Genomic DNA, 56,989 nt, shown 5'->3' with positions numbered 1-56,989 from the left:
CCTGGCGCATTTTGTTTCCGATGATCAAGTCTGGCTCAAGAGCTGCGATGGCTTCCACATTCACTTCGCTTTCAAGTCCGACAACCTGAACATCTTTCATTTGGTCTGAAATGTGGTCATACCAGGGATCGCCTGTCCAGGACTGAACAGCTCCAACAGGAGTGACGCCCATGGCAAGAAGTGCCTCAGTGCCTTCGTTTGTCAAAATGACAATTTTCTCAGGTGTCTTCTCTATTGTTTCAGTTCCCATTGCATGTTCTACCGTGTAGCTTGTATCTTCGCTGCTTCCGGATGAATCCTTGCTGTCTGTCCCTTCATCCTCGCCAGCGCCGCCGCAGGCAGCCAGCATCAGGATGGCTATAAGTGAAAACAGGCCAAGATAAATTTTGCTCAGCTTCATGTATGTATCCTCCTAAAAATGTTGTTAATTGATAATCATTTTCAATGGCTTTTTTATCATAAAATGAAAGCGTTCAAGCTGTCAACCAGTAAATGAAAATGATTCTCAAAATCATTGACAGAGTATGCCGATTACCCTAGACTTATCAATAGAGAAAAAGCTGTCATTTGTTTATAAAAGAGTGCAGAAAGGTTTACGCCGAATGCTATTAAAAAAAACAGGACATAAATGGCTCGGGCTGTTTATTTTACTTCTAATACTTCTATTACTAATGTGCGCGAGCATAGTGTATGGCTATACAAATACTACCTGGAAAATGGCTTTCGAGGCTTTTTCCGCTTTTGATGGATCGAATGAACACATTATCCTCCAATCAGTCCGCCTTCCGCGGGCGCTGATAGGTGCTGCTACAGGAGCAAGCCTGGCGATTGCCGGTGCGCTCATGCAGACGCTGACAAAGAATCCGCTCGCATCACCGAGCGTTTTTGGAGTGAATGCAGGCGCCGGCTTTGCAGTCGTGCTGGCCGTATCTGTGTTCTCCGTCTCAAGCCTCCAGGCGTACACCTGGATCTCTTTTGCAGGAGCAGCTGCAGCCGCTGCAGCAGTGTATGGAATTGGCTCTGTCGGGCGTGAGGGTCTTACTCCTATGAAGCTGACGCTGGCAGGCGCCGCAATGAGCGCCATGTTTTCAGCCTTCACCCAAGGGATGCTTGTGGTCAATGAAGCGGCGCTGGAACAGGTGCTCTTTTGGCTTGCAGGATCAGTTTCAGGAAGGAAGCTGGAGTCACTCACAGCTGTACTGCCCTATTTTGCGGCAGGCTGGATTGGATCCCTGCTCCTTGCGAAAAAACTGAATGTCATATCAATGGGCGAAGATGTTGCCAAAGGGCTGGGCCTTCGCACAGGCTGGACAAAGCTATTCGCTGGTGCCGTGATCATCCTTTTGGCTGGCGGCGCTGTTGCTGTAGCGGGCCCGATTGTTTTTGTCGGCATCGTCATCCCTCACCTGGCAAGGGCAGTGGTGGGACTCGACCATCAATGGGTGATTCCATTTTCAGCCATTATGGGGGGAATCCTTCTTGTAGCTGCAGATATATCTGCCAGGTACATCATCATGCCGCAGGAAGTCCCTGTCGGTGTCATGACCGCCATCATCGGCACCCCGTTCTTTGTTTATATCGCTAGAAGGGGGTTTGGCAGCTGATGTCCAAGTATATGAATTTCAGGATCTTCAAGGGCAGGATATCCATCCTGGCCGACCGGAAATCACTTTTTACCATAGTCATTCTCGCTGCCGCTGCTTTCCTTGTCTTTCTTTTCAGCACAGGCACGGGGGAGATGAAAATAAATCCGCTCAAAGTGCTGCAGGTCCTTTTTGGCGGAGGGACGAACATGGAGCAGCTGGTCATCAAGAACTTCCGACTGCCAAGGATCATTGTTGCCCTTATGGTGGGAATAGGGCTTGCCATTGCCGGTGGCATTCTTCAGGGGATGATCAGGAACCCGCTTGCTTCGCCTGACATCATCGGGATCACCGGAGGCGCATCTGTCGCCGTTGTGGCCTTCCTGGCGATATTCAGTGATGAAAACAATGCCTTGACCGTAAGTATAGAATGGATGCCTGTTGCCGCTTTCGCAGGTGCCGCATCCATTGCTTTCCTTGTCTATCTTCTGGCTTGGAAAAACGGATCATCACCGATCAGGCTGGTGCTGATCGGAATAGGGATATCAACCCTCACCCAGGCGCTTACTAATCTGATGATGATCCTTGGCCCCATCCATCAGGCTTCACAGGCCAATATCTGGATAACGGGAACTGTCCACGGATCGAATTGGGATAATGTTAAGATAATTGTTCCATGGATCATCCTATTATCAGCGCTCGCCTTGATTTTTGCCCGAAACCTGAACATCCAGGAGCTTGGGGATGATGTGGCCACCGGGATCGGCGGAGCAGTGCAGCGCCACAGATTCATCCTGCTGATGCTCAGCACAGGCCTGATCGGAGGATCTGTTGCTTTCGCGGGGGGAATTGGGTTTGTCGGGCTCATGGCTCCCCATATCGCTAGGAGGCTCGTCGGATCATCCTTCGGTGCCCTCCTGCCAACTGCCGGCCTGATTGGCGGCATACTTGTAATGGCGGCCGATCTGATCGGCAGGACACTGTTCTCGCCACTCGAAATCCCGGCAGGTGTGTTTACTGCCAGCATAGGGGCGCCGTATTTTATTTACTTATTATTTAAAACCCGAAATGGATAGCATATAAAAACATAGGATGACAAGATAAAAAAGGAGAGAGCGCTATGACCGCCGGGCAGGCTATTTCAACGAAAGAGCTGACACTTTCATACGGAGATACCATGATCATAAATGAACTGGAGCTGGAAATCCCAAAGGGGGAAATTACAGTATTCATCGGGGGAAACGGCTGCGGGAAATCAACGCTGCTGCGCTCGATCGCAAGGCTTCTGAAGCCGAAATCGGGTTCAATCCTGCTTGAAGGAAAAGCCATCTCCAAGCTGTCCACAAAGGATGTAGCCAGAAGGATGGCCATACTTCCGCAATCGCCATCTGCACCAGAAGGACTGACAGTCCTGCAGCTTGTGAAACAGGGCAGATATCCTCACCAGACATGGCTGAAGCAATGGACCGAAGAAGATGAGACAAAGGTGAACGAAGCGCTTTCTGCAACAGGGATCGAGCACCTGAAGGACCGTACAGTTGACTCCTTGTCCGGCGGCCAGAGGCAGAGGGCATGGATCGCCATGACCCTTGCCCAGGATACCGACATCATCCTCCTGGATGAGCCCACGACATACCTGGATATGACCCATCAGATTGAAATTCTTGATCTGCTGTTTGAACTCAACGAGAGGGAGAACAGGACAATTCTTATGGTGCTGCATGACTTAAATCTTGCATGCCGCTATGCTCATAATATAGTAGCAATCAAGGACAAAGAGATTTTTGCCCAGGGCAAGCCTGAGCTCGTCATCAATTGCAGCCTTGTCCGCAATGTGTTCGGAATGGAATGCGAGGTCACAATGGATCCGCTTTTCGGCACGCCATTGTGCATCCCGTACGGAAAAGGCAGATGCATCCTGAAAAAGCCTGAGGCAGCCAGTGTCTGAAACAGCTCAGGCTTTACGCAGGCTTGAAGATTTCCGCCTTGTCCGGGAGGAAAACGAAGACCCGCTTTCGGTAAAAGCAGGGCAGCTTCTTCTGCCAGGGGAAATGGAAATATATCTGAACAGGCTTGCAAAAGAGCTTGATGCACCCATTCCTGCCGCAGGTTCACTTTTTATTAAAAGATATAGCTTCCTGGCAGTAATCTATTTATACAGCTTTACGGCCGGAAATTGCAGGCTTGATGGTTCATTTGCCAATATTACTGTGGTATCTGCCTATAAAAATGGCATGTGGCTACCATGCTTTTATCTGAAAAATACAGGATCAAAGTCCAAACGGAGTCTGAACCGCGCGAAAAAGGGCGGGAAGACTGTTTTAGAGCTTTATTCTCAGAACATCTGCAAATTCAGCTGGAAAGAGTGTCTGAAGCTGCCGGGGTCTCCAGATATATTTTGTGGGAAAACATAGCTGTTTACATCTATTGGCTCTACGAATCAGTCCTCGCTGATGAACATGATGAAGTGAAAGCAAGAGGTGCGGATGATTTTGCCTGTTTGCTTGGGCTGCCCGGAAAATTTTTCGGCATGAAGGACAATCCTTTAAAAAAGTACCAATCGCCTGAGAAGGGGGCAAGGATGAGGAAGACATGCTGCCTTTCAAATCTCATAGATGATTCAATGCGTTGCACCACCTGCCCAAAGTCATGCAGGCTGAGTGAAAGGGGAGTTTAATATGGATCCAAAATTCAAAGAAGAAATAGAAGGCCTTTATAGTAAATACACAGAACTTCTTATCGGCGAAGCTAATGAGGAAATGACCGAGAAGGTTAAGGTATGGATTCTGTATAATCACATCGCAAAATCCATGCCGGCTCTTGCCCGCCACTGGAATGGAGCCTGCCCGGAATCGAAGGAATCGGTCAAGAAGCTGATTATGGAAATCAAGGAGCTTAATGAGGCAAAGCGGAAAGAAGAGAATAACAGAAACGGCTAATGAAGGATCTTCCCAGGGCGGAAGGTCCTTTTATTTTATGCTGCTTTGCTATACAAGAAAAAGCAGGGAGAGCAGAAGATATGGCAGGCAGCTGCGTTTAACAGAGGCCGGAATAAAGCGGGATTACAGCTAATAGCAGAGTTTGGCCGGCTGCCGACAAATCTCGCTAAATTTCTCGGAAAATTATATTCAAATAAAGAGAAAGATGATAGAATTATGGTTATCAAAGGCACATTTCAGAAAATTGACCATATACAAAATTGAATGTGATCCATGAATAATGATCCTTTGCCACTGCCCTTATTTTCGCTGAAAGACAGGGCTTAATTATCCAAAATGTATGCGTTTTCAAGGGGGAGCCATTATGGAACAAGTAATGAGGGACTTTTTTCTCTTTTTATCCAAAAATAAATCGCTGACAAAGCTTGCGAAGAAGTACGGCCTTCGTTTTGGGGCCAGCCGCTTCGTTGCGGGGGAAATGATCAGCCAGGCAGTCAACGTAATTAAAGATCTTAACAGCAAGGGTCTAGTGGTGACCATTGATTATTTGGGCGAATTCGTGGACAACGAGGCAGAAGCAAGGGAAATGGCGGATAACTCAATTTTGGCAATCGAAGCAATCGGCCGTGAAGGGATCAATTCACAGCTTTCGCTCAAAATGACGAGCATGGGCCTTGATATTTCCGATGATGTGGTAATGGGGAATATGAGGCGCATCCTGGAAGCAGCCAAGAAAAACGGCGTGTTTGTCACGATCGATATGGAAGACTACTCCCGCTGCCAGAAGACACTTGATATCTTCAAGCAGCTTAAATCGGAGTACGACAATATCGGGACAGTCATCCAGGCCTACCTGTACAGGACAGAAAGAGATATGGACGATCTTAACAGCTACTCGCCCAATCTGAGGCTAGTAAAGGGAGCTTATAAAGAATCCCCGGAAGTTGCATTCCCGGAAAAGAAAGATGTGGATGAAAACTTCAAGAAAATCATTAAAATGCATCTCCTGAACGGCAACTACACAGCCGTTGCCACCCATGATGATGCCATTATCGACTATACAAAACAGCTTGTCAGGGAACATAACATCCCGAACAGCCAATTTGAATTTCAAATGCTCTACGGCATCCGCAATGAACGGCAGCTGGAGCTGGCCAATGAAGGCTATAAAATGAGGGTATACGTCCCTTATGGAACAGACTGGTACGGCTATTTCATGCGCAGGCTCGCAGAACGCCCGGCCAATGTGGCATTCGTGCTGAAGGGTATGGTCAAGAAATAGAATTGTAGGGCCCAGCGGGAGAACTGCTGGGCTCTTTTTTTGTTTTTAGGTCGAGTTGGCTGGTGATGAAAGGGGGAGTTGCAAATAAAATGGAAAACTCGCAAATAAAAAGTAGGAGCCGCAAAAATAATCGGAAACCCGCAAATAAAAGCTGAAACCTGCAAATAAATCGGAAATGCCGCAAATAAAGGAGGCCGGATCCTTCGGTTGGCCACCCTTTTGCAAGGAGAGAGTCCCCAAATACCAGCAGGCCGCTTAGTAATAGGGGCGGAAAGCGGCCAGTTGCTAATAAAAGCTGAAAGTTGCTAATAAGATCCAGAACTTGCTAATAAAATTGAAAAGTTGCTAATATATGAGCAAACTTGCTAATAAATCTTAAAAGTTGCTAATATCCAAAAAAACCTGCCTCCGAAACATCGTTCCATCCCCCTGATCATCCAAACCTACCCCAATTTCCGCTCCAGCCACCCGCAAATCCTCCATAAAATCATAAAAAAGGGAGCGGACTCCCGCTCCCTTGCAGTCATTATTATTTCTTATACTGATTATTTTGGCTGTTTCTCTTGCCTCCGCCGTCCCGTTCGACTGTCGGGCCTGCGTCACCTTTTACACTTGCAGCACTCACGCCTGCTTTGGAAGGGTTTTTCTTATGCTTCATCCTGCTCACCTCCTGCCTGCCAATTAAAATTAATCGGGATTGCCCGCCCAAAGAACTGCATTTGTCTATAAGGCGCCGTTAATCTTTTGGGGAACTTCCATACTAGGGTGTCCATTCTAAGATAATTCACTATAAGCCAGAGATTGTAAATTTTAATAAATTTCACTGCTAAATATTGCGAAAATTTCAGAAATATCTTATAGTAATAACTAACAGAACTCATTCTCTGCCATTTTTTTTACCAAGAAAATGAATGAGTGTTCATTCAAAAGTGTCAAAGGGGGAAACAAAATTGATCCAACAAATTAAGAAGGCAGCAGTATTAGGCTCCGGTGTGATGGGCTCAGGAATTGCTGCACACTTGGCTAACATTGGCATCCCGACATTGCTGCTGGATATTGTGCCTCGCGAATTAAACGAGGCTGAACAGAAGAAGGGCCTTACATTGGAGGATAAGGCGGTCCGCAACAGGATCAGCCAGGGAGCACTGCAAAAGCTTCTCAAGCAGAAGCCGGCTCCGCTCACATCCAAAAAAAGCCTTGCTCTGCTTGAAGCCGGCAATTTTGAAGATGATATGGAACGTTTAAAAGATGTAGACTGGATTATCGAAGTAGTCGTCGAAAATCTGGACATAAAAAAGAAGGTATTTGCGAAGGTTGACCAGTTCCGGAAGCCCGGCAGCATTGTCAGCTCCAACACTTCCGGAATCTCCGTGAACAGCATGGCTGAAGGAAGATCAGATGATTTCCAGAAGCACTTTATCGGCACCCACTTTTTCAATCCGCCGCGCTATTTAAAGCTGCTGGAAGTGATTCCTGCAAAAACGACAGCACCTGAAGTCCTTTCTTTCATGAAGAATTTTGGTGAAGATATACTGGGCAAAGGCGTTGTTGAAGCAAAGGATACACCGAATTTCATCGGAAACCGCATCGGGACATACGGCCTTCTGATCACAGTACAGGAAATGCTGAAGGGCGGCTATAGTGTAGGAGAAGTAGACTCTGTGACAGGTCCCCTGATCGGCAGGCCGAAAAGCGCGACATTCCGGACTCTGGATGTGGTTGGGCTTGATACGTTCATCCACGTGGCGAACAACGTATATGAACAGGTGGACGGCAAGGAAAAAGAGGCCTTTGAAGTGCCGGCATTCATGAAGCAGATGCTTGAGAATGGATGGCTTGGCAGCAAATCCGGGCAAGGGTTCTTTAAGAAGGAAGGAAAAGAAATCCTTGAACTCAATCCGGACACACTTGAGTACGGGCCGCGCCAAAAGCTGAAAGCTGCTTCGGTTGAAATGAGCAAGCAGGAAAAAGGATTGGCTAATAAATTGAAAGCGCTTGTATACGCAGATGACAAAGCTGGCCAGCTTCTCTGGAATATCCTCAGCCCGGCGCTTCTGTACTCTGCTGAGCTGCTTGGCGAAATTGCAGATGATGTCATAAGTATTGATAAAGCGATGAAATGGGGCTTTGGCTGGCAAATGGGCCCGTTCGAAACTTGGGATAGCATCGGCCTCGAGAAATCAGTCGGCAAAATGGAGGCAGAGGGCAAGGAAGTCCCTGCATGGATTAAGGAAATGCTCTCCAATGGGCATACATCCTTCTATAAGGAAGAAAACGGAGATATCTCCTTCTATAAAAACGGCGAGTATGTGCCGGAAGAAGAAAATCCAAAAAATATCAATTTAAAGAAGCTTAAAAAGCAAAAGGGAGTCATCAAGAAGAATACTGGCGCAAGCCTGTTAGACCTTGGGGATGGGGTTGCCCTTCTTGAATTCCATTCACAAAGCAATGCCATCGGACTTGATATCATCCAGATGATCAATTTTGCTGTTGATGAGGTTGAAAAGAACTATAAAGGCCTCGTAATCGGCAACCAGGGCAAGAATTTCTCCGTGGGCGCCAACCTGGCGATGATCCTGATGGAGGCGCAGGATGATAATGTCTTTGAACTGGATATGGTTGTCCGCCACTTCCAGCAGGCTATGATGAAAATCAAGTACAGCACCAAGCCGGTTGTAGCTGCGCCATTTGCCATGACGCTTGGCGGCGGCGCAGAGATATGCCTGCCGGCAGCACATATCCAGGCTTCAATGGAAACATACATGGGACTTGTGGAAGCCGGGGTCGGTCTCATCCCTGGCGGAGGCGGCAACAAGGAGCTGTATATCAAGCATCTTGAAGGCATGCCAAACGGAGTGGAGTTTGACCTGCAAAAAGTGGCCAACAAAGTATTTGAAAGCATCGCTATGGCTAAGGTATCGACTTCAGGGGAGGAAGCAAGGGAAAATAACTTCCTGGGAGCTGCAGACGGAATCAGCGTGAACGGAGACCATCAGCTGTATGATGCGAAGCAAGCGGTCCTTGCTCTACATGAACAGGGCTATACGCCTCCTGTCAGGAAGAAGGTTCCGGTAGTCGGCGAAACGGGATATGCAACGCTTCTCCTTGGAGCACAGGCGATGCTGTACTCAGGCTTTATTTCTGAACATGATTTAAAAATTGCCCGAAAACTGGCGTATGTCATTGCCGGCGGCAAGGTGCCATACGGGACAGAAGTTGATGAACAGTACCTTCTGGATCTGGAAAGAGAAGCTTTCCTGAGCCTGGTAGCGCAGCCGAAATCCCAGCAGCGCATGCAGCATATGCTTGTTAAAGGAAAGCCATTGCGCAACTGACATATTGGCAGATTGATAGATTAAATCTCGAACATCCATAGAAAGAGAGGGAATGAACGATGAGAGAAGCAGTTATTGTTGCTGGTGCCAGGACGCCCGTCGGCAAGGCGAAAAAAGGGACGCTTGCCCATGTCCGTCCAGATGATTTGGGGGCACTGGCTGTAAAAGAAACTTTAAGGCGGGCCGGAGGCTATGAAGGGAATATTGATGACTTGATTATCGGCTGTGCCATGCCGGAGGCCGAGCAGGGGCTTAATATGGCCCGCAATATCGGGGCGCTTGCAGGGCTGCCTCATACAGTGCCGGCAGTAACAGTCAACCGTTATTGTTCTTCCGGCCTGCAGACCATTGCTTACGCTGCTGAAAAAATCATGGTAGGCAGTGCGGATACTGTCATCGCAGGCGGAGCGGAATCAATGAGCCTTGTGCCGATGATGGGCCATGTGGTCCGCCCGAATGCAAAGCTCGCGGAAAGTGCGCCTGAATATTATATGGGAATGGGGCATACGGCAGAAGAAGTGGCTAAAAAATACGGCATCAGCCGTGAAGATCAGGATGCATTCGCGGTCCGGAGCCATCAAAGAGCGGCAAAAGCGATCCAGGAAGGCAAGTTCCAGGATGAAATTGTGCCTGTGGATGTGACCTTCCGTTCAGTCGGGAAAGACAATAAGATTGTTGAGAAAAACGTTCAATTCACTACAGATGAGGGAGTGCGCCCTGATTCAACGATCGATACACTCGGCAGGCTCCGTCCGGCTTTCTCTGTCACAGGTTCAGTTACGGCAGGAAACTCATCGCAGACAAGTGACGGCGCTGCAGCGGTCATGGTGATGGACCGGGAGAAAGCAGACTCGCTCAGCCTGAAACCGATGGCCAAGTTCAGAAGCTTTGCTGTTGGCGGTGTGCCTCCTGAAGTGATGGGGATCGGCCCGATTGTAGCTATTCCTAAAGCATTGAAGCTTGCCGGCCTGGAGCTGTCTGATATCGGCCTGTTCGAACTGAATGAAGCATTTGCTTCACAATCAATCCAGATCATCAGGGAGCTTGGCCTTGATGAGGATAAAGTGAATGTAAACGGCGGAGCGATTGCCCTGGGGCATCCGCTTGGCTGTACAGGTGCAAAATTGACTTTGACGCTCCTGCATGAAATGAAGCGCCGCAATCAGCAGTTCGGGGTTGTCACAATGTGCATCGGCGGCGGCATGGGTGCAGCCGGGGTATTTGAGCTTCTCTAAGTGCCATCTATTATATTAAAAACTTAACTTTCAATAAAAAAACCGGAGCCAGCGCTCCTTCAATTGAATGGAGGAAAAAAGATGTCTAACCAAACAGAAAACGTGATCAAAGGCGGAAGCTTCCTGATTGAAGATGTATCTTATGACCGTGTATTTACACCGGAGGATTATACTGATGAGCAGAAAATGATTGCCAAGACAACTGAGGATTATGTGGTAAATGAAGTAGTCCCGCAGGTTGAACACCTGGAGAACCATGAATTTGACCGCTCTGTCAAACTGCTGAAGCAGGCAGGGGACCTTGGGCTCCTTGGCGCAGATGTGCCGGAAGAGTACGGCGGGCTTGGCCTTGATAAGGTGAGCTCAGCTCTGATTGCTGAAAAAATGTCCCGTGCAGGCGGGTTCTCAATCACGCATGGCGCCCATGTCGGAATCGGATCGCTTCCAATCGTGCTGTTCGGAGATGAAGAACAAAAGCAAAAATATCTGCCTCTTTTGGCAACAGGCGAAAAGATCGCTGCCTATGCACTCACTGAGCCGGGTTCAGGTTCCGATGCACTCGGGGCAAAAACAACTGCAAAATTAAATGCTGAAGGCACGCACTATGTCCTGAACGGTGAGAAGCAATGGATCACCAATGCCGGCTTTGCCGATGTGTTTGTGGTTTATGCGAAAGTGGATGGCGAACATTTCTCCGCCTTCATTGTTGAAAGGGAGTACCCTGGTGTTTCCACGGGCCCTGAGGAAAAGAAAATGGGCATCAAGAGCTCTTCCACAAGGACGCTGATCCTGGAAGATGCACAAGTGCCGAAGGAAAATCTGCTGGGTGAACTTGGCAAGGGGCATATCATCGCTTTCAATATCCTGAATATCGGCCGCTACAAGCTTGGAGTAGGAGCTGTCGGAGCTTCCAAGCGTGCGTACGAAGTTACTGTACAATATACAAATCAGCGCCAGCAGTTCAAAACGCCGATTTCCCAATTCAACCTTACGAAAGAGAAGCTTGCCAATATGGCGGCAAAGCTGTATGCGGCTGAGAGCTCTGTCTACCGTACAGTCGGTTTGTTCGAGGACCGGATGAGCAGGCTTACAGAAGAAGAAGTAAAGAACGGCAAGGAAGTTGCCAACTCTATTGCAGAGTACGCAATCGAGTGCTCCCTGAACAAGTTCTTTGCCACAGAAGTCCTTGACTATATTGCCGATGAAGGCGTACAGCTGCATGGCGGCTACGGTTTCATGGCTGAATATGAAATTGAAAGAATCTACCGCGATTCCCGCATCAACAGGATTTTTGAAGGAACAAACGAAATCAACCGCCTTCTTGTGCCAGGCACATACCTGCGCAAAGCTTTCAAAGGAGAGCTGCCATTATTCCAGAAAGCACAGGCACTCCAGGAAGAGCTGATGATGCTGATGCCTGAGGAGCCTGGAGATGAGCCTTTGGCACAGGAAAAATATTTAGTGAAGAATGCCAAGAAAATCGGCTTGCTTGCAGCAGGGCTTGCCGCTCAGAAGTTTGGCAAAGCGATTGAAAAAGAACAGGAAATCCTGGTGAATATTGCAGACATCGTTTCCAATGCCTATGCAATGGAGTCGGCGGTTCTCCGGACAGAAAAGGCTATCAGCAAGGACGGCGCTGAAAAGAGCAAGCAAAAGCTTCTCTACACGCAGATTTTCTGCCAGGAGGCTTTCAATAAAATCGAACAGGATGCAAAAGAGACTTTGGTTGCTGCAGAGAACGGGGATGCACTGCGCATGATGCTTTCTGCCCTCCGCAAATTCACACGCCACACACCGATCAATCTTATCGCCAAAAAGCGCGAGGCTTCCGAGAAGCTGATTGACGCTGAGCGTTATGTACTGTAATCGGGAGTAAACGCCGATTATCTTTGGAACTAAAATGGCAAAGATGCATTGCTCCTCTATCCGGAGGAGCAATTGCTGTTTTTGGACACCCTCAATCTGACGAAATTTTAAAACTCAAGGTTATGAATTTTGGCGAAAATATGATAGTATGCAATTAAATGGGTGATTAACCTGTGAGTTTGGATAAAACGATTGGGTGGTGCAGAATTTGGCGCTGAATTTTTACTGGTATCCTAAATGCGGGACATGCCGCAAAGCCAAAAAATGGCTTGAAGAAAACGGCGTTCCTTACCATGAAGTACATATTGTCGAAAATCCTCCTTCACGCACTGAGCTTGAAGATGCTTATAGAAAAAGCGGCCTTGATATTATTAAATTCTTTAATACGAGCGGCCAGAAGTACAGGGAGCTTGGTTTGAAGGACAAGGTGAAAGCTATGTCCGACACGGAGCTGCTGGACTTGCTCGCATCAGACGGAATGCTGATAAAGCGGCCTTTGGCATTTGACGGCCAAAAAGCGACAGTCGGTTTCAAAGAAGAGGATTTTGCTAAAACATGGCTTTAAGGCATCATCTGCTATTTCCTTTATAGCAAGGCTTAAGCCCGGTAAAGAACTAGAATCTTGGAGGGATTATTGTGAGCAGCATACCTAAGGAATTGCGTTACTCAGAAGAACATGAATGGGTTAAAGTTGAAGGAGAAAAAGTACGGGTCGGCATTACCGATTTTGCCCAATCAGAACTCGGGGACATCGTTTTCGTTGAGCTTCCTGAAGTCGGGGACAGCATCACGGTGAATGAGCCTTTTGGAAGCGTTGAGTCTGTAAAGACTGTATCTGAATTATATGCTCCAATCAGCGGCAAGGTGGTTGAAATCAACGAAGAGCTGAATGACAGTCCTGAATTTGTAAATGAGTCTCCTTATGAAAAGGCCTGGATGGTCGTTGTTGAACCTGCAGACAGCAGCGAAGTGGACAAGCTGATGACTGCTGAACAATATGAAGAGATGACCAACGAAGATTAAAGGATAAGCGCCTGCTGCAGGCGCTTTTATGCTTTCTCTTTCCGGTTTTTTCCGTCCCTCACACAATGTAATTAATTTCCCATAGTTACTTTCCGCTAGAAGGGCATTCTATTGTTAAGAAAGCAAAAAGGGTGGGATTTGAATGACACTGAAACAGCAAAAGATCGATATTACCGATCGGGTTACAGGAAGGCTGAAGGACGGGAAGCTGGAGCTTTATCTTGGGAATGAGATGATCGGGGAAGCACCGATGCCTGAAGGTGCTTCATTTACCCTTGGCCATCATTTTGAGCAGAATGAACAGAAGATTTACCAGCATATTACTTCAACAGAGCAGCCGGAAGCCCGTTATACGGACTGCGATGAAGGCGGCTGGTGCTAAAGGAAGCAGCGGGCTTGCCGCTGTTTTTTTTGCAGAAAAAAGGGTAAATAAGGGTTTGCAGGCTCTTTTATGGGCGGATCTTAATAAGGCTCAACGCAGGGAGGCCAGCTTTCTGCAAGTGAGGGCCTGCCCATTTTCCTAAAAAGCAAGGCAGGAGTTCAACACCATTTTGCCGAACATAGAATAAGGTAAAGTAAAAATATCAACTCCCGTCAGGTGATGAATATGCATGCAGAAAACATAGAAAAGGTAATTATTGTCGAAGGCACTTCTGATAAGCGCAAGGTGAAGAGCATTATTAAGGAGCCTGTTGAAATCATTTGTACGAACGGGACAATCAGCATAACCCGCCTGGATGAATTGATCGACGAATTATTTGATCGCGATGTCTATATTCTGGTGGATGCAGATGAATCAGGCGAAAAGCTGAGAAAGCAGTTCAAACGGGAATTCCCGGAAGCAGCACATCTTTATATTGATAAAATGTACCGGGAAGTGGCGACTGCACCGGAGCAGCATCTGGCAACGGTTCTGCTCGGCGCAAATATAGACGTATATGCTGAGTTTTTAGATAGAGGATGATAGGGTTGCAAGAACTGATTATTGAGGATTTGGAGCGGTATGAAATAGACAGGGAGACATGGATGCTCTATCTTTACACACCGATGTGCGGAACTTGCCAGATGGCTGGACGGATGCTGTCAATAACCCTTGAGGTACTGCCGGGGATGGAATGCAGGAAGGCGAACTTGAACTATTTTCCTGACCTGGCCGGCAAGTGGTCAGTAGAAAGTGTTCCCTGCCTGCTATTTTTCCGGGAGGGAAAGCTGGCAGAAAAGATATACGCATTCCACTCTGTTCCATACCTGCTGGAAAAAACAAAAGAATATCTGCTGTGAATAAGGAAGCCTGTACTGGAGGGGAGGACACCCGGCTGGTACAGGCTTTTTACTGTTTGTGCATCTGTCATTGCGGAACCTGTCATGCAGTCTGTGAACCGCTCAATTATCGTGTCTGACGGCATCCGCAGGACTTCACAGAAATAACAGAAGATTCAAAGGAAAAGGATGGCTTTTTTCTATGAAGGATATTATGATTATTTAGGGAAGCGAAATAAGTGCGGAGGAGCAAATACAATGGCTTTTTATCAGGAGTGGGCTGAACAGATCCGCGGATATAACAGTAATATACGCCGGGCTTTTGCGGCCAATATTTTTACGCAGGCTGGAATGGGCATTTTCATGGTCATTTATAATTTCTATATACGGGAGCTTGGCTATTCAGAGCAGGTGAATGGCCAGATTATAGCAATGACTGCACTAGCGACAGCCCTTGTGCTGATCCCCGCCGGCATCATGAGCGACAGGATCGGCCGGAAGAAGGCTATGCAGTTCGGGGCTGTTGCAACCGGTGTAATCCTGCTTGCCAGGAGCATGGTTGACATGCAGAGCCTGCTCATCCTGTTTGCCTTTGGCACAGGGCTGGGGACAGCCTTCATTCAGGTATCTTCCATTCCCTGGCTGACTGAGAATTCAAAGCCTGAGCAGAGAGTACACTTGTTCAGCACCCATTTTGCTGTTATGACAGGGGCTAATGTCATTGGCAATTTAAGCGGCGGACTGCTGACTGACTTGTTTGCTTTTTATTTCTCTGAGCTGGCGAGTATACGGTTTACTTTGCTGCTGGGAGGAGCCATCTATTTAGCAGGGATATTTCCGATACTCCGCTTTCAGGAAAAGCGGATCGATAAAATCCCCCAAAACGGCGGAGCTAAAGGGAGCACACGGTTTTCTCTGAAGGATGATGGTTTCAAGATCATCATCCTGTTTGCTGTCGCCCAGCTGTTTATCGGATTTGGGGCAGGCCTTGTCATACCTTATCTGAACCTGTATTTTGCAGACCGTTTCCATGCGTCTAATTCCGCGATTGGTCTTATTATTTCACTCGGGCAGGCAGCTACGGCGGCAGCCATGATCATTGGCCCCCAGGTGGTAAGGAGGATCGGGGAGGTAAAGGCAGTCGTTTTCCTGCAGCTGTCCTCCCTGCCTTTTCTGCTCCTGACTGCTTATACAGAGAATCTATGGCTGGCTGCCATGGGCTTTCTCTTCAGGCAGGCTTTAATGAATGCGGGAAATCCGATCCAGATGTCTTTGATGATGTCGAAGGTGGATGATTCCAAAAGAGGCCTGGCCAGCTCGGTGAATCAGATGGTGTTCAATCTGGGCTGGGCAGTGATGGGCCCTGTCTCTACAGGCCTTGTCATCAAATACGGAGACTATTGGGGATATTCTATTGTCTTCACCATAACTGCAATCTTATATTTAATAGGCTCTACATACTTTTTTGTCGTATTCAGAAGGCTTTCAGAGCCTTCTGGAAGAACAAATACAGCAAAGATTGTATGATAAGCGGATATTTCTCGGGAAATTGTCATAAGCCTTTCTATTTGTCGAACATACATAGAGATATAAAACTGAACTTTCTAAAAAATCAGTTGACTCTTTTTTGCTGGTTATGATACTATCATTTTAACTTCAAGCACGCTAAAAATTTCATATTTCTTATCAAGAGAGGTGGAGGGACTGGCCCGATGAAACCCGGCAACCGGCATGAACCGGTGCTAATTCCAGCAGAGTATGACTCTGGCAGATAAGTTGAGCGAAAAAGCCCCTCTTCTGCAGAGGGGCTTTTATTTTTACATCAGCGATCCGGCACAATGAATATATTCTGAAACCCGAAGGAGAGATGACAATGGCAGAGAAGCAAAAGAACTATCGTTTTGAAACACTTGGTGTACACGGAGGGCTGCAGCCTGATCCGGCAACAGGGGCAAGGGCAGTGCCGATCTATCAGAATAATGCTTATCAGTTCCAGAATACAGAACACGCTGCCAATCTGTTTGGCTTAAAGGAGCCGGGCTATATCTATACAAGAATCCATAATCCGACAGTTACTGTATTTGAGGAAAGGGTCTCACTGCTTGAAGGCGGCGTAGGGGCACTTGCTGTTGCAAGCGGCCAGGCTGCCATCACTCTTGCCATTCTGAACATCGCCCAGGCCGGAGATGAAATTGTAGCAGCTTCAAACCTTTATGGAGGGACGTATAATTTATTTGCTGTGACCCTTCCTAAATACGGAATCAATGTGAAGCTGGTCAACCCCGAGGACCCGGAAAATTTCAGGGAGGCCATCACTGATAAAACAAAAGCAGTGTTTGCTGAAACAATCGGCAATCCGAGCTTAAAGGTCCTTGATATAGAAAAAGTGGCCGAAGTTGCCCATGATGCCGGCATACCGCTGATTGTTGACAATACCTTTGCCACTCCATACCTTTGCAGGCCGATTGATTTTGGTGCAGACATTGTGATCCATTCAGCAACAAAATGGCTGCTGGGAAATGGTACAACAATGGGGGGAATCATTGTAGACGCAGGCCGTTTTGATTGGAATTCAGTGAAATTCCCGGGCTTCACCAATCCGGACCCCAGCTACAATAACCTGGTGTACAGTGAGGCAATCGGTGCGGCAGCTTTTATCGTCAAAGCCAGAGTCCAGCTGCTGAGGGACCTGGGGCCGGCACTCAGCCCGCAGAACGCATTCCAGTTCACTCTCGGTCTTGAAACACTGCATGTGAGGATGAAGGAGCATATCAGCAATACAAAAAAGGTGACAGAGTATCTAAAGAATCACCCTGCTGTGACTTGGGTGCTTTATCCGGGGGATGAAGACCATCCTGATAAGGCACTTGCTGATAAGTATTTGCCTAAAGGAGCCGGAGCTGTCGCTGTTTTTGGGATTGAGGGAGGCAGGGAGGCCGGTGCCAAGCTGATCAACAGCCTGGAACTGTGGGCGCATGTAGCCAATGTCGGTGATGCCAAAAGCCTCATCATCCATCCTGCCAGCACCACTCACCAGCAGCTTGACTCAGAAGGCCTTAAGTCAGCAGGGGTGCCGGAGGATCTGATCCGCATTTCTGTGGGCATAGAAAATGCCGAAGATCTGATCGAGGACCTGGAGCAGGCAATTGAAGCTGCAACGGGAAGCCATTCACTGGCTGGGAAGGTATAAACATCAGCAATCAGCAGGTAATTTTTTAGTATTAAACTTTGTTGTTGACACCCTTTTTCATCCATGATACGATAGCACTCGTAATTCAAAAATGGCTAATGAATGAAAATGAACTTCATATATGATAGCTCTTATCAAGAGAGGTGGAGGGATGTGCCCGATGAAGCCCGGCAACCGTCAATATTTATTGAAATGGTGCCAATTCACACAAAGCTTTTAAAGCTTTGGCAGATGAGAGAAAGGTAATTCCATCATGCCTTTCTGCTCACATGCAGAAAGGCATTTTTATTTTTACAGAAAAAGTCTCCTGTCTTGAAGCCATGGAATAATCTTGCCCTGGTTTCAGGAAACTACTTTTAAGAGGATTGGCAGGATGTTATATCTCTGTAAAGCCATTTGTCTAATTGGATATAAAAAGAGGTGAATACGGCAATTGATTTCAATAAAAGATGTTAAAAAGATATATTCGTCAAAAAAGGGTCCAGTCAAAGCTGTTGATGATGTCAACCTTGAAATCAGGGAAGGTGAAATCTTCGGAGTGATCGGATACAGCGGTGCAGGGAAAAGCACCTTGATCCGGATGCTGAACGGACTTGAGCTTCCCTCAGAGGGAACGGTCACGGTCGCCGGCAGGGAGATCTCAAAAATCAGAGGTGCGGAGCTGCGCAAAGCGCGCCAGGAAATCAGCATGATTTTCCAGCACTTTAACCTTCTCTGGTCCAGGTCCGTCAGGGACAATATTGCATTTCCGCTTGAAATTGCGGGAGTGCCGCGCCAGGAAAGAGAAAAAAGAGTAACCGAGCTCATCAAGCTGGTCGGCCTCGACGGCCGTGAGGATGCATATCCTTCACAGCTGAGCGGCGGGCAGAAACAGCGCGTCGGGATCGCCAGGGCACTTGCCAATAACCCGAAGGTGCTTCTGTGCGATGAGGCAACCTCGGCGCTTGATCCTCAGACAACGGATTCCATTCTGGACCTGCTTGTGGACATCAACAGCCGCCTTGGACTGACCATAGTACTTATCACCCACGAAATGCATGTGATCAGGAAGATCTGCCACCGGGTCGCTGTCATGGAAGGCGGAAAGGCCGTGGAAATCGGCCCTGTCCTTGAAGTGTTTAAAAACCCGCGCGAGCAGATCACAAAGAGATTTGTCCAGCAGGTCACAGAACCCGAGGAAACAAAAGAGACTGCAGAGGCCTTGCTTGGATTGTATCCGCACGGAAAAGTCGTACAGCTGTCCTTTGTCGGGGAATCGGCTGAACAGCCGCTCATCACGAATCTGATCCGTTCCTTTGAATTGACCGTGAATATCCTTCAAGGGAAAATATCGCAGACACAAAACGGCTCTTATGGAACATTGTTCATCCATCTTGATGGGCAGGCTGGCGAAATTGCCAAAGCGATTGAATATATCCATGCACAGCAAGTTGGCGTGGAGGTGATTTCGAATGCTTAATGAATTTTTCCCAAATGTTAACTGGGATAAGATGTGGGAAGCGACAAATGAAACGCTCTATATGACAGGCATCTCCGTTGTGGTCACGTTTATACTGGGAATCGTGCTCGGCCTGCTGCTTTTCCTTACTTCAAGGGGGAACATCTGGCAAAATGCACTCATCAATAAAATTATTGCGGCGTTTGTCAATGTATTCAGGTCCATCCCGTTCATCATCTTAATCGTATTGCTGATCCCGTTCACAAAATTTCTTGTGGGCAGCATGATCGGAGAAAACGCAGCATTGCCTGCCCTGATCATCGGCGCAGCACCATTTTATGCCCGTATGGTTGAAATTGCTTTGCGGGAAATCGATAAAGGCGTCATTGAAGCAGCCAAGTCGATGGGTGCCAGAACGAGCACAATCATCTTTAAGGTGCTCCTGCCTGAATCCATGCCGGCTCTTGTATCCGGCATTACCGTTACAGCCATTTCGCTTGTGGGCTTTACTGCAATGGCCGGAGTCATTGGTGCAGGGGGGCTTGGGAACCTTGCTTATCTGGAAGGCTTCCAGCGGAACCGCTTTGATGTAACCCTGATGGCGACGATCGTCATCCTGCTGATTGTGTTTATCATCCAAGTCATTGGAGACATTATAACTTCTAAACTAGACAAACGATAAAAGGAGACTTAACTAATGAAAAAATGGTTATCACTTGTATTGGCACTTGCCGTAGCGCTCGTCATTTCAGCATGCGGAACATCAGAAGAAAATGCTGACGGAGGAAACGCGGACAGCGGGAAAGAAGAAACATCCAAACTGGTTGTGGGAGCTTCCAATGTCCCGCACGCTGAAATTCTTGAAGAAGCAAAGCCGCTTTTGGAAGAAAAGGGAGTAGAACTTGAGGTCGTAACATTCCAGGATTATATCCTGCCTAACCAGGCACTGAATTCCGGCGAGCTTGACGCAAACTATTTCCAGCACATCCCGTATCTTGAAGCGCAAATTGAAGAAAATGATTATGATTTTGTTAATGCAGGCGGAATCCACATTGAGCCTATCGGTGTGTATTCAAAGAAATACAAGAGCCTTGATGAGCTTCCGGACGGTGCGAAAGTTCTGATGAGCAACTCAGTTGCTGACCACGGGCGTATCCTGACTATGCTTGAAAAAGAAGGCCTTATCACTCTTAAAGAAGGCGTAGACAAAATCAAGGCTACAATCGACGATATTGAAACAAATGAGAAAAACCTTGAGTTTGATACAGAATATGAAGCTTCACTCCTTCCGCAGATCTACAACAACGATGAAGGCGATGCAGTTCTGATCAACTCTAACTACGCTATTGATGCAGGCTTGAACCCAATTGAAGATTCCATTGCAATCGAAGACAAGGAATCTCCGTATGTGAACGTAATCGCTGTTAAGAGCGGCGATGAAGATAAAGAAGCGGTTAAGGCGCTTGTTGAAGTGCTCCACTCTAAAGAAATCCAGGATTTCATCCTTGAAAAATATGAAGGTGCAGTTGTTCCTGTATCTGAGTAATAAAAGAAAAAGGCAGCCGCTGAAAATGCAGGCTGCCTTTTCTTATGCCAAAAAACAGTACATGCTGATCCATATTGAGCCCGCATAGCATTTCTGAAAATAAAACATACTAACGGTGTTAAAGATTTCAGGAATGGAGTGGACACGAATGGAGCATTCATACGAACCGTCAAATTCAATCGAAGCAGCTCTTCATGACTATAAAATGGGCCTTGGCACATTTACACAAAAAATGCCGGATCTGGCCAGGCATTATAATGCATTCACAGAGGCATGCTTTAAAGAAGGAAGCCTCTCCCAAAAGCAAAAGCAGCTGATTGCCCTTGGAATCAGCCTGTATTCTCAGGATGAATACTGCATTATCTATCATGTGAAAGGCTGCCTTGACCAGGGGGCAAGTGAGGAAGAAGTGCTTGAAGCAGTCGGCGTAACAGCGGCTTTTGGCGGCGGCGCAGCAATGAGCCAGGCAGTCACCCTTGTGCAGGAAGCGATGGATGAATTGAATCAGGGGCAGATGAAGCAATAAAAGCAGATCTATTTGATAAAGCAGTCCTGTCTGAAGCAGGGCTGCTTCCTTTTTGCCTGCTGTATGGGCTTTTGGAAGAGAGACAACCTTTATATGGAAGAATTCAGCCGGAATTGTAAGGATGGCGGAGATGAGGTCCCTTCAAGAGGGGATACCTTAATGAATTATACAAAATGAGGTTTTTTCCTGTTTGAGCGTGGTATATGAGGAGTGTTACGATATTCCATGAGTAAAATAAATCGCGGAAGCGACAAAATCGAAAGGATTGATTTACTATCAGTCAGCTGGACTTGAATTACACAAGTGAAATGGAAAAAGCGATGCACAGTGCCCACGGTGTCGGCTATGAGGTCTACAGCCGAAAACATGATGTACGGATGAGCGTAGAAAAAAGGCGCGAGCAGGACTATCTGAAAAGCCAGCGTATGGTAGCGGATCTGGAAAGAAAAGTACATTCTTAAGAATTATATATAATAAGGAAGAAAACCAGTTGAAACCAGTGTGATCCCGCACTGGTTTTTCTTTTAGGATAAAGCGGAACAGGAACAGTAGGAGCCCGGACTATACTTATGTTAAACTGTAGGGACTGCACCAGAATTCATGTACATTGAAAGCCTCTCTGCAGGGAAAAATAGTTTGGACATGCCTGGATTTCCAGTTTTCGATCCAGGGAAGCGGAAAGGGTTTAGCCAATAAAAGTTCTTACCAGATAATTAATACTATCTGCGTGTTGTTAAAGAGTTGCTAACACTTTCTATTTGTTATAAGATTGTAATGAGAATAAAATGAGAATAGAGATTTGCGGCTCTTGCCGGTATATACAAATCTTTTTTATTGACGGAGGTATAATGATGGCTGGATCTACACTTAAAATTAATGATCTTCATGTTTCTATTGAGGACAAAGAAATTCTTAAAGGGGTCAATCTTGAAGTGAAAGGCGGAGAAATCCACGCGATTATGGGTCCTAACGGAACCGGTAAATCAACCCTTTCATCTGCAATCATGGGACATCCTAAATATGAGGTAACCTCAGGAAGCATTGAATTGGATAATGAAGATGTACTTGAGATGGAAGTGGATGAGCGTGCACGTGCAGGTCTGTTCCTTGCGATGCAGTATCCAAGTGAAATCAGCGGAGTTACAAATGCGGACTTCCTGCGTTCTGCAATCAACAGCCGCATGGAAGAAGGCAATGAAATTTCATTGATGAAATTCATCCGCAAAATGGACAGCAAGATGGACTTCCTTGAAATGGACCAGGATATGGCACAGCGCTATCTGAATGAAGGCTTCTCCGGAGGCGAGAAAAAGCGCAACGAAATCCTGCAGCTGATGATGATCGAACCGAAAATCGCCATCCTTGATGAGATCGATTCCGGGTTGGATATTGATGCCCTGAAGGTTGTTTCCAAAGGGATCAATGAAATGCGCGGCGAAGACTTCGGCTGCCTGATCATCACTCACTATCAGCGCCTTCTTAACTATATCACTCCTGACCATGTGCATGTCATGATGCAGGGCCGCATCGTTAAATCAGGCGGGCCTGAGCTGGCACAGCGCCTTGAGGCTGAAGGTTATGACTGGATCAAGAAAGAACTTGGCATTGAAGACGAAACCGTAGGGCAAGAAGCGTAAGCGTTAGGGGGATCACGATGACTATTGAAACGAAATTGCCGTTTGACAAAGAGTATATCAGCTCTTTTTCAAAAGAAATGGGTGAACCGGCCTGGCTGACAGACTTGCGTGTAAAAGCTCTTGCTGACGCTGAGACGCTGCCAATGCCGCGACCTGATAAAACAAAGATCGATAAATGGAACTTCACACAGTTTGAAAAGCATATAGTAGAAAGCGAAGATTTTGGCTCACTTGACAATCTTCCGGAAGAAGCTAAATCCTTGATTGACCTGGATAAAGAGAGCAAGAACCTTTATATCCAGCGCAATAACCGCCCGACACATCTTTCCCTTTCGAAAGAACTGCAGGACCAGGGAGTCATTTTTGCGGATATCTTCACAGCTGCACGCGAATACGGCGACCTTCTGCAGAAGTATTTCATGAAGGATGGCGTTAAGGTGGATGAACACCGCCTGACAGCACTTCATGCAGCACTTCTGAACGGCGGGGCATTCTTATATGTGCCGCGCAATGTTGAGATATCTGAGCCAATCCAGGCGATCTATCTGCATGATGACAAAGAAGCCAATGTCTTCAACCATGTACTGATCGTAGCTGAAGATAACAGCAGTGTTACTTATGTTGAAACATACCTTTCAACAATCGATTCAGCAGACGGAATTTTCAATATCGTCACTGAAGTGCTTGCAGGCACAAACAGCAGGGTGCAGTACGGGACAGTTGATAACCTTGCAAAAGGGATCACTACGTATGTTAACCGCCGCGGCAGGGCGGAACGGGATTCCCGCATTGAATGGGCTCTCGGACTCATGAATGATGGAAAAACAATTTCCGAAAACGTAACGAACCTGATTGGCGACGGTTCTGTCGGCGATACGAAGACCGTTGTCGTCGGACGCGGGGAGCAAAAGCAGAACTTCACGACAAGTGTCGTCCATTTCGGTAAAAATACAGAAGGCTATATCCTGAAGCATGGTGTTATGAAAGAAAGTGCCTCTTCTATCTTCAACGGCATCGGCAAGATTGAACATGGTGCAACGAAGTCGAATGCAGAGCAGGAGTCCCGCGTTCTGATGCTGAGCGAAAAGGCGCGCGGAGACGCAAATCCGATCCTTCTCATCGATGAGGATGATGTAACGGCAGGCCACGCAGCATCTGTCGGCCGTGTGGATCCAACGCAGCTGTACTACCTGATGAGCCGGGGGATTCCGCAGACAGAGGCAGAGCGCCTTGTCATCCACGGATTCCTTGCTCCGGTCGTGAAAGAACTTCCGATCGAAGGAGTCAAAAAGCAGCTTGTTGATGTGATTGAAAGGAAAGTTAAGTAATGGATTTCAAGGATATCCGTGAACATTTCCCTATTCTGAACCAGGAAGTCAACGGAAGGCCTTTGGTTTACCTTGACAGCGCCGCAACTTCCCAGAAGCCCGTACAGGTCATCGAGGCGCTGGACCAGTATTACCGCGGGTATAACTCCAATGTTCACCGCGGGGTGCATACCCTCGGTACAAAAGCGACGGATGCGTATGAAGGTGCAAGGGAAAAGGCCAGGAAATTCATAAATGCCCGTTCGATTGAGGAAGTGATCTTCACGAGCGGGACAACAAGCGCATTGAATATGGTCGCTTCAAGCTATGGAGGAGACAATCTTTCCGAAGGTGATGAAATTGTCATCTCCTATATGGAGCACCACAGCAATATCATTCCGTGGCAGCAGGCAGCCAAAAGAGCCGGAGCGGTGCTGAAATATGTCCCACTTCAGGAGGACGGCACCATTTCACTGGAGGATGTCCGCAAGACGGTTACAAGCAATACGAAAATTGTCAGCATTATGATGGTGTCTAATGTTCTTGGCGTCATGAATCCGATCAAGGACATCGCGAGGATTGCCCATGAGAATGGAGCAATTATGGTGGTGGACGGTGCACAGGCAGCGCCTCATATGAAGGTGGATGTCCAGGATTTAGACTGCGACTTCCTTGCTTTTTCAGGACATAAGATGTGCGGCCCTACCGGGATCGGTGTCTTATACGGCAAAAAGCAGCTTCTTGAAAACATGGAGCCTGTCCTCTTCGGCGGAGAGATGATCGACTTTGTTGATCTCTATGACTCTACCTGGAAGGAGCTTCCCTGGAAGTTCGAGGCCGGCACCCCGATTATCGCGGGAGCCATCGGCCTTGGAGCAGCAATCGATTTCCTTCAGGAAGTCGGCCTTGAAAACATTGAAGCCCATGAGCATAAGCTTGCCGCCTACGCCATGGAAAAAATGTCATCAGTTGAAGGCATGACCATCTATGGACCGAAGGATGCCGGCGAGAGAGCCGGACTTGTGACCTTCAATCTTGATGATGTCCATCCGCATGATGTGGCGACTGTCCTTGATGCTGAAGGAATTGCGGTGAGGGCAGGCCATCACTGTGCACAGCCGCTGATGAAATGGCTCAAGGCTTCGGCAACGGCAAGGGCCAGTTTCTACCTGTACAACACGGAAGATGATATTGATAAGCTTGTTGAAGGACTTGTTAAAACAAAGGAGTATTTCAGCGATGTCTTTTAATAATTTAGATACCCTGTACAGGCAAGTCATTATGGATCATTACAAAAACCCCCGCAATAAAGGGGTTCTTGAAGAAGATAACAGCTTGACGATCAATATGAACAATCCAACCTGCGGAGACAGGATCCAGCTGACGCTTAAGGTTGAGGATGGGAAGGTGGCGGACGCCAGATTTGATGGTGAAGGCTGCTCCATCTCAATGTCTTCAGCATCTATGATGACCCAGGCTGTCAAGGGCCAGAAAGTTGAAGATGCCTTAAAGCTCTCAAAGATCTTTTCAGATATGATGCAGGGCAAAGAGTATGATGAAGACTTGGATTTGGGTGATATTGAAGCACTCCAGGGCGTTTCAAAGTTCCCGGCCCGCATCAAATGTGCGACTCTTTCCTGGAAGGCCATGGAAAAGGGCCTGAAGGAAGAAGAACAACAATAAACGGCAAGACAGGGCTATAAGGCCCTGTCTGCCCTGAATGGAGGAAAACGACGATGGCAAAAAAGATGCCTGAAATCGGTGATTATAAATACGGTTTTGCCGATAAAGACGTTTCCATTTTCCGCTCAAAACGTGGTTTGACGAAGGAAATTGTAGAGGAAATTTCAAAGCTGAAAGAAGAGCCTCAGTGGATGCTTGACTTCCGTTTAAAATCTCTTGAACATTTCTACAACATGCCAATGCCTCAATGGGGCGGAGATTTAGCGTCATTAAACTTTGATGAAATCACTTATTATGTAAAGCCTTCTGAAAAGACAGAACGCTCATGGGACGAAGTGCCGGAAGAAATCAAGCAGACGTTTGACAAGCTTGGCATCCCGGAAGCGGAGCAGAAGTACCTTGCAGGTGTTTCTGCGCAGTACGAGTCAGAGGTTGTTTACCATAATATGCAGGAAGATCTTGAAGCAAAAGGAATCGTATTCAAGGATACAGATTCTGCTTTAAGGGAAAACGAAGATATTTTCCGCGAGCACTGGGCGAAGGTAATCCCTCCGACCGACAATAAGTTTGCGGCTCTGAACTCTGCTGTGTGGTCAGGCGGTTCCTTCATCTACGTGCCAAAAGGCATAAAGGTGGATACTCCGCTTCAGGCTTACTTCCGCATCAATTCAGAGAATATGGGGCAGTTTGAGCGCACGCTCATCATCGTGGATGAAGGCGCCCATGTACACTATGTTGAAGGATGTACAGCTCCAGTCTATACAACGAACTCCCTTCACAGTGCAGTTGTAGAAATCATCATTAAAAAGGATGCCTACTGCCGCTATACAACAATCCAGAACTGGGCTAACAATGTATACAACCTTGTAACAAAGAGGGCTGTATGTGAAGCCAATGCGACAATGGAATGGATTGACGGAAATATCGGCTCCAAGCTGACAATGAAATATCCGGCTGTTATCCTGAAAGGAGAAGGCGCCCGCGGCATGACCCTTTCCATCGCACTTGCAGGGAAAGGCCAGCACCAGGACGCAGGGGCAAAAATGATCCACCTTGCTCCAAATACTTCTTCTACAATCGTATCAAAATCAATCTCTAAGCAGGGCGGTAAAGTAACATACCGCGGAATCGTGCACTTCGGCCGCAAAGCGGAAGGCGCTCGTGCAAATATTGAGTGCGATACATTGATCATGGATAATCAGTCTACTTCTGATACAATCCCATACAATGAAATCCTGAATGATAACATTTCGCTTGAACACGAAGCGAAGGTATCTAAGGTTTCGGAAGAGCAGCTGTTCTACCTGATGAGCCGCGGCATCTCCGAAGAAGAAGCGACAGAAATGATTGTAATGGGCTTCATCGAGCCATTTACAAAAGAGCTTCCAATGGAATATGCAGTTGAAATGAACCGTCTGATCAAGTTCGAGATGGAAGGTTCCATCGGCTGATCAAGCTTGAGCCCATCCGGGAATTTTACCGGATGGGTTTTTTGTTGTATAGAAATATAAAAATTGTAAGTCTTGTGGATTATTATCAATTCTTGATCAACGTCCAGCAGCTGCGCCGAGGTCACAAGCCAAACCTCCCCAAAAAGCAAAGAACGCCTTTCCGGGAGGTTCGTCTTGAGGCCCCCAGGAAGGGGATCATGCAGACGCTGCCACAGGACGTGGCGTTCTTAGTCTGCGTTCCTTATGGGGTGACCAAGGCGCTTGCGCTTTTGTTCCTCTTTTAAAGGCACCTTGAAAGCGGCCTGACGGGTGTTCTTGTATAATAGAGGCAGGAGTGCTTCGTGGTTTTTCCAGAGGTGAAAAAGGGAAAATAGAACGTTACATAGAGAACAGGAAGGAGGCTGCAGCATGATCAATATAGGACTCACAGGCTGGGGTGACCATGACAGCCTGGATAAAAAGGGCATATCCCCGCGTGATAAGCTGAAGGAATATGCAGCATATTTCCCTATTGTAGAGGTGGATGCTTCTTTTTATGCTGTCCAGCCTCTGAGGAATGCACTTAAGTGGACAGAAGAAACGCCTGAAGGCTTTGAATTCATCATTAAGGCCTATCAGGGTATGACTGGCCATCAGCGGGGAGAAATCCCTTTTGACAGCAAGGAAGAGATGTTTACAGCGTTTAAGGATTCCCTGCAGCCTTATATCGCCAAGGATAAGCTCGGCATGGCGCTTTTTCAGTTTCCGCCATGGTTTGACTGCCGAAGGGAAAATGTTGATTATCTGCGCTGGTGCAAGGAGCAGATGAAGGATATCCCTTGTGCGCTGGAATTTCGCAATCAAACATGGTTCTATCCGGGAATGAAGGACAAGACCTTAAGGTTCATGGAGCAGGAAGGATGGATTCACAGTATTTGCGATGAGCCCCAGTCAGGCGAGGGATCTGTCCCAACAGTTCTGGAAAGTACCCATCCGGAAAAGGTGCTGGTCCGTTTCCACGGAAGGAATGTGCATGGCTGGCAGAAAAAGAACGCGGAGAACTGGCGGGAAGTGAGATACCTCTACCGCTATAACGAGGAGGAGCTTTCCAGCTGGGCTCCGGCGCTCAGGGAACTGGAAAAAAGCACAAAGAAGGTATATGCTGTCTTTAATAATAACTCAGGCGGGGATGCGGCAGATAATGCCCTCCAGCTGGTCGATATGATGGGAATTGAGTATACAGGCCTGGCTCCCCGGCAGCTTGATCTGTTCTAAAATGAGGAAGACTCTGCCTCCCCATTGTAAGCGGTCTGCTGGCCGGTCTGCATAGCCTGATGGGAAAAGGAAAGAAGGTTTCATGTTTGAAAGAAGTTATCCATATTTACCATACAAATGATCTGCACAGCCATTTTAGCCGCTGGCCGAGGATTCACCGGCTTCTGACAGAAAGACGCAAATGGCATGAGGGGGCAGGAGAAGATTTCTTCTATTTCGATATCGGCGACCATGCCGACCGCTGGCACCCGCTTACTGAGGCTACTGGCGGGAAGTGCAATACAGAGCTGCTTAATGAGGCAGGCTGCACTGCTGGTGCCATCGGCAATAATGAAGGAATTACCCTTCCTTTTGGCTCTCTGGACACACTCTATGAGAAAGCGGCTTTTGATGTCATCACAGCCAACCTTTTTTACAAAGATGGAAAGAGGCCCGGCTGGGTCAAGCCATACGCAATTTATGAGACTGTAAGCGGATTAAGGGTGGCTGCTGTCGGTGTAACAGCAAACTATCAACATTTCTATGATCTGCTCGGATGGAAGCTGACAGACCCCTTCAAAGAGATTAGGAAGGTGCTTCCAGAGGTAAGGGAACAGGCGGATATCATCGTCATGCTGTCACATCTTGGCATCCATGATGATGAAAGGCTGGCGGCTGAATTTCCGGAAGCCGATGTAATTCTTGGCGGCCATACCCATCATATCCTGCATGAAGGGAAAATGGTTGAAGGCTCCTTGCTGGCAGCAGCCGGTAAGCACGGGTTTTATGCCGGGCATGTCATGCTGGAAATAGACACCACGGAAACGAATACAGTCATCAGCAAAAAGGCTCAGCTGTATGACACAAATGAACTGCCCCCGGCCGTTAATGAGAAACAAATCATTGAGGAGCTCTACCACAAGGGAAAAAGCCTGCTTGATGTACCGGCAGCCTCTTTGCCTAATGGCGGCATTGGCAAAAACCAGCTTGCCGGTCTCCTGTGTGATGCACTGATGGAAAAGTGCGGGGCGGATGCAGCCCTCCTTAACGAAGGCTTGATCCTCGAGGGACTGGAAAAGAATGAGGCAACGCTGTATGATCTCCACAGAATCTGCCCTCATCCGATCAATCCATGTAAAGTGATGCTGACCGGGGCCGAGCTGAAGGGAGTGCTTATTCATGCCAATAGTGATGAGTGGGAGCATTTGCAGGTCAAAGGCCTTGGTTTCCGCGGAACCCTCATGGGAAAAATGATCAGCGCCGGGATAGAAATGGATTCTTCCGGAAATATGCAGATAGGCGGTCAGGCGCTCGACAGTGAGAAAAGCTATTCCCTCGCCATCCCGGACATGTTCACATTCGGCCCCTTTTTTCCTGAGATCCGCAGGGCTGCCGGCAAGGAATATTTCTTCCCCGATTTCCTGCGGCACCTGCTGGAATGGAAGCTGCAGCAGCATCAATAATGTGTTTTGGCACCTTTTCCTTTTGCTTACATAATCTGTTTATGAAGCGAAAGGAGTGGATACTTTTGATGGAACTGTCGCCTGTCATCATTGACGGCCATACCTTTTTAAGCGTATCCGTTCAGCTGCCGAAAACGACCCTGCTCGCAGTTTCGAGCGAAAAGGGCTATATTATGTGCGGAGCGCTGGACGTCGCCCTGCTCAATGAAAAGCTGAAGGACCGGAAAGTGATTGCCGGAAGGGCTGTTGGTGTCCGCACGATTGAGCAGCTCCTCGGAGCACCGTTGGAGTCGGTCACCTTTGAGGCTGAAGAACTTGGAATCCATAAAGGCATGATCGGCAGGGACGCCCTGCTGAAAATGCTGTAGAGAGCCAGCCGCAGCAGGCGGCTCTTTTTTTGCCTCAAAGGAGCAATTCATTCTGAATAGAAGCCTAAAGAAATTACCTTGTGCAAAGATTACCATTATCAGTCGTATTTTGTAGAATTTTCTACTATAATGTGGATAGGATGAAGGACGTAAAATGAGACAGAAATGATTGGAGCTTTTATATGAGATTAGTAGCTACCTCATCAGTACATCCGGGGGCCATTCTTGCAAAAGCGGTTTTAAGCGATAAGGGTGTTGTGCTTGTCAGCGACGGAGTGGAGCTTTCGGAGAAGCTGCTTGCCAGGCTCGGGGACCTTGGTGTCACATATATATATATAAAGGACCCGAGAACGGACGATATAGAATCCGGCAGCTCGATCGATGCGGCGATGAAAAGGAAAGCGGTTTCTACCATTGAAGAAACTTTCACCCAGATCAAGAAAGGGGACAAGCTGTCAGACTCGATCATTATTGAAAAATCGTCGAAAAGCTTTAAACAGATCATCAGGGATCTAGTGCAGCAGATTAATGATAATAAAGATCTGTTTGGCCTATTGGCGGACGTATGTACATATGACAGTTATATTTTCTCCCATTCGCTGAATGTGACGCTCTATTCCCTCGCGATCGGCATAGAGCTGAAGCTAAAGCCGCAGGAGCTGGATATGCTGGGGATCGGGGCTATTCTCCATGATGTCGGCAAAATGAAGGTGCCAACTGAAATTCTCTTCAAGACAGGAAAGCTGACAGAAGACGAATTCACAGAAATACAAAAACATGCAGAAGCCGGCTTTGACATATTGCGCAAAGTACATACATTGCCTCTGCTAGCTGCCCACTGTGCATATCAGCATCATGAGCGGCTGAACGGAAGCGGCTACCCAAGGAGGCTGGTGGAAGATGAAATCCATCTGTTTGCCAAAATCATTGCCGTCGCTGATGTATTCGATGCCGTCACCTCCAACCGTGTTTACAGGGGGGCCATGCTGCCGCATGAGGGGCTCGAAATATTGTATGCAGGCTCAGGTAAACAATTTGATACAGCTGTGGTAGAAGCTTTCCGGCGCTCTGTAGCTGTCTATCCGGCCGGGATGATGATCCATTTGAATGACGGCAGGTCAGGAGTGGTGGTCCGCCAGAATAAAGGGGTGTCAGACAGGCCAGTCGTCCGTATCCTTGAAAAAGAGGGCCTTCCGGTTGAACCATTCGATCTCGATCTGGCAGAAGAGCTTACCGTGATTGTCACCGGCTGTGAAATGCGGATGCCGGAAACAGCAAATAAAATCTAACTTTTTCTGCTAGTTCCCCCCTTTGCAGCATACATATAGCTTGTAAAGGGGGGGATTTGCTTTGGCTAAAATCGGCGGCCGGCTCCCAAGGAAAGGCCCGCTTCCTTTCCGATATGTTTTTCTGCTGACTTTTGTGTTTTTTATGTTCTCGACCGCAGCCGGAATATGGATCATCAATAAAGGGCTTGAGCCTACCCTGATGAGCTACGCTGACTCTCAGACGAGGAAAATCGCATCACTGGTCATTAACAATGCCATCAACAAAAAAATCACGAATGTAATGGACCTTGAGGAGATGTTTGTTAAAAGCGGCGATGGTTCTGTCATAACCATCAATACCGAGAAGCTAAACCGTGTGAAGGCAGAAGTGACGGAGATGGTTCAGGACAATATCAAAAAAGCTGAACAGGGCGATCTTTCAGCCCTGGAATCATTCACAGACATAGAGATTGAAACAAAAGGATCCAAAAAGCAGGATGGGATCATCTATTATGTGCCATTGGGCCAGGCAACCAATAACGCCCTCTTGGGGAATCTCGGTCCCCGAATCCCGGTGAAATTCAATTCAGTGGGATCTGTTACATCAAATGTAATCAGAAAAAGTGAAGACCATGGAATCAATAATGTATTGGTGGAAGTGTTTGTCCGCCTGGATGTCCAGGTCCAGATCATCATACCTTTTGCTACAAAAGTTATACATGTGCAGGAGGATGTACCTGTGGCCATGGGAGTCATTCCGGGAGATGTGCCCCAATTCTATAACGGGGGCGGCGGTGATTCTGCCCCTTCCATTGAGCTGCCTGCTAATTAATGGATTTGCTAAAAAGAAGGGTGCCTGTTATAGTATTATAGAAATTAATATGACCTTATCATATCCGGTGGGGTAGAGGTGCAAAATTCAAGAGTAAGATGTGCGAGGATGACAACGTTGACCGCATCAGAAAGGGAATTTTTGCCGAAGCAATTGACATGTGTCCGCATTCCATTGCTGGGGCTGCTTTGAAGAAGGGCAGCACTGTCATTATAAAGGCAAACCAGGATTATGCTGGATAAGCCTTATAATGGGGAGCTACAGATCGTGATGGAGAAACCTATTACTTAGAAAGAGTAATGATGGATTTTCTATCATTGCTCTTTTTTATTGTCTTCAGCTGGACATCAGCTGAAACGGCATCTTCGTCTGGAAGTTCCCCCCTGTCATCATACAAGGAGGAGGAGAGAAATTGGCAAACACGATATTTTCACTGTTGCCGCCGCTTGTGGCCATTTTAATGGTCGTTTTGACAAGAAGGGTATTATTATCTTTAGGAGTCGGGATCATAACCGCTGCCTTCCTGCTTGCCGACTTTGGCATCGGGAAAACACTGAACATCATCTGGGAGGCCGTCAAAGGAATTTTTGCTGCTGATGGCGCACTGAATACCTGGAATGTATATATTATTCTGTTTCTCCTGGTTCTTGGTATCATTACCGCTTTTATCAATATTTCGGGAGGAAGCCGCGCGTTCGGGGAATGGGCGATGAAACGGGTGAAAACCCGGGCTGGCGCCCAGCTTGTCGGTGCAGTGCTTGGCATCATTATTTTCATAGATGATTATTTCAATGCGCTTGCTGTCGGCCAAATCTCACGGCCGATAACGGACCGCCATAAAGTTTCAAGGGCAAAGCTTGCGTATCTGATCGATTCTACATCTGCTCCGGTGTGTGTTGTTTCCCCTGTTTCGAGCTGGGGTGCCTATATCATTGCCCTTATCGGGACAATTCTTGCCGGTCATGGGGTCACAGAGTACTCGGCATTCTCAGCTTTCATGCAGATGGTGCCGATGAACCTGTATGTATGGACTGCTCTTGCCATGGTATTTATTGTGGCATTCAGAAATATTCAAATCGGGCCGATGAAAGCCCATGAAGAGCGGGCTGTAAAAGAAGGACTGGTTCTGGATCCTGATAAGCCTGCCCCTGGAGAGCTGAAGGATGACCTTCCAACAAGTACAACCGGGTCCGTCGGCGATCTTGTCTGGCCGATCATTGCATTGATCATTGGAACCGTCGGAGCAATGATCTGGACTGGATACACCGCAGTCGAGGGAAGTGCAACAATCCTGAAAATCTTCGAAAATACTGACGTAGCAAAATCCCTTATTATCGGGAGCCTGATCGGGCTTGCTCTAACACTGCTGCTGTTCCTTCGCCAGGCTGTCGTACTGAAGGGTGTAAGTGCAGGTGTATTCGGAAAAGGAATCTGGGAAGGAATTAAATCCATGCTTCCTGCCGTCTATATCCTGATCTTTGCCTGGGCGATCGTTGATCTGATCGGCCAGCTGGAAACCGGGACATATCTTGCAGGTGTTGTGGAAAACAGCAATATCAGCCTTTCCCTGCTGCCAATCATTTTGTTTGGGATTGCAGGGATCATGGCATTCAGTACTGGAACATCATGGGGCTCCTTCGGCATTCTGCTTCCGATTGCCGGCGATGTTGTGGCAGCTACCGATATTTCGCTCCTTCTGCCTGCAATGGCAGCCGTATTGGCCGGAGCGGTATTCGGAGACCATTGTTCTCCTATTTCAGATACAACCATCCTTTCATCCACAGGGGCAGGCTGCAATCATATCGACCATGTGCTGACACAGCTGCCGTATGCACTCATATCAGCGCTGATCGCGGCTGTGGGATACCTGGTGATCGGATTTACCGGAAGCACCATTTTTGCTTTGATTTCTGTGGCAGTTCTTTTAGCTGCCTTTGCCTTCATTGCGGGGCGCGGGCAGGGAACATCTGCTGAATTAACGGATTGATATTGAGAGGCATCCCTCAGAGGGCGCCTCTTTTTTAATTGCTTGAAAGAGTAATTTGAAGACCGGTTTATATGAAAAACGCCAGAATTTTATGGATAGTCTATCCGATGGGAGAATATTAGTATATTAAGGAGGTGGATGGGCATTAAGGGGCTTAGAAGTTATTATTTAAAAATAATAATTTTCAAAAAATAAAGCTTTGACAACATAGGAAATTGTGGCTATACTATGTTTAGATTATACTAAAAAATCAGAAAATATAAAAGTTTCCAACTCTTGAGACGTGCTTTTCAAAAAGAATTGGAAATGAAATGGGGGTAAATAGAATTATGGATAATCGTCCTCAATGGGGAACGAGAGCAGGTTTCATTCTGGCAGCTGTCGGATCAGCGATCGGGCTGGGGAATATATGGAGATTCCCTGCGGTAGCTTATGATAATGGAGGAGGAGCTTTCTTCTTTCCTTATCTGTTTGCACTTCTGACAGCAGGAATACCGATTCTCATCCTCGAATTTACACTGGGCCATAAGTACCGAGGCTCCGCTCCGCTTACGTATGCAAGGCTGAGCAAAAAGTACGAATGGATCGGCTGGTGGCAGGTAGCAGTATCCTTTGTCATCTCTACCTATTATGCGGTCATCATTGCATGGGCCATGTCTTTTGCAGGATTCTCCTTTAATCAGAATTGGGGAGATGACCCGAATGGCTTCTTTTTCGGAGAATATCTTAAGCTTTCAGATGCACCGGGATCAATCAGCACGATCGTCCCAGGCGTATTCTTCCCATTGATCCTTGTATGGCTCATTACTCTTGGCGTATTGTTTAAAGGCGTGAAAAAAGGGATAGAAGTAGCGAACAAAATCTTTATTCCAGCCCTTGTTATCTTATTTTTAATCATTGTTGTTCGCGCGCTGACTCTTGATGGAGCTGTCCAGGGGCTTGATGCCTTCTTCAAGCCGGATTGGAGCAAGATTGCAGATCCTGGAGTATGGGTGGCCGCATATGGCCAGATCTTCTTCAGCTTATCAATCGGATTTGCGATCATGATTACGTACTCCAGCTATCTTCCAAAGAAGACGGATCTGACAAACAGTGCATTCATCACTGGATTTGCAAATTCCGGGTTTGAGCTTCTCGCCGGGATCGGCGTCTTTGCTGCACTGGGCTTCATGGCTGCACAGCAAGGCGTGCCAATCAATGAGGTTGTTAGTTCAGGTGTGGGCCTTGCTTTCGTGGTATTCCCGCAGATCATTAGTGAATTCCCTGCTTTAAACGGACTGTTTGGCTTCTTCTTCTTCCTATGCCTGGTCCTTGCAGGTCTTACATCACTCATCTCAATCGTGGAAACTTTTGTTGCCGGTGTACAGGATAAGTTCAAAGTGTCCCGTACAAAAGCAGTATTATTTGGAGGCGGGGCTTCTGCCATCATTTCCGTATTGTTTGCGACAGACAGCGGCCTCTATTTCCTTGATGCAGCTGATTACTTCATCAACCAGTTCGGTGTAGCTCTTGCAGGCCTTGTAGAGGTTGTCGTGATTGCATGGGTGCTGAGGGAGCTGAAAAGCATCCAGTCGCATGCGGACAGCGTCTCAGATATCCTTCTGGGCGCGTGGTGGAGGATCTGCCTGACTGTTATTACACCGCTGATCCTTGGCTATATGATGATCCAGAACATCTACACTAATATCAAGGACAATTACGAGGGCTACCCGACAGGCTTTATCATCTATTCAGGATGGGCAGTCGCGGTCGGCGCCATTGTACTCGGATTCATCTTCATGGCATTCAAGTGGGATAAAGGCACCATTTCTGTCCCGGATAAGAAGGGGGTTTCTCAATAATGTCTGCTAGTGCAATAACAATGATGATCGTTGGGATGCTTATCATTTGGGGAGGACTTGCTGCAAGCATTTCCTTTGCAGTTTCAAAAGCAAAAAAGTCATGAAAGCAAAGGCTGCCGAATCTTTTCGGCAGCCTTTATTTATTATCCGGGGACAATGGTTCCGGCCCTTATTTCTTTTTCCGGGACTGAATCTTATCCTGCCTCTCCCACAGCCTTAGGTGCGGATAAGGATCGTAGGACCATTCCGTATACCCATTGTCTTTGTACATTCCGTAGTGAAGATGAGGCGGGAACTTCCCGGATGTTCCCGGCGGGCCATAGCCGGAGCTTCCTACACCCCCGATCAGCATGCCCGGTTCAACAATCTGCCCTGCTTTCAAATCCTTAGCAAAGCCGCTCAAATGAGCAAAATAATGATAGTTATTATTGATATCCCGGATGCCGATTCTCCAGCCGCCATACTTGTTCCAGCCCTTCATTTCTATAATGCCGTAGCTGGTGGCCCTCACGGGGACGCCGTAGTCGGCAAAAATATCTGTTCCTTCATGAATCCTCCTGCCTCCCCAGCCCCTTGCATCCCCCCAGGTATTTTTGTAGCTGTGATTGCTTCTGAAGGGAACGGGAAAGGCATGGCCGTCAAGGTCCAGCCGTCCGAAGTGTTTATAGATCTCAGCATGCCCGATGATGATCCCGACGGTTTTATCCCGTTTATAATAATCCCATAACCCAATTTTTATATTATCATGGTCAACTCCATAAGAAAGAAGAAAGTGGGCAAAAGCATAAATGACATCCTGGTCATCCTTCAATGAAGCTTTGCCATCACCATTGCCATCCACTCCCATGCCTCCGAAAAATTGGATGGAAGCAGGGTTATCATCCTCCAGATTGGGGTTTAAGAGGCCGGCCCACTCTTCCGGCTTAAAATAAATGCCTGTCAGTCCCTCAGCTTTCGGGAGGTCCCGGCGCGCCTTGCGGATGCTGCGCTCATACTGGTCGACAGCCGCCAGATAATACCATGGTACATTGGTGATGGCCTCTGTATTTCTGTATAATTGCATTCTTTTGCTGTAAATCTCCGCCAGATCCGGGCTTTCAGCCGCATCTGTCCTGGCCGGATAAAGGGAGAACAGCAGCAGAAGGGTCAAAAGTATGCGCATGGAAACCTTCCTTTCGGTCTTGTTTGCAGTTTAGTTTGTGAAAGAGAGCGGCATTTCATCTATATCAATTAATGGTAATGATGAGAGGAATGGCTTGTTCTGCCTTCTTCATTATGTTAAAGTGACATCATGAAGTCTAAATCAGTCCGGTTTTCTGGGGACAAGATTGAATGGATGGAGTGGGAATAGTGAGCCAAAAAGAAGAACATATCCGCAAGCCTGAATGGCTGAAAATAAAATTAAACACGAATGAAAATTACAATGGCCTCAAAAAAATGATGAGGGAAAAAAACCTTCATACCGTATGTGAGGAAGCGAAATGTCCGAATATTCATGAATGCTGGGCAGTCAGAAGAACGGCAACTTTCATGATCCTGGGTGGCGTATGCACACGTGCATGCCGTTTTTGTGCGGTTAAAACAGGACTTCCAAATGAGCTGGACTTACAGGAGCCGGAAAGAGTGGCAGACTCAGTTGCCCTGATGAACCTAAAGCATGCAGTTGTTACAGCCGTAGCAAGGGATGACCTGAAGGATGGAGGGGCAGCTGTATTCGCTGAAACTGTAAGGGCAATCCGCCGCAAGAGCCCGTTCACAAGCATCGAGGTGCTGCCTTCAGATATGGGCGGTGTTTATGAAAACCTTAAAATGCTGATGGATGCCCGTCCGGATATCCTGAACCATAATATTGAAACAGTTGAAAGGCTGACTCCAAGAGTCCGTGCACGTGCTACATATAAGCGCTCATTGGAATTCCTGAAGCGCGCCAAAGAAATGCAGCCGGATATTCCGACAAAGTCCAGCCTGATGATCGGCCTTGGCGAAACAAAAGAAGAAATTATTGCAACCATGGATGACCTTCGTGCCCATGATGTAGATATCATGACAATCGGCCAGTATCTGCAGCCTACCAAGAAGCACATAAAAGTCCAGAAATACTACCACCCTGATGAATTCCAGGAGCTGAAGGAAATTGCCATGAGCAAAGGCTTCAGCCATTGTGAGGCTGGCCCTCTTGTACGCTCTTCCTACCATGCCGATGAGCAGGTCAACGCTGCAGCGAAGCAGAAGCAGCTAATGGGCGAGGAGCAAAGCGTCCAGCAGGCTTAAAGCGGGAAAATGATTAGAGCATATGAAAAAGAGTTCAGCTCCTGCTGAACTCTTTTTAGTCATATCATTATTTCATTTGAGGGCTGCTGTCCTTTTTTGCTTTCGTTTTGTCCAAAGCCTCGCTAATATCGTCATGATCAGTATCGTCATTCATCTCACCCTGGGCTTCACCGTTTTCATTTTCGCCTGAGGACATTTTTCTGCCCTGCGGGGACTGAAGCATTTCTTTGATCGTTTCATTGATGGCATATTCCATGTTGCGGCTGTCTGCATCCATGGTCGCATAGTTTTCCACATTTTTGCGTAAGTTGGTATTGTCAGAAACGTATACATGGTACCAGCGCGGTATGACGGACATGGCCATTTTTTTCACCTGGTCTGCTGTCTCAGCCCGGTCCTTTGAATCTGTATCATATACGAGCAGGACCTCTTCATCCGTTACAAGAGCTGATACATCATCGACATTAGGGACATCTGTGCAATATTTGGCGATGATATCGGCAACCTGCTCCCGGTTGATGGCAGCGTAATGGTCATTGGAAGAGTTGTCTCCCGGGATCGGGCTTCTTTGGTGGCGGACATAGCCAAAGCTTTCGCTCATATTATTGCCGCGCCTGTAATTCTGGTTATACAATTCAGGCCGCTGATCATTCACATTGATCGTATGGCCGCTTTCCTCATACATTTCATCCTTGGAGGAAAAATTCTGGCAGGCAGCAAGAGCTGAAAGGCTGCAAAGGCCTGCTATTATGATGGACTTCTTCAATTAAAACACCCCCTCATTACTATCATGACCATGTGTATACTTTTTTTTCTTAGTAATTGATGGGGAATCAGTTATAATTTAAGTAGCAGGAAGACATGAGAGGTGATATACATGGTTTGCATCAATAATATCTGTTATGAGCTGATTGAAGAGAGAACAGATGGTTTTAATGAAGAGGCCTTCCGCGGAAGGTACAGCGAGATCCTGACAAAGTATGATTATATTGTGGGGGACTGGGGCTATGGGCAGCTTAGGCTCAGGGGCTTTTTTGACGACCAGAACCAGAAAGCCACTTTTGATACAAAGATAAGCACGCTGACTGAATATCTATACGAATATTGCAATTTTGGGTGCCCATACTTTGTTGTTAAAAAGATAAAAGCCTGACAAGAGCCGATGATCGGCTCTTGTTTTATCTTATTTTGACGTATATGGCGGCTCTTCATTTTTATCTGGATCATCATGGGTCGGATGGGCACCCTCCATCTGCCTTGGGAGATTTTGGTGGAGGGATTTGAACTCATAATTAAAGGCGCTGTAATAGCGCTGGCCCTCGCGCCATGGAGTGCTCTTATTCTCGACAGGCTCATCCTTCCCTCTCGGGGAGCCATAGGGACCTTCCGGAAGCGTCTCAGGCACAAGGAAATTACGCTGGGTTTCCACATTCGAAAAATCCGTATAAGTTTCTTTTTCTTTATCATCGCTCATTCTATCACCTCTTGCCTAGTATCTGCATTCCTTTATAAGATATAAGGAGCAAGTTGGCGATTAAAGGCACTAGACCATCTCATATAAGAAGGAGCGCAGTTCTTCCGCATCTTCTTCAGACAGTTTGAAGGCATATTCCAGGTATCCTTCTTCTTTCAGGTCATCAGGTCCAATGATGGCAAACCGGCTTCCCTGGATATCAAGAACGAGCTGCTTTCCATAATAGCGGGACGACTGGATAATGGCCAGGTCGAAGCGCTGATTTTCCCCCATAAAACTGACAAATCTCGTTTTCGTTTCTTCTAAATCATCGTATAAAAAAAATCTTTCGGACATCCTGCCGATTCCTCCTTGAGCTTTCTTATTATCCTTATCTTATCAGAAGGTGCCTCCTTGAAGTACTGTGATTTTATTCTATTTTGCCGCAATGAAAAAAAACGATTTGGAAAAATTATGGTACAATAGATTCAAGAAAAATGCCGACTCCTGAGAGGAATGAGACAAATGGTCCATAAAAGCAGACAAAAGCTCCGCAATTTCTTCAACTGGGGAAAAATTGTATTCCCGCTGTCCAGCATCCGTTATTATCCTCCCCAATTTATCCTGAGGGACCCGATCATCCAGGGTGTGAAGCGGGCATTCCGTAAAGGATCTGAGGTAGCTGTCGCGGTTTTTACAATTAAGAATCTTAGAGAGATTTCCGACCAGCTTGGACAAACCGGCTATTTTGCTTACATATCAAGCATCAAAAGGGAATTCTGCCTTACAATCCAGGCCGAATTGAAGGAAGAGGAGGTCATTCTCCTCCATGATCATTATAGCGATGGACTTACTTTATTCATTGAGGTTGGCCATGAGCGCTGCTGCATCTCAGAAATTGAGGGCATCATGAAGAAAATCCTCAGGGAATCAGAACGGAATCTTCTCCTGAGCCATCCGGCAGTCACCCCGCAAATTGAAACCGGATACATGTTTATTGAGAAAAAGCACTACTCTATAGAAGAAGCTGTGCTGAAGGCACATCAGCAGGCTCTTGCCATGGCGGAAAAAAGGGTGCAGTCCGATTTCAATGAAATGCTGTACAGCATGAGCAAAATCGTCGCCAAGAAAGAAATCCGCCTTCTCGCCCAGCCTATCCTTGATGTGGCTACAAAGGAAGTGAAGGCATGGGAGATGCTGACTCGCGGTCCGGAGGGGACCCAGCTTGAAAATCCGCTTCAGCTTTTTTCAGTCGCAAGGCAGACAGGCATGCTTTATGACCTTGAAATGATCGTGATGGAAAAGATAATTGAACAGATTGAAACGACCGGCTGCCAGCAGGATATTTTCATTAACTTCACCCCGATCACCCTGGGCAACCAGCTTTTTGTCAGGGATATAAAAAAGCTGCTTGCCAGGCATCAAGGAATCAGTCCGCGCCAGATGACAATCGAAGTGACTGAAAGGGATTCAATTGAAGGAATGGAGTATTTTATTTACAATATAAAGGTACTCAGGACTTTAGGATTCCGGATTGCCATCGATGATACAGGAGCAGGATATGCCAGCCTGAACTCCATTACGGAAATCATGCCGGATATCATCAAGATTGACCGTTCTGTTATTCAGAATATCGACAAAAATAAGGTGAAGGAATCCATGCTTAAAGGTCTGCTCCTGGTGGCAAAAGAAACCGGCTCCCTGGTGGTGGCAGAAGGCATTGAAAGTGAAGAGGAGGCGATTGTCCTCTTCCGCAATAAAGTGGACCTGGCGCAGGGGTATTTTTATGCCCGGCCAGATCTGCTTCAGAAAGGCCTGTTGTCATCATAGGGGCCAATTGAAAGGATGAACCTTTATGTATTTTGTGGACAGGGAAAAGATTGAGGAGATACTCGTATTTTTTGAAAAGCAAACTGCCCTTTTCGAGGGAAAGGACAATTGGGACAGCGAGATTGAACGGGCAGCATTGGAACGTGTTTCCCATCTGCTGATTGAAGCGATCCTTGATGTCGGCAACAGCATGATAGACGGCTTTATCATGAGGGATCCGGGCAGCTATGAAGATATTGTGGACATCCTTGAAGATGAAAAAGTGATCTCAAGCGAGATGGCAGGCAGCTATAAAGCGATCATCCAATACCGCAAGGAGCTGGTCCAAAACTATACAAGCATCAGCCATGCGAAGCTGCAGAAGGCTTTTGCTGATCATTTGGAGGATATAAAAAGATTTGCCCCTGCTGTAAGGTCCTATATCCTTAATGAGCTTGGGCCGGTATCGGCTTTTAAGAACTGACCGGAGGAAGCTGAATCCTTTGGAGGGAAAAGGCTTTTCCTATATACTTAAAGCCAGGACCTTATGTTTTTGGCCTTGGCAGAATAAGATGCTAGTCAAAAAAGGCTCTTGGAAAAGGGCTTTTTTTGCATTTTTATTTTTAAACAGGGGCAAAACAAAAAATGAATGAGGCAATCACAGGCAGGAGTTGGATATTTTGAAGGATTATAAAGGCTATTTAATTGATTTGGATGGGACTATGTACCGTGGAACAGAATTGATCCAGGAAGCCGCTGATTTCGTCAAAAAGCTTAAGGAAAGAAGTATTCCTTATCTGTTCGTGACCAATAACTCTTCCCGCACTCCCCAGCAGGTTGCCGCGAAGCTGAGGGATTTTGACATCCCTGCTGAAGAAGAGCAGGTCTTTACGACAAGCATGGCAACAGCAAGCTTCATTGCAGAAGAAAAAAAGGATGCCTCTGTATATGTTATCGGGGAGGAAGGGATCCGCACGGCGATTGAAGAAGAGGGCCTTTCGTTTGCAAATGAAGATGCAGATTATGTGGTTGTGGGGATCGACCGTTCAATCAACTATGAGAAGCTTGCCATCGGATGCCTGGCAGTGCGCAGGGGCGCAAAATTCATCTCCACCAATGGCGATATCGCACTCCCGACCGAAAGAGGCTTTCTTCCAGGCAACGGATCTATCACCTCTGTGATCACCGTTTCGACTCAAATCGAACCCCTGTTCATCGGCAAGCCGGAATCAATCATCATGGAGCAGGCATTAAAGGTAATTGGCACCAGTAAAGAAGAGACATTGATGGTTGGCGACAACTATGATACCGACATTCTGGCAGGAATGAATGCGGGGATGGACACCCTTCTTGTCCATACAGGCGTGACTACAAAGGAACTGCTCGAAGGTTATAAAGAGAAGCCGACATATGTCATGGATTCGCTCGACCAATGGAAGCTTTAATATAGGCATAAAAGAATGGGCTGCAGAGATTCTGCGGTCTTTTTTTGTTAAGGAATTTATAAATTGTAAGTCTTGTGGATCATCATCAATTCTTGATCAACGTCCAGCAGCTGCGCCGAGGTCACAAGCCAAACCTCCCAAAAAGGCAAAGAACGCCTTTCCGGGAGGTTCGTCTTGAGGCCCCCAGGATGGGGCTCATGCAGACGCTGCCACAGGACGTGGCGTCCTTAGTCTGCGTTCCTTAAGGGTGATCAAGGCATTTGCGCTTTTGTTCGTGCATTATTTCTTCCCATATTCTTCTGTATCCCTTCCCAATTTGGTAACAGTTTGGTCATATTTGCCCGGTAATATAAAAGTAAGCAAAAGCTTAATTAACATATTAGGAGGATTCAGAATGATGGATTCCAGCAATAAATATAACCATGAAGAAACAAAACCAAAACAAAGAAAGGGCAAGGGGATATTTTCAGTTGTCGCAGCAGGGGTGATCGGTTCCGCTCTGACATTATATGCAGCTCCTTACACGGATTATATCAGGGACCAGCTTCCTCAGGCAGCCGCAAGCCAGGACGTGTCAGGAGGACAGGCATCCAGCTCAGCTAATGCCAATAATACAGGCATCATTCCTGAGAAGACAAGTGCTCATACAGACGGCTCTCTTGCTGATATAGTCGAAGGTGCATCAAAAGCGATTGTCGGAATCGTAAAGTCGGAGAATCGAACCAATCAATTTTCAAACACCAGCCAGACGGTAGAAAGCGGTTCAGGCTCAGGTGTTATATTTAAAAAAGAGAATGGCAGCGCCTATATCCTGACAAACAACCATGTTGTCGAGGGGGCCAGCAAGATTGATATTTCCCTGCATGACGGCCAGAAAACAACGGCAGAGCTGGTTGGAGCAGATGCACTGACAGATTTGGCTGTATTAAGGATGGATGATAAGTATGCCGATAACCTGCTGGGCTTTGGAGATTCTTCCAAGCTGAGGCCTGGTGACCAGGTGCTCGCGATAGGAAACCCGCTCGGACTCGACCTTTCAAGAACAGTCACACAGGGGATTGTCAGTGCGGTGGACCGCTCAATCTCTGTTGATACATCTGCCGGCAGCTGGGATATGAATGTCATCCAGACTGATGCAGCAATCAATCCGGGGAACAGCGGCGGGGCACTGATAAATACTGCAGGTGAAGTAATCGGAATCAACAGCCTGAAAATCTCCGAAAGCGGGGTAGAAGGCCTTGGTTTCGCCATTCCTTCAAATGATCTTCAGCCGATAGTGGAGGAAATAATGGCAAATGGCAAAGTGGAACGCCCTTATGCAGGGGTCGGTCTTGCCGGTCTTCAGGAAGTTCCTCAAGGTTATCTGCAAAACCTGCCGCAGAATGTCTCCAAAGGAGCATTCATTGCCAATATAGATCCTGAATCTGCTGCAGCCAAGGCAGGCCTGAAAACGGGAGACGTGATTGTTTCCATTAATGATACAGAGGTTGGCAGTCCGGATGACTTTAGGAAATATCTGTATACCAAGCTGAAAACAGGCGATAAAGCAGAGCTGTCACTCTACCGAAATGGGGAAAAAATGAATATTACCATGGAATTGGGGACTAAAACAATTACAGATTAAAAGGGAGAATAGATCCCTCACCGGCCTTTGCCGGCGGACATTTTAAATAACAGACTGGAAAGGAAGTTATGATGGGGTTTTTAACAAAGAAAATAGGGTTAGGGATATTGGTGCTTATTTTGGCAGCTGCAGGTACTGCTGCCTTCTTTTTTTCAAAGGAGCCGGCCGTAGCAAGCGTGGGCGGCGAAAATATTAAGAAAGAAGAGCTTTACAGCCTGCTGGTCAAGCAATATGGAAATGAGGCCCTGGACGCGCTTGTAACGGACAAGATCATTGAAATGGAAGCAAATAAGGAAAAAATAACAATAAGCGACAAGGAAAAGGAAGAAGAGCTGAAAGATCTGAAAGAATCATATGGCGGCGAGGAGGGCTTCAAAGCTGCTCTTGAGCAAAGCGGTGTTACAGAAGCCGGCATAGCAGAGGACATTGAAAAATACTTAAAAACAGAAAAGCTTCTTGAGCCGCGAATTGATTTAAAAGAAGAGGAGATTAAAGCTTATTTTGATGAAAATAAAGACCAGTTTGCCCAGCAGGAGCAGGTAAAAGCAAGCCATATCCTTGTAGAAGATGAAGCGGCAGCAAAAGAAGTCAAATCCAAGCTGGACAAAGGAGAGGATTTTGCTGATCTGGCAAAAGAATACTCCACCGATGCTTCTAATGCCGAATCAGGCGGAGAGCTCGGCTATTTCGGAAAGGGAGAGATGGAGGCCGCGTTTGAGGAAGCTGCGTTCTCATTAAAAGCAAATGAAATAAGCGATCCGGTCAAAACTGATTACGGCTACCATATCATCAAAGTAGAAGATAAAAAGGAAGCAAAAGAAGCTGTATACGAAGACAGCAAAGTAGCAGCAAAAAAGGCGCTGTTTGACGAAAGGATGCAGACTGAGTATTACAACTGGCTTGAAGAGAAAAAGGAAGAATATAAAATCGAGAAAAATATGAATGCCTAAGATTTGGACCAGCCTCCCCCCTAATTCCTGGATAGTAGCCCACAGGAAAGCGAAAGAGCTTGGATTCCGATTTGGGGATATAAGGCAGCTGCTGCCCGAATAAATAAGAGAAATTGTCCTGGACAAGGCCTGATAGACAGTCTATCAGGCTTTTGTGTATGTTTAAACGGGCTGCATGGGCTGGCTGATGACCATTTCTGCCCCTTCATGAGGCCGGATAGTTTCTAAATAATGATCTTCGGCCTTCCAGTATCTGTTATTGAATTTGTCCACTTTTTGTCTGGTGGCTTCTTTTTCGCGTTTGAATCTTGTCTCCCTAGGACAGTCCAGGTAAACGATATAATCAAGATGGCTTTTCCATTCGGGACGCTGCAGAAAAACGCCTTCGATGATGATAAGGCATTTTTGGGGGATGCTGGTCTTTTTAAGGAAATGGCTGTCCTTTTGTTCATCGTACACTCTTAAGGTAAGTTCTTTTACTGTATGTACCTTTGAAAACAGTTCCTGCTTCAGGTATTCCGCATCCCATTGAAGGGTGTAGTATTCGTACCATTCTTCGTTTCCTGTGTTATATCTTTTTTTCCGGTCTTCTATATAATCATCCAGATGAAAGATGATTGCGGGATATTCTTCTGTCTGCAGCCATTGTTTGAGCCTATTGACGAGTGTGGTTTTTCCTGAGCGGCTCAGTCCGTCTATTCCGAGGATGAACCGGTCGTGCTGGAGTCCCTGTATGAGGGCTTGCTTCAGCGGTTTCATATTCATTTTCTGTTCCTCCAGTATCTTGTTATCTCTCTGAAATCGTAGCATGGAATATTTGTTCTGTACATTTTTTTCCATAAAAAGTACAGGCTTTTAAAGGGGGCTGTTGATTTGCGATGCAGGCACTTCGCTATCCGCGGGGCGAAGTTGAGCCTCTACGCGCTGCGTGCTGTGGGGTCTCAACATTTCCGCTATTTCCCGCAGGAGTCTGCGTGCCTTGCATTCCAATCAACAGTGTTTTGGGCAAATTCTTGAATTTGGAAGATAGAGGTTTCTTAGAAGAGTTTTTGTTGTAAAAGGGGGCTGTTGATTAAGGTGAGGTTTGAAAAAATTAAGCGGAGAAATTCCGCTTAATTTTCTAATAGCCCTAGAAGTTGCTTAAATAGACGGAAAAATTTCGGCTATCTACTCGAAAAGCCTCAAAATGGGTGATTTTTCTTTACTTAAGCGGAAAAACTCCGCTTAATTATCCCGAGTCAAGCTCTATTCTGGTGGTTAACGGTAAAATCTCCGCTTATTTTCCATATTAAAATAATCCACTAACTATATCACCAATTATTCACACACCCTCCTAATAATTATTTTATACCCAGTCATTTACTAAAATCGCCAGCCTATTAAAAAATCAATAAAAAAACGCACTGAGAATCCAAGTGCGTTTTCCCTATATGTTTTACAAAGTTTGCACCCCTAAAGTAAACCCGTTACTCAACAGAGAGCTGTGTTTTCGCAGCTTCTATTCCACCTTTGCAGCCCCATGAGCTAAGCGGCTGGAGGCGGCGGCTGCGATGGCGCCGACGATGTCATCGAGGAAGGTGTGGCATTTTCCGGAGGATTTATCGTTCAAGTCTTTCAGGATGCCAGGCTTCAGTTTATCGATATATCCATAGTTGGTAAAGCCGATGCTGCCATAGACATTGACGATTGAGAAAGCAAGTACTTCGTCGACGCCGTAGAGGCTTTCATCGGTTTCAATGATTTTTTGGAGTGGCTGGTCAAGCATTCCTTTTTCGCCGAGCATGTCAAGCTGAATCCCGGTCAGGATGGCGTTCTGGACTTCCCTTTTGGATAGGACGCGCTCGACATTGTGAAGGCAGTCCTTCATTTCAAGATTCGGGTGGTACTTTTCCTGAAGAAAGAAAACTAAATCTGCGATATCCTGTATGGTTACCCCTCTTTCAAGCAGCCATCTGCGCGCTGTCTGTTCTGTCAGGTCAACAACTTCTTTTTGTTCTTCAGACATTTGCCTCACCTTTTCTTGTTTTTTTCTAATGTATATACCGGCATAGCCGCAAATATACCTAAACAGGACATGCGGCTCTTCTGGCCTGTCTACTTCATTTTTTCCCGGAAGGCATGGGTTATGCAAGAAACAAACAAGTTTTAGCGGCGGGCACATATAAATGAGGTATAAGCCACTTAGCGAATGAAGAGGTGTTTCTATGCTCAGGCAAATGCTTAAGCAACATTTTGGCATACAGGCGGAGGAAGAATTGAGGATTGGTCTGCATGAGGCGTTTAAAAAGGATAACCAGCTTTATATTCCGATGGAGGTTGGCCTGGAGGAAGAGGATCTGGCGGAGCTTAGCCTGATCGCCAGCCACCTGCAGCAAACCGGCGATAAGACGGTAAGCACGTTCCTGCAGACATCCGAAGGTAAGCATTCAAGTGTATGGGAGCAAAAGAGCTATTGTGTATTGGAGTGCCCGAATGCCCAGCCGCGAAAAGGCTATCAGTCCGGCAGGAAGCTTGCCAAATTCCATTATCGCGGCAGGCTTATTTCCTCACCGATCACACGGACAAGCAGGATCGGGCAGTGGAAGCAGCTCTGGGAAAAGAGGCTGGATCAGATGGAGAAGGTTTGGAATACCATGCTTTTTCAGCAGCCGGAGCATGAACTGGACCGGATGTTCCTGGAGACCTTCCCTTACTATATGGGCCTTGCTGAAAACTCCATCCAATATCTGGCCGATGCGGAGCTGGATGATGAGCCGGGGCCTGCGGACAGCGGGACTGTCTGCCATGAGCGTTTTGTTTCCTCCACATGGGGAAGTAATGACTATCTGATCAAAAGCCCGTTTGATTGGGTATTTGATCATGCAAGCCGCGATCTGGCAGAATGGTCGAGAGAAAGGTACTTCCGGAATATTAAAACCTACCAGCCGGGGCTTTCCCAGTACCTGAAGGAGTATCAGACGGTGGAGCCTCTGACTTCTTTTTCATGGCGGCTGCTGTATGCACGCCTCCTGTTCCCGCTTCACTATTTTGAATGCATTGAGAATTATTATGGGAATCCGACAGAGCATCAAAGGCATCTCTCTGAAGAGCAGCTGGGCCGTTTCCTGCAGCATACAGGCGACCATGAAGAGTTTCTGGGAAAGTTTTTTGAGATGGCAGAAGTCCCTGCTGCCAAAATGAAACTCCCTCCTGTAGACTGGCTGAAATGATAGCGGACTCAGCAGGGCTTTGAAAGGGCTTTTCCTTTGAATTGCCATTTCTTCCTTTTATAATGAGGGGGTACTAATTTTTATGGCAACTGCTGGGAGGCTCGTGATTTATGAAGGATAGAGTGTATATTACAAGAAAGCTGCCGGAAGAAACGATTGCAGGCTTAAAAGAACATTATCAAGTGGAGATGTGGGATAAGGAAGACATTCCTGTCCCGGCTGAAGTCCTCAGGGAAAAGGCTAAAGAGGCATCAGCACTCCTTACGATGCTTTCAGATTCCATAGATGGTGATTTGCTTGCAGAAGCGCGCCGATTGAAGGTTGTAGCCAACCTGGCAGTCGGTTATGACAATATTGATGTGAAGGCTGCAGCGGAAAAAGGGATCACTGTGGCGAATACCCCTGATGTGCTTACCGATACTACAGCCGATCTGACGTTTGCTTTATTAATGGCGGCTGCCCGGAGGATCACGGAAAGCGCAGAATATGTGAAAGAAGGGAAATGGAAGAGCTGGAGTCCGCTCCTTCTTGCCGGCCAGGATATCCATCATAAGACTATAGGGATTGTTGGAATGGGGAATATCGGCCAAGCTGTGGCAAAGCGGGCAAAAGGCTTTGATATGAACATCCTTTACCATAACAGGTCAAGAAGACCGGAGGCGGAAGAAAGTCTCGGTGCTGTCTACGCTTCATTCGAGGAGCTGTGCGAGCAGTCGGATTATGTTGTTTGCCTTGCACCGCTGAACGACTCGACGAAAAATCTTTTCACTGAAGAGGCCTTCCGCAGAATGAAGAATTCCGCGATTTTCATCAATGCAGGCCGCGGCGCCATTGTGGATGAAGAGGCGCTTTACCGGGCTCTTGCTGATGGGGAGATCAGCGGAGCCGGACTTGACGTCTTTGTAAAAGAACCGATTGGCAAGGACCATCCCCTCCTCAGCCTGCCGAATGTTGTCGCCCTTCCGCATATCGGCAGCTCCAGCACGGAAACAAGAATGGAGATGGCAAGGCTTTGTGCCGAAAACATCGATCTTGTTTTATCAGGCAAGCAGGCAAAAACGGCGGTACATATGTGAATATTGGATGAGGGCCCGGCATTTTCCCCGGGCCCTTGCTTAGTGTAGAGATGCTGTTGCTGGGATAGCGCTTTGGCGGAGAGGCAAGCTGGTGTATCTAAAGGAGTTTCAGGAGTAAATGACAGGCTTGGATTCTGAAAGTCGTGTGTCCCGGAAGAGCCCCATACATGAAAGAGAGAAAAACGAATATGTTATGTATCCTGGAAAAGCACCCGAGTACATGATAGAGAGAAAAACGCATGAGCCGTGTATCCCGGAAAAGCACTGGATACATGACAGAGAGAAAAATGCATGTGTCATGTATCTCGGAAAAGCCACTGAATACATGAAAGAGAGAAAAACGCATGAGTCATGTATCCCGGAAGAGCGACTGGATACATGACAGAGGGAAATACGCACATGTCATGTATCCCTGGCAGGATCGCATCCCTTCAGGTTTTTGTTTTTTCCGTTAATGTATACCTCCACTAATCAAATTAAGAGCCCGATCGCAGCCGCCATTTTATCCCCACACAGAAAAAATTTAAAACCTGCCAATACATACTCCCCCAATACAGTAAGCGATTCCACAAAAATAATTCTGAATATTTACTATTGTAAAATTATCTGCCAAATTCTATAATGTCTACTATATAAATACAAATGTACACCTTAAAAGAACAATGGTGAGGGGGATAAAGAGTGGAAGCTATTTCAGTTGGATTGTTAGGATTGGGAACTGTCGGATCGGGTGTTGTGAAAATCATTAAAAATCACCAGGATAAGCTGATGCATCAGGTAGGCTGTCCGGTTGAGGTAAAAAAAGTGCTGGTGCAGGATCTGAATAAGCAGCGCGAAGTGGATGTTGAAGCCACTCTGCTCACAGGAAGCCCGGAAGAGATCATTGATGATCCGGATATCGATATCATCATTGAGGTCATGGGGGGGATTGAGGATACAAGGAAGCATCTCCTTAAGGCGCTTGCCAATAAAAAGCATATTGTAACAGCCAATAAAGATTTAATGGCATTGTACGGTTCAGAGCTTTTGACTGCTGCTTCTGAAAATGGCTGCGATTTGTTTTATGAAGCCAGTGTTGCCGGGGGAATCCCTATTTTAAGAGGGCTTGCAGACGGATTGGCCTCTGACCGGATCACCAAAATGATGGGCATCGTTAATGGGACAACCAATTTTATTTTAACGAAGATGAGCCAGGACGGCAGCGCTTATGAAGATGTGCTGAAAGAGGCCCAGGAGCTGGGGTATGCCGAAAGCGACCCGACCTCAGATGTGGAGGGGCTGGATGCTGCAAGAAAAATGGCGATCCTTGCCACACTCGGCTTCTCGATGAAAGTTGATCTGGACGATGTGAAAGTAAAAGGCATCACCGGGGTAACGGAAGAGGATCTGCAGTACGGAAAGCAGCTGGGCTATACGATGAAGCTGATCGGCATTGCCCACCGTGAAGGGGAGAAGGTGGAGGTCAGCGTGCAGCCGGCGCTTTTGGCAGAATCCCATCCGCTTGCCGGGGTGAATAATGAGTATAATGCGGTTTATGTATACGGAGAAGCGGTTGGCGAAACGATGTTTTACGGACCGGGTGCAGGCAGCCTGCCGACTGCTACAGCAGTTGTATCGGACCTTGTCGGTGTTATGAAGAATCTGAGGCTTGGCGTGAACGGGAAGAGCGCTGTCAGTCCGCAGTATCCTAAGAAGCTTAAAGATCCGTCCGAGATTTACTCTAAATACTTCCTGCGGCTTCATGTCAAAGATGAAGTGGGTGTCTTCGGTGAATTGACATCGATTTTTTCAAAGCATTCCGTCAGTCTTGAAAAAATACTGCAGCTGCCTGTGGAAGAAAAGGGGCTGGCCGAAATTGTTCTCGTCACCCATCAATCTTCTTTGAAGGATTATGAGGATATCCTGTCCAGCTTAGAGGACCTGCCTGCTGTTAAAACGATTGAGAGCTCATACAGAGTAGAGGGGAGTGGAAGCTGATGCGCTGGAATGGACTCTTGTCTGCCTACAAGGAATATCTGCCAGTTAATGATGAAACACCTATGCTCTCTCTTAATGAAGGCAATACACCGCTCATCCAGCTGAACCGGATATCCCAGGAGTGGGGGATCGATCTGTATGTAAAAACTGAGGGCAGCAATCCGACCGGATCATTCAAGGACCGCGGCATGGTCATGGCTGTTGCCAAAGCAAAGGAAGCGGGCAGCAGTACGGTCATTTGTGCATCAACAGGAAATACATCTGCCGCAGCGGCAGCATATGCGGCAAGGGCTGGCATGAGATGCATTGTTGTCATACCTGAAGGCAAGATTGCCATGGGCAAGCTTGCACAGGCAATCATGTACGGAGCGGAGATCATATCAATTGAAGGCAATTTTGACGAGGCGCTTGCCATGGTGCGCAGCATCAGCGAAACGGAGCCGGTGACTCTTGTGAATTCTGTTAATCCATACAGGCTGGAAGGGCAAAAAACGGCTGCCTTCGAAATTTGCGACCAGCTTGGGAGTGCGCCTGACATTCTCGCAATCCCTGTAGGAAATGCCGGCAATATCAGCGCCTACTGGAAAGGCTTTAAAGAGTACAATCGCACAAAACGGACTGGCCTTCCCCGGATGTTTGGCTTTGAGGCGGAAGGGGCGGCAGCCATTGTCCATGACAGAGTCTTTGCAGAGCCCGAAACGATCGCTACCGCAATCAGGATTGGAAACCCGGCAAGCTGGCAGCTGGCCGTGGATGCGAGGGACGAGTCAGAAGGGAAAATCGATGAGGTCAGCGATACAGAAATCCTTGGGGCATACCGTAAGCTTGCAGCTTTAGAGGGCATATTTGCAGAGCCGGCTTCCTGTGCATCGCTTGCCGGCATCTATAAAAAGCTGCGCCAGGGGGAAATACCGCATGGGAGCCGAGTTGTTGCAGTACTGACAGGGAACGGGCTGAAAGACCCGAACACAGCAATCGATACAAGCCTTGTGAAACCGGTCCTTCTGCCGAACGAGCTTGAAGCGGTCGCCGGCCATATCAGGGGAGCCGTGCATACATGATGGAGGGAGAAATGCTTACTGTCAGGGTGCCTGCAAGTACGGCCAATCTTGGGCCTGGCTTTGATTCTGTCGGCCTTGCCCTGAGTTTATATTTGACGGTCGAAGCGGAGCGTGGGGGCCAATGGGAGGTTGTACCGGAAAGCAGCTGCCTGGAGGGGTTCCCGAGGGACGGAAGGCATTTGATCGTCCAGGCTGCAAAGATGGCAGCCGAATATTATTCTGCGGATCTACCGCCCTGTATTTTAAGGGTAAAAAGCGACATCCCCCTGGCAAGGGGGCTTGGCTCGAGCGGAGCAGCGATTGTCGCCGGAATCGAGCTGGCTGATTCGTTATGCGGATTAGACCTTTCCCGGCATGAAAAGCTGTCCCTCGCAGCCCGGATGGAGGGGCATCCGGACAATGTGGGCGCTTCCCTCTTTGGCGGGCTGGTGATTGGCTATCAAGCGGGGGAAGAGGTGCAGGCAGCCGCTTTCCATGAACTTGCCTTTGAGGTCCTGGCAGCCGTTCCCCAGGAGGAGCTGCTGACGAAAGAATCGAGGGGCGCCCTGCCGGCAAGCTTGACCCATCAAGAGTCGGTCCAGGCCGGCGCTGCAGCCAATCTCCTCATTGCCGCCCTTTTTCAGGGAGATTATGAGCTGGCGGGGAGGATGATGCATAAAGATCAGTATCACCAGCCCTACAGAAGAAAGATTGTTCCCCATCTTGCCATAATCGAAGAGAAAGCAGCAGCTCTTGGGGTCTTCGGAACCGCCCTGAGCGGAGCGGGGCCTGCAGTGGTCTGTTTCTGCTCACCTGAAAAGGGAGATGAAGCTGCTGAAGGGCTCAGCAGGATGCTGCCGCAGATGGACGTGCTTCGCTTAGCCATTGATCAAAAGGGCAGTACAGTATCCAGGCATGCAGTTTCCGGCCGCTAATATGTGCAGAGGCGGCATCCGATTCCATAAAAAAAGCGATCCGCCGGAGGCGTGATCGCTTTATTATTGGAATTTCTTAGAATACCTGTTCTACTTCTACGACTCCTGGAACTTCTTCTAAAAGGGCACGTTCAATCCCTGCTTTTAAAGTAATGGTTGAACTAGGGCAGCTGCCGCACGCTCCAAGCAAACGAAGCTTAACGATGCCATCTTCTACATCAACCAATTCACAGTCTCCTCCATCGCGAAGAAGAAACGGACGCAATTTATCTAATACTTCCTGAACATCTGATATGATATCTTGTTCCATTAAAATCGACTCCTTTCCTACTACTTATTATAATCACTGTCGAGCTAAAAATCTATTCCCCAATCCTCAAATCCAATAATCGTTAATTTTTTTCTACATGATTATTAAACTTCCATCAGGTAAAATAGACATAAAGGGGTGGAAAAAATGGACAGAAAGTCAGTTGAAATCATTGTTTACGGGGCAGAGCAGTTATGCCCAAGCTGTGTGAATCTGCCATCATCTAAAGAGACGTATGAATGGCTGGAGGCTGCGGTCAGCCGGAAGTTTGCTGATCAGCCTTTTTCCATCAGTTATGTGGATATACATAATCCTCCTGATGATGAGGCAAAGAGGGACTTTGCGATACGGGTGATTGAGGAGGATATGTTTTATCCGGTCGTTTTGATCGGCGATGAGGTGGTCGGCGAGGGCAACCCGAAGCTGAAAACTATTTTCGCCAAGATGGAGGATTACGGTTATACGCCAGTCTCATGAATGGGGGAATCCTCCAATCCATGCAGGATATCTTCCTAAAAGGGGGCTGTTGATTTCCGTTCCAGGCACTTCGCTTTGCGGCGCTGAGCCTCCTCCTGGTACCTTCTGCGGGATCTCAGCCTGCCGCTAATTCCCCCCGGGAGTCTGCGTGCCGTGTACTTCAATTATTTGCAGGGGTTTGGCACTTTGTGGCACTTTTCAAATCCATAAATAAAGGTAAGCTTTACACATCTATATTTAAATTAAAAAGGAGTACGGATGCTTCAATCCGTACTCCTTTGCCATGCTTGGTCAGCCATTATGATATTTATACATCCAAAGTATCCCGGATTTAAGCAGTCTGGCAACCCGGCCTGTGATTGGCCTTTCGGCGACAAGGCCGAAGCCATGCTTTTTACCGAGTGAGCCCAGGACGCCTTTTAGCTTGATCACCGGCAGGGATTCCGGCAGCTCCTCGCCTTTCCAGCGCTTCAGGAGGATCTGGACAATCTGTTCTGCCTGGCCTTCGGCAAGCTGTGCGCTTGGTGCATGCGGCAGGCTGGCACAGTCTCCTACAACATACACATGCTCATTGCCGGGAATGTTATGATGCTTGGTAAGCACGACACGGCCCTGCCCATCTTTTTCCACCGGCAAGTCGCGGACAACCTTGCTTGGCTGGATGCCTGCTGTCCATACAATGGCATCGCACTGCAGGGGCTCGTCATGGTTATAAAGGATGTTTTCCTCTACACGGGTGATGTTGGAATTATTAATGATTTCAACTCCGTGATTGTCAAACCAGTTTTCCACATAAGTGCTCAATCTTTCCGGGAAAGCGGAAAGAATATGATTTCCTCTGTCAAACAGCTTTACCTTCAGATCCGGCCGGCTTTCATTCAGCTCAGATGCCAGCTCAACTCCGCTCAGTCCTGCCCCAACGATGGCAACGACAGATCCCGGCGAAAGGTTGTTTAATGTTTCGTATGTGCGGCGTGATTTTTCAATTGTCTGGATGCTGTAGGTGTGTACATCTGCACCTGGGACATTGTGGTACTTATCCTCGCATCCAAGTCCGATGATAAGGTCGTCATAGGAAACAGGCTTTTCATTTGCCAGGTTGACCTGCTTTTTTTCAAGGTCGATCCCGGAAATTTCTCCGTATTTGATCTTAAGGCGCGGATGCTCAGGGAAAGCAACCCGTACGTGCTGATCAGAGATCGTTCCTGCTGCCAGCGCATAATATTCAGTTTTAAGGCAGTGGTATGGCACCCGGTCAATCAGTGTAATGCTTGTATCTTCCGGCAATGAGTTCGGCAGCAGACGGGCAAGGGCTCTCATGCCGCCATATCCTCCGCCTAGTATGACAAGATTTTTCATAACCAAATTTCCCCTTTTGTCCAGTATGTAAGCAGCTATAGTAATATATTAAAATAATAGAAAACACAATGACTGAATAAGAGTTAAACGTTTACATTATTATATTAGCAAAACAATTAGAATATTAATTCACAAGAAAATTCATGAAACAACATAAAAAGTATAACGAAATTATGGCTAAATCACAACACATATCTGAATAATCAAGGCAAAAGTCGACATTATATGCCCTTTAATCATTCATTAATGATAATACAGGGCTTAATATGTGCAGGACTGTTTGCCTTTGCTTGCGTTTTAGCCTGAAACCAAGTACGATTAACAATTAGTAGAGAGGTGAATAGATATGATTCAGCCAATCATAGAATTTTGCATCAGCAACCTGGCTAGCGGTGCACAAAAGGCTCTGGAAATCCTTGAAAAGGACCCGGACCTGGATGTGATTGAGTATGGCTGCCTTGGGTACTGCGGAAAATGTGCAAGCTCTTTATATGCCCTGGTGAACGGCGAGGTTGTTACAGGAGAGACGCCGGAAGAACTGGTGGAAAACATATATCAATTCCTGGATGAAAATCCAATGTTTTAATATAAAAGGCCGCATATCAATGCGGCCTTTTTGCTTTTATTGCAGGAGCAAACATCATCAGCAGGTCTGCCTTCTGGTTTCCCTCATTTCATGCCAGCGCTCTCTTGCCATATCAATGATCCCCGGCTCAAGCGAACGGCTCTGCTGCTCTAGCACCTTGGAGAAAAACTTCACC

Annotated in this window: 60 protein-coding genes, 1 pseudogene and 3 riboswitches (2 of these 64 running past the window's edge); of the genes and pseudogenes, 50 read left to right on the top strand and 11 right to left on the bottom strand. The window is 47.2% G+C overall.

Features of this window, described 5'->3' with window-relative positions; genetic code table 11:
- Positions 1–400 carry the beginning of an ABC transporter substrate-binding protein gene (locus ACQCVH_RS09860; RefSeq protein ID WP_426835517.1) on the bottom strand. It extends 569 nt beyond the left edge of the window, so 400 of the gene's 969 nt are visible here — the first part of the coding sequence; its start codon is at positions 398–400; the stop codon falls past the left edge of the window.
- 202 nt (positions 401–602) lie between these two features.
- On the opposite strand from ACQCVH_RS09860, the gene ACQCVH_RS09855 reads away from it, so the two are divergent.
- From ACQCVH_RS09855 to ACQCVH_RS09825, 7 genes are all read left to right on the top strand, one after another.
- Entirely contained in the window at positions 603–1,604 is a 1,002-nt protein-coding gene (locus ACQCVH_RS09855; RefSeq protein WP_426835516.1) for a FecCD family ABC transporter permease, read from the top strand.
- A complete protein-coding gene (locus tag ACQCVH_RS09850; protein ID WP_426835515.1) occupies positions 1,604–2,659 on the top strand; it encodes a FecCD family ABC transporter permease in 1,056 nt (351 codons plus the stop codon). The genes ACQCVH_RS09855 and ACQCVH_RS09850 overlap by 1 nt, the downstream gene beginning before the upstream one ends.
- A gap of 44 nt (positions 2,660–2,703) precedes the next feature.
- Positions 2,704–3,531, top strand: coding sequence for an ABC transporter ATP-binding protein (locus tag ACQCVH_RS09845; RefSeq protein ID WP_426835514.1), 828 nt, complete (start codon positions 2,704–2,706; stop codon positions 3,529–3,531).
- Positions 3,524–3,997 carry a hypothetical protein gene (locus ACQCVH_RS09840; protein ID WP_426835841.1) on the top strand — a complete coding sequence of 158 codons (474 nt, stop codon included), beginning with the start codon at positions 3,524–3,526 and terminating at the stop codon, positions 3,995–3,997. The genes ACQCVH_RS09845 and ACQCVH_RS09840 overlap by 8 nt, the downstream gene beginning before the upstream one ends.
- Entirely contained in the window at positions 3,928–4,260 is a 333-nt protein-coding gene (locus ACQCVH_RS09835; RefSeq protein WP_426835818.1) for a (2Fe-2S)-binding protein, read from the top strand. The genes ACQCVH_RS09840 and ACQCVH_RS09835 overlap by 70 nt, the downstream gene beginning before the upstream one ends.
- A gap of 1 nt (position 4,261) precedes the next feature.
- Entirely contained in the window at positions 4,262–4,522 is a 261-nt protein-coding gene (locus ACQCVH_RS09830) for a YusU family protein (RefSeq protein WP_426835513.1), read from the top strand.
- 364 nt (positions 4,523–4,886) lie between these two features.
- Positions 4,887–5,804, top strand: a complete 918-nt coding sequence (locus ACQCVH_RS09825) for a proline dehydrogenase family protein (RefSeq protein ID WP_224904782.1) — start codon at positions 4,887–4,889, stop codon at positions 5,802–5,804.
- Positions 5,805–6,333: 529 nt separating this feature from the next.
- On the opposite strand, the gene ACQCVH_RS09820 is transcribed toward ACQCVH_RS09825, so the two are convergent.
- On the bottom strand, positions 6,334–6,462 hold the full coding sequence (locus ACQCVH_RS09820) for a YuzL family protein (protein ID WP_009791500.1): 129 nt from the start codon (positions 6,460–6,462) through the stop codon (positions 6,334–6,336).
- Positions 6,463–6,757: 295 nt separating this feature from the next.
- Between ACQCVH_RS09820 and ACQCVH_RS09815 the strand changes: the two genes are divergently transcribed.
- From ACQCVH_RS09815 to ACQCVH_RS09680, 28 genes are all read left to right on the top strand, one after another.
- Complete coding sequence (locus ACQCVH_RS09815; RefSeq protein WP_426835817.1) at positions 6,758–9,139, top strand: 3-hydroxyacyl-CoA dehydrogenase/enoyl-CoA hydratase family protein; 2,382 nt, start codon at positions 6,758–6,760, stop codon at positions 9,137–9,139.
- 59 nt (positions 9,140–9,198) lie between these two features.
- Positions 9,199–10,374: an acetyl-CoA C-acetyltransferase gene (locus ACQCVH_RS09810; protein WP_426835512.1), complete on the top strand. Its 1,176-nt coding sequence runs from the start codon at positions 9,199–9,201 to the stop codon at positions 10,372–10,374.
- An 81-nt stretch (positions 10,375–10,455) separates the two neighbouring features.
- The gene (locus tag ACQCVH_RS09805) at positions 10,456–12,240 is read left to right on the top strand and encodes an acyl-CoA dehydrogenase family protein (protein ID WP_426835511.1); all 1,785 of its coding nucleotides are present in this window, start codon (positions 10,456–10,458) and stop codon (positions 12,238–12,240) included.
- 208 nt (positions 12,241–12,448) lie between these two features.
- A complete protein-coding gene (locus ACQCVH_RS09800; protein ID WP_426835510.1) occupies positions 12,449–12,805 on the top strand; it encodes an arsenate reductase family protein in 357 nt (118 codons plus the stop codon).
- Positions 12,806–12,876: 71 nt separating this feature from the next.
- Positions 12,877–13,263: a glycine cleavage system protein GcvH gene (gene gcvH / locus ACQCVH_RS09795; protein ID WP_009791493.1), complete on the top strand. Its 387-nt coding sequence runs from the start codon at positions 12,877–12,879 to the stop codon at positions 13,261–13,263.
- Between the two features lie 142 nt (positions 13,264–13,405).
- Positions 13,406–13,645: a YusG family protein gene (locus ACQCVH_RS09790; RefSeq protein ID WP_224904778.1), complete on the top strand. Its 240-nt coding sequence runs from the start codon at positions 13,406–13,408 to the stop codon at positions 13,643–13,645.
- A gap of 225 nt (positions 13,646–13,870) precedes the next feature.
- Positions 13,871–14,227: a toprim domain-containing protein gene (locus tag ACQCVH_RS09785; protein ID WP_224904776.1), complete on the top strand. Its 357-nt coding sequence runs from the start codon at positions 13,871–13,873 to the stop codon at positions 14,225–14,227.
- The gene (locus tag ACQCVH_RS09780; RefSeq protein WP_426835509.1) at positions 14,224–14,544 is read left to right on the top strand and encodes a thioredoxin family protein; all 321 of its coding nucleotides are present in this window, start codon (positions 14,224–14,226) and stop codon (positions 14,542–14,544) included. The genes ACQCVH_RS09785 and ACQCVH_RS09780 overlap by 4 nt, the downstream gene beginning before the upstream one ends.
- A 237-nt stretch (positions 14,545–14,781) precedes the next feature.
- Positions 14,782–16,050, top strand: a complete 1,269-nt coding sequence (locus ACQCVH_RS09775) for an MFS transporter (protein ID WP_426835508.1) — start codon at positions 14,782–14,784, stop codon at positions 16,048–16,050.
- A gap of 153 nt (positions 16,051–16,203) precedes the next feature.
- A riboswitch (SAM riboswitch) is annotated at positions 16,204–16,301 on the top strand.
- Between the two features lie 95 nt (positions 16,302–16,396).
- Positions 16,397–17,713, top strand: a complete 1,317-nt coding sequence (locus tag ACQCVH_RS09770; RefSeq protein WP_426835507.1) for an O-acetylhomoserine aminocarboxypropyltransferase/cysteine synthase family protein — start codon at positions 16,397–16,399, stop codon at positions 17,711–17,713.
- Between the two features lie 128 nt (positions 17,714–17,841).
- Positions 17,842–17,951, top strand: a riboswitch (SAM riboswitch).
- 195 nt (positions 17,952–18,146) lie between these two features.
- Complete coding sequence (locus ACQCVH_RS09765; RefSeq protein ID WP_426835506.1) at positions 18,147–19,172, top strand: methionine ABC transporter ATP-binding protein; 1,026 nt, start codon at positions 18,147–18,149, stop codon at positions 19,170–19,172.
- On the top strand, positions 19,165–19,833 hold the full coding sequence (locus ACQCVH_RS09760; RefSeq protein WP_224904766.1) for a methionine ABC transporter permease: 669 nt from the start codon (positions 19,165–19,167) through the stop codon (positions 19,831–19,833). Before ACQCVH_RS09765 ends, ACQCVH_RS09760 begins: the two co-directional genes overlap by 8 nt.
- A gap of 15 nt (positions 19,834–19,848) precedes the next feature.
- A complete protein-coding gene (locus ACQCVH_RS09755) occupies positions 19,849–20,697 on the top strand; it encodes a MetQ/NlpA family ABC transporter substrate-binding protein (RefSeq protein ID WP_426835505.1) in 849 nt (282 codons plus the stop codon).
- A 148-nt stretch (positions 20,698–20,845) separates the two neighbouring features.
- The gene (locus ACQCVH_RS09750; protein WP_426835504.1) at positions 20,846–21,223 is read left to right on the top strand and encodes a carboxymuconolactone decarboxylase family protein; all 378 of its coding nucleotides are present in this window, start codon (positions 20,846–20,848) and stop codon (positions 21,221–21,223) included.
- A 308-nt stretch (positions 21,224–21,531) separates the two neighbouring features.
- Complete coding sequence (locus tag ACQCVH_RS09745) at positions 21,532–21,684, top strand: YuzK family famiily protein (protein WP_009791480.1); 153 nt, start codon at positions 21,532–21,534, stop codon at positions 21,682–21,684.
- Positions 21,685–22,074: 390 nt separating this feature from the next.
- A complete protein-coding gene (gene sufC / locus ACQCVH_RS09740) occupies positions 22,075–22,860 on the top strand; it encodes a Fe-S cluster assembly ATPase SufC (RefSeq protein ID WP_009791479.1) in 786 nt (261 codons plus the stop codon).
- A 17-nt stretch (positions 22,861–22,877) separates the two neighbouring features.
- Entirely contained in the window at positions 22,878–24,188 is a 1,311-nt protein-coding gene (gene sufD / locus ACQCVH_RS09735) for a Fe-S cluster assembly protein SufD (RefSeq protein WP_426835503.1), read from the top strand.
- A complete protein-coding gene (locus ACQCVH_RS09730; protein ID WP_426835502.1) occupies positions 24,188–25,417 on the top strand; it encodes a cysteine desulfurase in 1,230 nt (409 codons plus the stop codon). The genes sufD and ACQCVH_RS09730 overlap by 1 nt, the downstream gene beginning before the upstream one ends.
- Positions 25,407–25,850 (top strand): Fe-S cluster assembly sulfur transfer protein SufU, encoded by a 444-nt coding sequence (sufU, locus tag ACQCVH_RS09725; protein WP_426835501.1) that lies wholly within the window; start codon positions 25,407–25,409, stop codon positions 25,848–25,850. The genes ACQCVH_RS09730 and sufU overlap by 11 nt, the downstream gene beginning before the upstream one ends.
- 53 nt (positions 25,851–25,903) lie before the next feature.
- Entirely contained in the window at positions 25,904–27,301 is a 1,398-nt protein-coding gene (sufB, locus tag ACQCVH_RS09720; RefSeq protein ID WP_224904756.1) for a Fe-S cluster assembly protein SufB, read from the top strand.
- 408 nt (positions 27,302–27,709) lie between these two features.
- A complete protein-coding gene (locus ACQCVH_RS09715; protein WP_426835499.1) occupies positions 27,710–28,555 on the top strand; it encodes a DUF72 domain-containing protein in 846 nt (281 codons plus the stop codon).
- Positions 28,556–28,641: 86 nt separating this feature from the next.
- The gene (locus ACQCVH_RS09710; RefSeq protein WP_426835498.1) at positions 28,642–29,997 is read left to right on the top strand and encodes a bifunctional metallophosphatase/5'-nucleotidase; all 1,356 of its coding nucleotides are present in this window, start codon (positions 28,642–28,644) and stop codon (positions 29,995–29,997) included.
- 68 nt (positions 29,998–30,065) lie between these two features.
- On the top strand, positions 30,066–30,365 hold the full coding sequence (locus tag ACQCVH_RS09705; protein ID WP_426835816.1) for a YunC family protein: 300 nt from the start codon (positions 30,066–30,068) through the stop codon (positions 30,363–30,365).
- 182 nt (positions 30,366–30,547) lie between these two features.
- Positions 30,548–31,654: an HD-GYP domain-containing protein gene (locus tag ACQCVH_RS09700; RefSeq protein ID WP_426835497.1), complete on the top strand. Its 1,107-nt coding sequence runs from the start codon at positions 30,548–30,550 to the stop codon at positions 31,652–31,654.
- 61 nt (positions 31,655–31,715) lie between these two features.
- Positions 31,716–32,465 carry a sporulation protein YunB gene (yunB, locus tag ACQCVH_RS09695; RefSeq protein WP_426835496.1) on the top strand — a complete coding sequence of 250 codons (750 nt, stop codon included), beginning with the start codon at positions 31,716–31,718 and terminating at the stop codon, positions 32,463–32,465.
- A 65-nt stretch (positions 32,466–32,530) separates the two neighbouring features.
- A riboswitch (Lysine riboswitch) is annotated at positions 32,531–32,734 on the top strand.
- A gap of 143 nt (positions 32,735–32,877) precedes the next feature.
- Positions 32,878–34,452: a Na+/H+ antiporter NhaC family protein gene (locus tag ACQCVH_RS09690; RefSeq protein ID WP_426835495.1), complete on the top strand. Its 1,575-nt coding sequence runs from the start codon at positions 32,878–32,880 to the stop codon at positions 34,450–34,452.
- Between the two features lie 329 nt (positions 34,453–34,781).
- Positions 34,782–36,293, top strand: a complete 1,512-nt coding sequence (locus ACQCVH_RS09685) for a sodium-dependent transporter (protein ID WP_426835494.1) — start codon at positions 34,782–34,784, stop codon at positions 36,291–36,293.
- Positions 36,293–36,397, top strand: coding sequence for a methionine/alanine import family NSS transporter small subunit (locus ACQCVH_RS09680; RefSeq protein ID WP_022544349.1), 105 nt, complete (start codon positions 36,293–36,295; stop codon positions 36,395–36,397). The genes ACQCVH_RS09685 and ACQCVH_RS09680 overlap by 1 nt, the downstream gene beginning before the upstream one ends.
- Before the next feature lie 65 nt (positions 36,398–36,462).
- Here the strand turns inward: ACQCVH_RS09680 and ACQCVH_RS09675 are convergent, their stop codons facing one another.
- The gene (locus ACQCVH_RS09675; RefSeq protein ID WP_426835493.1) at positions 36,463–37,455 is read right to left on the bottom strand and encodes a M23 family metallopeptidase; all 993 of its coding nucleotides are present in this window, start codon (positions 37,453–37,455) and stop codon (positions 36,463–36,465) included.
- A 188-nt stretch (positions 37,456–37,643) separates the two neighbouring features.
- Here ACQCVH_RS09675 and lipA point away from each other — a divergent pair, with 188 nt between their 5' ends.
- Positions 37,644–38,564 carry a lipoyl synthase gene (lipA, locus tag ACQCVH_RS09670; protein WP_224904734.1) on the top strand — a complete coding sequence of 307 codons (921 nt, stop codon included), beginning with the start codon at positions 37,644–37,646 and terminating at the stop codon, positions 38,562–38,564.
- A gap of 67 nt (positions 38,565–38,631) precedes the next feature.
- On the opposite strand, the gene ACQCVH_RS09665 is transcribed toward lipA, so the two are convergent.
- Positions 38,632–39,330 (bottom strand): YhcN/YlaJ family sporulation lipoprotein, encoded by a 699-nt coding sequence (locus ACQCVH_RS09665; RefSeq protein WP_257992284.1) that lies wholly within the window; start codon positions 39,328–39,330, stop codon positions 38,632–38,634.
- 111 nt (positions 39,331–39,441) lie between these two features.
- Here ACQCVH_RS09665 and ACQCVH_RS09660 point away from each other — a divergent pair, with 111 nt between their 5' ends.
- Positions 39,442–39,717 carry a YutD family protein gene (locus ACQCVH_RS09660; RefSeq protein WP_009791458.1) on the top strand — a complete coding sequence of 92 codons (276 nt, stop codon included), beginning with the start codon at positions 39,442–39,444 and terminating at the stop codon, positions 39,715–39,717.
- Between the two features lie 30 nt (positions 39,718–39,747).
- Here ACQCVH_RS09660 and ACQCVH_RS09655 read toward each other — a convergent pair whose 3' ends face one another.
- Both ACQCVH_RS09655 and ACQCVH_RS09650 read right to left on the bottom strand, forming a co-directional pair.
- Entirely contained in the window at positions 39,748–40,038 is a 291-nt protein-coding gene (locus ACQCVH_RS09655; protein WP_426835492.1) for a cytosolic protein, read from the bottom strand.
- 69 nt (positions 40,039–40,107) lie between these two features.
- Positions 40,108–40,374 (bottom strand): DUF3055 domain-containing protein, encoded by a 267-nt coding sequence (locus ACQCVH_RS09650; RefSeq protein WP_224904729.1) that lies wholly within the window; start codon positions 40,372–40,374, stop codon positions 40,108–40,110.
- A gap of 168 nt (positions 40,375–40,542) precedes the next feature.
- Between ACQCVH_RS09650 and ACQCVH_RS09645 the strand changes: the two genes are divergently transcribed.
- From ACQCVH_RS09645 to ACQCVH_RS09625, 5 genes are all read left to right on the top strand, one after another.
- Positions 40,543–41,847, top strand: coding sequence for an EAL domain-containing protein (locus ACQCVH_RS09645; RefSeq protein ID WP_426835491.1), 1,305 nt, complete (start codon positions 40,543–40,545; stop codon positions 41,845–41,847).
- 25 nt (positions 41,848–41,872) lie between these two features.
- Entirely contained in the window at positions 41,873–42,310 is a 438-nt protein-coding gene (locus ACQCVH_RS09640; protein ID WP_426835490.1) for a DUF86 domain-containing protein, read from the top strand.
- 196 nt (positions 42,311–42,506) lie between these two features.
- A complete protein-coding gene (locus ACQCVH_RS09635) occupies positions 42,507–43,271 on the top strand; it encodes a TIGR01457 family HAD-type hydrolase (RefSeq protein WP_426835489.1) in 765 nt (254 codons plus the stop codon).
- Between the two features lie 394 nt (positions 43,272–43,665).
- Positions 43,666–44,895, top strand: coding sequence for a S1C family serine protease (locus tag ACQCVH_RS09630; protein ID WP_426835488.1), 1,230 nt, complete (start codon positions 43,666–43,668; stop codon positions 44,893–44,895).
- A 68-nt stretch (positions 44,896–44,963) separates the two neighbouring features.
- A complete protein-coding gene (locus tag ACQCVH_RS09625; RefSeq protein WP_426835487.1) occupies positions 44,964–45,845 on the top strand; it encodes a peptidylprolyl isomerase in 882 nt (293 codons plus the stop codon).
- A gap of 162 nt (positions 45,846–46,007) precedes the next feature.
- Here ACQCVH_RS09625 and ACQCVH_RS09620 read toward each other — a convergent pair whose 3' ends face one another.
- Entirely contained in the window at positions 46,008–46,610 is a 603-nt protein-coding gene (locus tag ACQCVH_RS09620) for a kinase (protein ID WP_426835486.1), read from the bottom strand.
- Between the two features lie 733 nt (positions 46,611–47,343).
- Entirely contained in the window at positions 47,344–47,850 is a 507-nt protein-coding gene (locus ACQCVH_RS09615) for a phosphatidylglycerophosphatase A family protein (RefSeq protein WP_426835485.1), read from the bottom strand.
- Between the two features lie 199 nt (positions 47,851–48,049).
- Here ACQCVH_RS09615 and yutH point away from each other — a divergent pair, with 199 nt between their 5' ends.
- The 6 genes from yutH to thrB all read left to right on the top strand — a co-directional run bounded on the left by yutH (position 48,050) and on the right by thrB (position 54,082).
- Complete coding sequence (gene yutH, locus ACQCVH_RS09610) at positions 48,050–49,054, top strand: spore coat putative kinase YutH (RefSeq protein WP_426835484.1); 1,005 nt, start codon at positions 48,050–48,052, stop codon at positions 49,052–49,054.
- A gap of 110 nt (positions 49,055–49,164) precedes the next feature.
- On the top strand, positions 49,165–50,130 hold the full coding sequence (locus ACQCVH_RS09605; protein ID WP_426835483.1) for a 2-hydroxyacid dehydrogenase: 966 nt from the start codon (positions 49,165–49,167) through the stop codon (positions 50,128–50,130).
- 118 nt (positions 50,131–50,248) lie between these two features.
- Positions 50,249–50,512 carry a hypothetical protein gene (locus ACQCVH_RS09600; protein WP_426835482.1) on the top strand — a complete coding sequence of 88 codons (264 nt, stop codon included), beginning with the start codon at positions 50,249–50,251 and terminating at the stop codon, positions 50,510–50,512.
- A gap of 299 nt (positions 50,513–50,811) precedes the next feature.
- On the top strand, positions 50,812–52,107 hold the full coding sequence (locus ACQCVH_RS09595) for a homoserine dehydrogenase (protein ID WP_426835481.1): 1,296 nt from the start codon (positions 50,812–50,814) through the stop codon (positions 52,105–52,107).
- Complete coding sequence (gene thrC, locus ACQCVH_RS09590; RefSeq protein WP_426835480.1) at positions 52,107–53,168, top strand: threonine synthase; 1,062 nt, start codon at positions 52,107–52,109, stop codon at positions 53,166–53,168. The genes ACQCVH_RS09595 and thrC overlap by 1 nt, the downstream gene beginning before the upstream one ends.
- Positions 53,165–54,082: a homoserine kinase gene (gene thrB / locus ACQCVH_RS09585; protein ID WP_426835478.1), complete on the top strand. Its 918-nt coding sequence runs from the start codon at positions 53,165–53,167 to the stop codon at positions 54,080–54,082. The genes thrC and thrB overlap by 4 nt, the downstream gene beginning before the upstream one ends.
- 76 nt (positions 54,083–54,158) lie before the next feature.
- On the opposite strand, the pseudogene ACQCVH_RS09580 reads toward thrB, so the two are convergent.
- Positions 54,159–54,371 (bottom strand): annotated as a pseudogene (locus ACQCVH_RS09580) (NifU family protein); the annotation flags it as partial.
- 168 nt (positions 54,372–54,539) lie between these two features.
- On the opposite strand from ACQCVH_RS09580, the gene ACQCVH_RS09575 reads away from it, so the two are divergent.
- Complete coding sequence (locus ACQCVH_RS09575) at positions 54,540–54,869, top strand: YuzD family protein (protein WP_426835477.1); 330 nt, start codon at positions 54,540–54,542, stop codon at positions 54,867–54,869.
- Positions 54,870–55,160: 291 nt separating this feature from the next.
- Here ACQCVH_RS09575 and ACQCVH_RS09570 read toward each other — a convergent pair whose 3' ends face one another.
- Positions 55,161–56,228 carry an NAD(P)/FAD-dependent oxidoreductase gene (locus ACQCVH_RS09570; RefSeq protein ID WP_426835476.1) on the bottom strand — a complete coding sequence of 356 codons (1,068 nt, stop codon included), beginning with the start codon at positions 56,226–56,228 and terminating at the stop codon, positions 55,161–55,163.
- 346 nt (positions 56,229–56,574) lie between these two features.
- Between ACQCVH_RS09570 and ACQCVH_RS09565 the strand changes: the two genes are divergently transcribed.
- Positions 56,575–56,814, top strand: coding sequence for a YuzB family protein (locus tag ACQCVH_RS09565; protein ID WP_009791437.1), 240 nt, complete (start codon positions 56,575–56,577; stop codon positions 56,812–56,814).
- 57 nt (positions 56,815–56,871) lie between these two features.
- Here the strand turns inward: ACQCVH_RS09565 and ACQCVH_RS09560 are convergent, their stop codons facing one another.
- Positions 56,872–56,989, bottom strand: partial view of a DUF2225 domain-containing protein gene (locus ACQCVH_RS09560; protein ID WP_426835475.1) — the final stretch only. The gene runs 584 nt beyond the window's last position; only the last 118 of its 702 coding nucleotides appear in the window; its start codon lies off the right edge, out of view; it ends in the stop codon at positions 56,872–56,874.

It is taken from the genome of Bacillus infantis (assembly GCF_050107595.1).
In the GTDB taxonomy this organism is placed as follows: domain Bacteria; phylum Bacillota; class Bacilli; order Bacillales; family Cytobacillaceae; genus Bacillus_AB; species Bacillus_AB infantis_C.
Note: the sequence above shows the minus strand (reverse complement) of the source record. Positions and strands in the feature narration are given on the sequence as shown.

What these genes read in the sequence shown, in the direction of transcription:
- ACQCVH_RS09745 (WP_009791480.1), top strand. Translation starts at nt 21,532, where the DNA reads ATGGAAAAAGCGATGCACAGTGCCCACGGTGTCGGCTATGAGGTCTAC.
- ACQCVH_RS09850 (WP_426835515.1), top strand. Translation starts at nt 1,604, where the DNA reads ATGTCCAAGTATATGAATTTCAGGATCTTCAAGGGCAGGATATCCATC.
- ACQCVH_RS09620 (WP_426835486.1), bottom strand. Translation starts at nt 46,610, where the DNA reads ATGAATATGAAACCGCTGAAGCAAGCCCTCATACAGGGACTCCAGCAC.
- ACQCVH_RS09645 (WP_426835491.1), top strand. Translation starts at nt 40,543, where the DNA reads ATGGTCCATAAAAGCAGACAAAAGCTCCGCAATTTCTTCAACTGGGGA.
- ACQCVH_RS09655 (WP_426835492.1), bottom strand. Translation starts at nt 40,038, where the DNA reads ATGAGCGATGATAAAGAAAAAGAAACTTATACGGATTTTTCGAATGTG.
- ACQCVH_RS09630 (WP_426835488.1), top strand. Translation starts at nt 43,666, where the DNA reads ATGATGGATTCCAGCAATAAATATAACCATGAAGAAACAAAACCAAAA.
- ACQCVH_RS09680 (WP_022544349.1), top strand. Translation starts at nt 36,293, where the DNA reads ATGTCTGCTAGTGCAATAACAATGATGATCGTTGGGATGCTTATCATT.
- ACQCVH_RS09825 (WP_224904782.1), top strand. Translation starts at nt 4,887, where the DNA reads ATGGAACAAGTAATGAGGGACTTTTTTCTCTTTTTATCCAAAAATAAA.
- ACQCVH_RS09820 (WP_009791500.1), bottom strand. Translation starts at nt 6,462, where the DNA reads ATGAAGCATAAGAAAAACCCTTCCAAAGCAGGCGTGAGTGCTGCAAGT.
- sufU (WP_426835501.1), top strand. Translation starts at nt 25,407, where the DNA reads ATGTCTTTTAATAATTTAGATACCCTGTACAGGCAAGTCATTATGGAT.
- ACQCVH_RS09705 (WP_426835816.1), top strand. Translation starts at nt 30,066, where the DNA reads ATGGAACTGTCGCCTGTCATCATTGACGGCCATACCTTTTTAAGCGTA.
- ACQCVH_RS09600 (WP_426835482.1), top strand. Translation starts at nt 50,249, where the DNA reads ATGACAGGCTTGGATTCTGAAAGTCGTGTGTCCCGGAAGAGCCCCATA.
- ACQCVH_RS09625 (WP_426835487.1), top strand. Translation starts at nt 44,964, where the DNA reads ATGATGGGGTTTTTAACAAAGAAAATAGGGTTAGGGATATTGGTGCTT.
- yutH (WP_426835484.1), top strand. Translation starts at nt 48,050, where the DNA reads ATGCTCAGGCAAATGCTTAAGCAACATTTTGGCATACAGGCGGAGGAA.
- ACQCVH_RS09575 (WP_426835477.1), top strand. Translation starts at nt 54,540, where the DNA reads ATGGACAGAAAGTCAGTTGAAATCATTGTTTACGGGGCAGAGCAGTTA.
- ACQCVH_RS09685 (WP_426835494.1), top strand. Translation starts at nt 34,782, where the DNA reads ATGGATAATCGTCCTCAATGGGGAACGAGAGCAGGTTTCATTCTGGCA.
- ACQCVH_RS09760 (WP_224904766.1), top strand. Translation starts at nt 19,165, where the DNA reads ATGCTTAATGAATTTTTCCCAAATGTTAACTGGGATAAGATGTGGGAA.
- ACQCVH_RS09845 (WP_426835514.1), top strand. Translation starts at nt 2,704, where the DNA reads ATGACCGCCGGGCAGGCTATTTCAACGAAAGAGCTGACACTTTCATAC.
- ACQCVH_RS09755 (WP_426835505.1), top strand. Translation starts at nt 19,849, where the DNA reads ATGAAAAAATGGTTATCACTTGTATTGGCACTTGCCGTAGCGCTCGTC.
- ACQCVH_RS09570 (WP_426835476.1), bottom strand. Translation starts at nt 56,228, where the DNA reads ATGAAAAATCTTGTCATACTAGGCGGAGGATATGGCGGCATGAGAGCC.
- ACQCVH_RS09790 (WP_224904778.1), top strand. Translation starts at nt 13,406, where the DNA reads ATGACACTGAAACAGCAAAAGATCGATATTACCGATCGGGTTACAGGA.
- ACQCVH_RS09830 (WP_426835513.1), top strand. Translation starts at nt 4,262, where the DNA reads ATGGATCCAAAATTCAAAGAAGAAATAGAAGGCCTTTATAGTAAATAC.
- ACQCVH_RS09615 (WP_426835485.1), bottom strand. Translation starts at nt 47,850, where the DNA reads ATGTCTGAAGAACAAAAAGAAGTTGTTGACCTGACAGAACAGACAGCG.
- ACQCVH_RS09750 (WP_426835504.1), top strand. Translation starts at nt 20,846, where the DNA reads ATGGAGCATTCATACGAACCGTCAAATTCAATCGAAGCAGCTCTTCAT.
- ACQCVH_RS09605 (WP_426835483.1), top strand. Translation starts at nt 49,165, where the DNA reads ATGAAGGATAGAGTGTATATTACAAGAAAGCTGCCGGAAGAAACGATT.
- ACQCVH_RS09805 (WP_426835511.1), top strand. Translation starts at nt 10,456, where the DNA reads ATGTCTAACCAAACAGAAAACGTGATCAAAGGCGGAAGCTTCCTGATT.
- ACQCVH_RS09675 (WP_426835493.1), bottom strand. Translation starts at nt 37,455, where the DNA reads ATGCGCATACTTTTGACCCTTCTGCTGCTGTTCTCCCTTTATCCGGCC.
- sufC (WP_009791479.1), top strand. Translation starts at nt 22,075, where the DNA reads ATGGCTGGATCTACACTTAAAATTAATGATCTTCATGTTTCTATTGAG.
- ACQCVH_RS09855 (WP_426835516.1), top strand. Translation starts at nt 603, where the DNA reads ATGCTATTAAAAAAAACAGGACATAAATGGCTCGGGCTGTTTATTTTA.
- sufB (WP_224904756.1), top strand. Translation starts at nt 25,904, where the DNA reads ATGGCAAAAAAGATGCCTGAAATCGGTGATTATAAATACGGTTTTGCC.
- ACQCVH_RS09775 (WP_426835508.1), top strand. Translation starts at nt 14,782, where the DNA reads ATGGCTTTTTATCAGGAGTGGGCTGAACAGATCCGCGGATATAACAGT.
- ACQCVH_RS09785 (WP_224904776.1), top strand. Translation starts at nt 13,871, where the DNA reads ATGCATGCAGAAAACATAGAAAAGGTAATTATTGTCGAAGGCACTTCT.
- ACQCVH_RS09810 (WP_426835512.1), top strand. Translation starts at nt 9,199, where the DNA reads ATGAGAGAAGCAGTTATTGTTGCTGGTGCCAGGACGCCCGTCGGCAAG.
- ACQCVH_RS09660 (WP_009791458.1), top strand. Translation starts at nt 39,442, where the DNA reads ATGGTTTGCATCAATAATATCTGTTATGAGCTGATTGAAGAGAGAACA.
- ACQCVH_RS09770 (WP_426835507.1), top strand. Translation starts at nt 16,397, where the DNA reads ATGGCAGAGAAGCAAAAGAACTATCGTTTTGAAACACTTGGTGTACAC.
- ACQCVH_RS09730 (WP_426835502.1), top strand. Translation starts at nt 24,188, where the DNA reads ATGGATTTCAAGGATATCCGTGAACATTTCCCTATTCTGAACCAGGAA.
- thrC (WP_426835480.1), top strand. Translation starts at nt 52,107, where the DNA reads ATGCGCTGGAATGGACTCTTGTCTGCCTACAAGGAATATCTGCCAGTT.
- ACQCVH_RS09700 (WP_426835497.1), top strand. Translation starts at nt 30,548, where the DNA reads ATGAGATTAGTAGCTACCTCATCAGTACATCCGGGGGCCATTCTTGCA.
- ACQCVH_RS09565 (WP_009791437.1), top strand. Translation starts at nt 56,575, where the DNA reads ATGATTCAGCCAATCATAGAATTTTGCATCAGCAACCTGGCTAGCGGT.
- ACQCVH_RS09715 (WP_426835499.1), top strand. Translation starts at nt 27,710, where the DNA reads ATGATCAATATAGGACTCACAGGCTGGGGTGACCATGACAGCCTGGAT.
- ACQCVH_RS09640 (WP_426835490.1), top strand. Translation starts at nt 41,873, where the DNA reads ATGTATTTTGTGGACAGGGAAAAGATTGAGGAGATACTCGTATTTTTT.
- thrB (WP_426835478.1), top strand. Translation starts at nt 53,165, where the DNA reads ATGATGGAGGGAGAAATGCTTACTGTCAGGGTGCCTGCAAGTACGGCC.
- ACQCVH_RS09780 (WP_426835509.1), top strand. Translation starts at nt 14,224, where the DNA reads ATGATAGGGTTGCAAGAACTGATTATTGAGGATTTGGAGCGGTATGAA.
- sufD (WP_426835503.1), top strand. Translation starts at nt 22,878, where the DNA reads ATGACTATTGAAACGAAATTGCCGTTTGACAAAGAGTATATCAGCTCT.
- ACQCVH_RS09650 (WP_224904729.1), bottom strand. Translation starts at nt 40,374, where the DNA reads ATGTCCGAAAGATTTTTTTTATACGATGATTTAGAAGAAACGAAAACG.